The sequence below is a fragment of the Streptomyces cacaoi genome, from assembly GCF_006539165.1.
Classification (GTDB): domain Bacteria; phylum Actinomycetota; class Actinomycetes; order Streptomycetales; family Streptomycetaceae; genus Streptomyces; species Streptomyces cacaoi.
In genome coordinates this window covers 57025-112081 of record NZ_BJMM01000003.1, presented here as the reverse complement: position 1 = coordinate 112081, position 55057 = coordinate 57025, and the positions used below count along the sequence as shown (strand labels likewise).

Here is a 55057-nt window from a genome sequence, read left to right as displayed (position 1 = left end):
GGCGCTGCGCGAGATGTCGACCGCGTACGGCGGCGACGGCGGCGCGATCGTGAACATCTCCTCCGCCGCCGCGACCCTCGGTTCACCCGGCGAGTACGTGCACTACGCGGCGAGCAAGGCGGCCGTCGACGCGATGACCGTCGGCCTGGCCAAGGAGTTCGGCCCCGAGGGCGTCCGCGTCAACTCGGTGCAGCCGGGCTCCGTGCTGACCGGGATGCACGCGAGGATGGGCGATCCCGACCGGGCCTGGAAGAAGGCCGAGATCACCCCGGCGCGGCGGCCGGGCGAGCCGGAGGAGATCGCCGACGCGGTGGCCTGGCTGCTGTCCGACGAGGCGTCGTTCACCTCCGGTGCCGTGCTCCGGGTGGCCGGCGGCCTGTGACGGGCCGGGCCGCGGGCGGCGGCCGCCGGAAGCCCGGCGGCCGGACGCTCATCCGGCGAACCGGGCGATCTTGTCCGGGTTCCTGACCACGTAGACGGACTGGATGCGGCCGTCGGCGACATCGCACAGGAACAGGGTGTCGGGTACGCCGTCGACGGTCGCGAGCAGCCCCTGGGAGCCGTTGATCTCCAGGAACCGGTAGTCGAAGGAGGGCATCCGCCCCTGCGGCCCGACGGCGGCCAGGAAGCGGCCCACCTTGTCGGCGCCGAACAGGATCTGCCGGGGCGCCTTCGCCCGGCCCGCGCTGTCGGCCACCAGCCGCGCCTCGGGCGCGAGCAGGCCCAGCAGCGCCTCCAGATCGCCGTCGATCGCCGCCCTCAGAAAGCCCTGCGTCAACTCCCGCTGCTGGCGCGGGTCGACCTCGAAGCGCGGCTTGCGCTCGTCGACGTGCCGCCGGGCGCGGCCGGCGAGCTGGCGCACGGCCGGCTCGCTGCGCTCCAGCACCTCGGCGATCTCGGCGTACGGGAAGCCGAACGCCTCCCGCAGGACGAACACCGCACGCTCCAGCGGGGAGAGGGACTCCAGCACCACCAGCACCGCCAGGGAGACGGACTCGGCGAGCACGGCGCGCTCGGCGCCGTCCTCCCGCTCCCGTGCGGAGCCCGGCGCCAGATCGGTCAGCAGCGGCTCCGGCAGCCAGGGGCCGACGTAGGTCTCCTTGCGCGCCTGCACCTGGCGCAGCCGGTCGATGGCCAGGCGCGTGGTGACACGGACGAGATAGGCGCGCGGCTCGCGCACCCGGCCGCGGTCGGCGGACGACCAGCGCAGCCACGCCTCCTGGACGACGTCCTCCGCGTCCGCCACGCGGCCGAGCATCCGGTAGGCGACGCCGTCGAGCACCGGCCGGTGCTCCTCGAAGACCTCGGTTCCGTCGTCCTGGTTCACGCCGTCATCATGCCACCGGCGCACGGCCGTTCGGGATCCGGGCCCTTCCCCCTCGACCGGCTTGCTGACATTCTGTCAACACACCGGCACGGCCACCGGACGGACCGCCCGACGGCCCCGGCGGCCCGGCAGCACGCGCCCAGGAGGAGCCATGACCGCCGTCCGTCCACCGCAGACCCCCAGCCCCACGCACGACGCCACGCTCCGGGTCACCCCTCCCGGACACCCGCCGGTCGAGGTGGTGTACGCGCGCCGCGGCGTGCGCGGCGGCGAGCCGATGCTGCTGCTGCACGGCATCGGCCACCACTGGCAGGCATGGGAGCCGGTCATGACGGCGCTGGCCTCGCGGTACGACGTCGCCGCCATCGACCTGCCCGGCTTCGGCGCCTCCGATCCGCTGCCCGAGGGCGTCTCGTACGGGCTGGACGGCGTCGTCCCGCTGCTGGCCCAGGCGTGCGCCGGCCTGGGCATGGACCGGCCGCACGTGGTGGGCAATTCGCTCAGCGGGCTGCTGGCGCTGGCGATGGGGCTGCACGGGCACGCGCGTTCGGTCACCGCCCTGGCACCCGCCGGCTTCTGGAACACCCCGGAGCGGCTGTACGCGTTCGCGGTGCTGCGGGGGCTGCGGACCGGGGCGCGGGCGCTGCCGGCACCCGTGGCACGGCGACTGGCCCACTCGGCCGCCGGCCGGGCCGTGCTCACCAGCGCCATATACGCCCGGCCCGGGCGGCGTTCACCGGACGCCGTGCTCGCCGAGACCCGTGCCCTGGCGGGCGCCGCGGGCTACGCACCGGTGCTGGCCGAGGGACGGCAGCCCGGCCCCCTGATCGACCAGGACATCCCCGACATACCGGTGACCATCGGCTGGGGCGACCGCGACCGGGTGCTCCTCCGACACCAGGGCGTCCGCGCCAAGCGCGTCATACCCGGCGCCCGGCTGGTGCGGCTGCGCGGCTGCGGACACGTGCCGATGAACGACGATCCGGCCGGGGTGACCCGGATCGTCCTCGACACGGCGGAGCAGGCACGCGGCTGAGCCGCCGGGGCCGGCGCCCGCCTCCCGCGGAACCCGCGCCTCCGGGGCCCGCGAGCGCACGCGAAGGGCGCCCGCCCGCGCGCGGACCCTTTCTGTCCGGTGTCGCAGGGGTGTTCACTGTGGGTTCGCATGTCCGGCACCCGCACCGGATACAGCTGACGGCACCGCCCGCCCCGGCCCGGCCGGACGGGCGGACGGACAGCCGCACGCGGGACCGCGTCGGCGCACCGCCCACCTGGAGGAGGCCCGTTCATGGCACACGGCGACCCGACGACCGGCAGAACGCCCACCCGGCGCACGGTGGTACGCGGTTCCCTCGGCGCGACGGCGGCCCTGAGCCTGCCGCTGTCGGGCCCGGCCGCACCCGCCCAGGCACTGCGGGGGCGGCCGTCGGCCGACTGGGGCGTCCAGGCCGGGGACGTGACCTCGTCCTCCGGACTGGTGTGGGTCCGCTCGGACCGGCCCGCCCGGATGGTGGTCGAGACCTCGGCGACCGAGTCGTTCCGCGGCGCCCGGCGCTGGACGGGCCCGCTCATCGGCCCGGACACCGACTTCACCGGACGCACCGCGCTGCACGGACTCCCGGCGGGCGAGCAGATCCACTACCGCGTCACCCTCGCCGACCCGGACGACCCCCGGCGCACCGGCGAACCCGTGCACGGCACCTTCAGGACGGCCCCGGAACGCCGCCGCGATCTGCGGTTCCTGTGGTCGGGCGACCTGGCGGGCCAGGGCTGGGGCATCAATCCGGACCGCGGCGGCTACCCCATCTTCGAGGAGATGCGCCGGCTGGACCCGGACTTCTTCCTCAACAGCGGCGACACCATCTACGCCGACTCCCCCATCGAGCCGAGGGTGGAGCTGCCGGACGGCTCGGTGTGGCGCAACGTCACCACCGAGGAGAAGGCGAAGGTCGCCGAGACGCTCGCGGAGTTCCGCGGCAACTTCCGCTACAACCTGCTGGACGCCAACTACCGCCGGTTCAACGCCCAGTTGCCCTCCGTCGTCCAGTGGGACGACCACGAGGTGCTCAACAACTGGTACCCGGGCGAGATCCTCGACGACGACCGGTACCGGGTGAAGGACGTGAACACCCTGGCGGCGCGCTCGCTGCGCGCGTTCAGCGAGTACTTCCCCATCGGCACCCTGCCGCCGAAGGACGAGGACGGACGCGTGCACCGGGTCGTGCACTACGGCCCGCTGCTGGACGTCTTCGTCCTCGACATGCGCGCCTACCGGAACGCCAACTCGCCCGGCCGCAGCGCACACGACCGCCAGGGCATCCTCGGCGCACGGCAACTGCGCTGGCTCAAGCGGGAGTTGTCCCGCTCGCGCGCGGTGTGGAAGGTGATCGCCTCCGACATGCCGCTGGGGCTCGTCGTCCCGGACGGCGACAGCGACTTCGAGGCCGTCACCCAGGGCGATCCCGGCCGGCCGCTGGGCCGCGAGCTCCAGATCGCCGAACTGCTGCGGCACATCAAGCACCAACGGATCACCGGCACGGTGTGGTTCACCACCGATGTGCACTACACCTGCGCCCAGCGGTACGACCCGGCGAAGGCGGCCTTCCCCGACTTCGCGCCGTTCTGGGAGTTCGTCTCCGGGCCGATGAACGCGGGCGGCTTCGCCGCGCTGAAACTGGACGGGACGTTCGGCCCCGACCAGCGCTTCGTCAAGGCACCCACACGCGCCAACACCCCGCCCACCGAGGGCGGCCAGTACTTCGGCCAGGTCGACATCGACGGCGGCACGGGCGAGATGACCGTACGCCTGCGCGAAGAGGGCGGCGCCGTCCTCTTCACACAGGTGCTGCAACCCGGCCGGGTGGGGCAGTAGCGGGCCGGGGCGCACTCGGAACACGGGCCCGCCCGTGCGCCAGGAGTCAGCCGTGCTCCGCGGCGTGCTCCCGCCACAGTTGCAGCGCGAACGCCATCAACTGGCCCCGTCTGCGGGCGTCTTCCGGCATGCGGCGGTAACCGACGTAGAGCCGCGAGAGGTACTCGCACTGCGTGCAGCCGGTGACCACGTCCGGGGTGAGGAGTTCTTCCGGCATCGCGCCCTCGACGACGCGGAACGGACGAGCCCCGCGCACGTCACTCACCCTCCTTCGCCGGGGAGTCGGCGTCCTGGCGGCCGTCCGCCCCGTCCGCCGGAGCCCGCCCCCGGCGGCTCCCCCGGCACCTGGGGCACGTGCACGGCGGGAAGACCATCGAACCCGGCGGGATGTCGGCCCCTCCCCCGCTCTCCTGGACGGGTGGTCGCGTACGCTCCAGCACGGCTACCTGCCTCTCTGCTCCGGGTGGCCCGTGCCCCGGCCCGATCGCTCCGGGGCAGGGGCCCTTACGTCATGTGACCAGCCTGTGACGCTCCCCGGCCGGTGGCGATAGCCCTCCGATATGCCTCCGGTAGGCCCCGAGTGGGCCACAATGGGCGGTATGGGGAGCACGGTCGGGGACAACATCCGCAGGCACCGGGAAGCGCTGGGCCTCACCCAGCCCCAGTTGGCCCGTGAAGCGTGCCGGGCATCCGGCCTGCCCCCGGACGCGCTGTCGAAGCACGACGTCTACCGGTACGAGACCGGTCGGCGGACGCCCCGGGAATGGCTGCCGGCCCTCGCGACGGCCCTGGGTACTTCCGCCGAGTCCCTCAAGGAGCCCGCGCGGCCACGGATCGCGCCCCCTGCTCCCCTTCCGGCGCTCCACCGCGCCACGGGAGAGGAACTGGGCGCGAACATCCGGGAGTTGAACCGCCGTCTGATCGCGCTGGACAACGAGCTCCACGGCCTCCCCATCGCGGAATCCGCCGCACGGGCCTTCAAGACGGTGTACCGGCGTCTGGGCGAGGGAGTGGGCGAAGCCCACGAGCGGGACGTCCAGTCTGCTGCCGCCGAGCTGGCGGAGATCGCCGGCTGGGCGTGCTACAACGAGGGCCGCCCGCACGCGTCGCGGCGCTTCAGCCAGGAGGCGCTGCACCTCGCCCGGCTCTCCGGTGACGAGGGCATCGAGCTGCTCACACTCCAGAATCTGGCACTGCTCGCGGGGTCGACGGGCCGGCCGGGGGAGGAACTCTCCATCGTCCGGGGCGTGTTGGACCGTGGCAGCCTGGACCCGCGCGTGGAGGCCATGTTCCGCGCCCGCGAAGGCCAGGGGCTGCTGCGCGCCGGGGACTCCGCCCGGTCCGTCCAGTCGTTCCTGCGCGCCCGGGCCCTTCTCCAGGAGGCCCCGCCCGAGGCATCGCCCCCCTGGTCCTGGTGGGTTTCCGACCGCGAGATCGACCGGCAGCAGGGACGGGCCCTGAACTACACCGGACAGTGGGACGCGTCCGTTCCCATCCTCCACAGCGCGTCCGACGACGAGCGGGGAGCACACGTCGGATACGGCCTGACATCCCAGGTGTGGCTGCTCGACTCCCTGCTGGCCCTGCGCGCGTGGACGGACGCGGAGAACGTGGCCGGGGAGCTGGCTCCCGCCATCACGGAGATCTCCTCCCGGGTGACCCTGGCCCACCTGGACCGGGTGACCTCCCGGGAACTCTGCGGAGCACCGGTGGACTTGCGGGACACCCTGGAGCACATCCGCACGAGCATGGCGGAAGACCCCTACGCCTTCTGACCCGCCGGCACGAGAACGGCCCGCCCCTCCCTCCGGCCTCGCCGCGGTCCTGCTGTCCCACTGCGCGGTGAGCGCCGTACTGCCGCACGAAGGTAGGCCGGGCCCCGCTGCGGCAGACAGTGGCGGCAGGGATACTCGAAATGTGGCTCAGGAACGTGAGGTGCGGGAAGCGGTGGCCGGGGGCGGGCTCGGTTACGAGCCCGTGGGGTGGACGGCGCGGGCGGTGACGCCGGGCGGGTTCCGCGGGCTGCGGGTGCGGACCCGGCTCGGGTCCGGGGAGGCCGTCTTCCGGGTCGCGGCCGAGTCGGTGATGCGGTGGCGGATGCACCGCGCGATGGGGGTGCGCATCGCGGCGGACGCGCCCCGTGCCGCGCCGGGGGTGCGGGTGACGGTCGAGCTGGGCGTGGGCCGGGCCCGGGTGAGCGGGCCGTGCCGTGTGGTGTGGGCGGTGGACGGCGAACGCACCGCCGGCTGGGGCTACGGCACCCTGCCGGGGCACCCGGTGCGCGGCGAGGAGGCGTTCCGGGTCGACCGGCGGGCGGACGATTCCGTGTGGCTGACGGTGACGGCCTACAGTCGCCCGGCCGTGTGGTGGATCCGGGCGGGCGGACCGCTGGTACGGGTCTTCCAGCGGGCGTACGCACTGCGCTGCGGCCAGGTGCTGCGCCGACTGGCCCGCTCGGGCGCAGGCCGGCGCGGGGCGTCCGCGTCCACGGCGGGTGCGGGCGGCGGCACGGGGGCGGGCGCCGGCAACGGCGCAGGCGCCGGGAGCGAGTCCGGCATCGACGAGCGGCATCACCGGCGGCGCAAATAGGGCATTCGGCGGCCAGCGGGTCTTTTTACGCGGTGGTCATACCTCGTTCGTGATCAGGAAACGCCTGTCCAGGACGCTGGACGGTATGAGTGATGAGCTGTCCGTACCACGCCAACAGCACTCCGTGACCGATACCGAGGAGCCCCGGGGCCGCTCGCGCTCCCCGCACTGGCGGCGCGAACTCGTCGAGCTGGCCGCCCTGTTCATCGCCGTCGCCACGGCGGACACCCTCGCCAAGACGGTGGTCAACGCGCCCGACGGGCCGGTGACGCTGATCGTCTGCGCCCTGGGGCTGGCCGCGGCGGCCGTCGTCCACCTGTGGTGGGCCCGGCGCGCCGACCGCCCGGGTGCACCGCCGCCGGGGCGGTCGGCCGATACCGGCCCCGCGGCCGGGACCGCGGGGTCGGAGAAGCAGGCCGGCACGGTGGACCACCCCGTCGAACAGCCCGGCGGGGCGGACGGGACCGTGCTGTGGCGGATGCGCACGACCGTGCGCGACACCCCGGGGGCGCTCGCGCAGCTGTGCACGGCGCTGGCCGGCGTACGCGTCGACATCCTGACGCTCCAGACCCACCCGCTGGGCACCGAGACCGTCGACGAGTTCCTGCTGCGCGCCCCGGCCGGGCTGGAGGCCCGCGCGCTCGCCCGGACCGTCTCCCTCGCGGGCGGCCGGGGCACCTGGACGGAGCGGGCGGACGCGCACGACCTGGTGGACGCGCCCACCCGCGCGCTGCGGCTGGCCACCCGCACGGCGCTGGACGCCGCCGAACTCCCCCTCGCGCTGCGTCAGTTGCTGGGGCGCTGCACGATCCGCTCGGTACCGGGGGCGGCCCGCGCCGAGGGCACGCTGAGCGGTACGGTACTGCGGGTGCCGGACCCCGCAGGAGGTGAGATCGTCGTGGAGCGGCCCACTCTTCCCTTCACCCCGACCGAGTTCGCCCGTGCCCGCGCCCTGGTGGAGCTGGACGCCCGGCTGGGCCGACGGCTGCCGCACGGCAAGGACGCGCTGACGCTGCCCGCGGGCCAGACCCTCACCATCCGCCGGGCCGACACCGCCGATCTGGAGGCGGCCGCGGCCATGCACGCGCGCTGCTCCCGCGAGACGCTGGCGCAGCGCTACCACGGCCCGCCCGGTGACGCGGACAGCTATCTGCGTCATCTGCTGTCGCCCCGCTTCGGCCGCACCCTCGCCGTGGAGACGGCGTCCGGCCGGCTCGTCGCGCTGGGGCATCTGCTGTGGGACGGGGACGAGACCGAGGCGGCGCTGCTGGTCGAGGACGCCTGGCAGCGCCGCGGCATCGGCGGTGAGCTGCTGCGGCGGCTGGTCGTGATGGCCGGCGAGACGGGCGCCGAGAGCGTCTACGCGGTGACGCACTCGTCCAACACCGCGATGGTCGCGGCCATGCGGGGCCTGGAGCTGCCGCTCGACTACCAGGTGGAGGAGGGCACGCTGGTGGTCACGGCGGTGCTGGCGGCGGCCGGTGTGGCCCCGGGGCGCGTCGACGGCTGAGCCTTTCGGCGCCTCCCAGCTCACTTCCGCCTCGTGCGCAACCCCCCGGGGTGGTGGCAGGGCGGTGGGCGGGGGCGCGAGGATGAGTCCATGTCCGAAGCACTCAACTCCGCCGGCGCGGCGTCCGCGCCCCTGCCGCGCCAGGTCGCCGACGCCTACGTCGACGCCCTCGTCGACCTCGACCCGCTCACCGGAACCTTCCTCGGTGTGCCCGAAAGCCACGGAAAGCTGCCCGACTTCTCCCCGGCCGGCCAGGAGGCCCAGGCCGTGCTGAACCGTACGACGCTCGCCGAACTGGCCGCCGCCGAGGCCCGGCCCGGCGGGAGCGCCGACGCCGAGCGGCGCTGCGCGAAGCTGCTGCGCGAGCGGCTGGAGGCCGACCTCGCCGTGCACGAGGCCGGGGAGGGGCTGCGCGCGGTCAGCAACCTCAGTTCACCGGTGCACTCGGTGCGGGAGATCTTCACCGTCATGCCGACCGGGACGGACGAGGACTGGGCCGCCGTCGCCTCCCGGATGCGGGCCATGCCCGTCGCGCTGGACGGCTACCGGGCGTCCCTGGAGGAGGGCCTGGCCCGGGGCCTGTACGCCGGGCCCCGCCAGGTGTCCACCGTGCTGGGCCAGTTCGCGGAGTGGCTCGGCGAGACCGGCCGGGACGGCGGCACGGGCCGCAGCTGGTTCGCCGAGTTCGCCGCGGGCGGGCCCGAGAAGCTGCGCACCGAGCTGGCCGAGGCCGCGGGCGAGGCCGACCGGGCGATCGCCGCGCTCCGCGACTGGATGCGGGACGTGTACCGGCCCGGTGTCGCCGGGGCGCCCGAGACGGTGGGCCGCGAGCGGTACGCGCTGTGGGCGCGCTACTGGAACGGCACCGACCTGGATCTGGAGGAGGCGTACGACTACGGCTGGTCGGAGTTCCACCGGTTGCTGGAGCAGATGCGCACCGAGGCCGAGAAGGTGCTGCCCGGCGCGAGCACCCCGTGGGACGCGCTGCGGCACCTGGACACGCACGGCGAGGCCGTCGAGGGCGTCGACGCGGTCCGCGAGTGGCTCCAGGGCCTGATGGACGAGGCGATCGCCGAGCTGGACGGCACCCACTTCGAACTGGCCGAGCCGGTACGGCGCGTGGAGGCGCAGATCGCGCCGCCCGGTGGCGCCGCCGCGCCCTACTACACCCAGCCGTCCCTGGACTTCTCCCGGCCCGGCCGCACCTGGCTGCCGACGATGGGCGAGACCCGCTTCCCCGTGTACGACCTGGTCAGCACCTGGTACCACGAGGGCGTGCCGGGCCACCATCTCCAGCTGGCGCAGTGGACGTACGTCGCCGACCGGCTCTCGAAGTACCAGACGACGGTGGGCATGGTCAGCGCCAACGCCGAGGGCTGGGCGCTGTACGCGGAGCGGCTGATGGACGAGTTGGGCTTCCTCACCACGGCGGAGCGCCGGCTGGGGTATCTGGACGCCCAGATGATGCGGGCGGTGCGCGTCATCGTCGACATCGGCATGCATCTGGAGCTGGAGATCCCGGCGGACTCCCCCTTCCACCCGGGCGAGCGCTGGACGCCCGAACTGGCCCAGGAGTTCTTCGGTCTGCACAGCGGACGGCCTGCCGACTTCGTCGAGAGCGAGCTGGTGCGCTACCTGGGCATGCCCGGGCAGGCCATCGGCTACAAGCTGGGCGAGCGGTGCTGGCTGCGGGGCCGGGAGGCGGCACGCCGGGCGCACGGCGACGCCTTCGACCCCAAGGCGTGGCACATGGCGGCGCTCTCCCTGGGCTCTCTCGGCCTGGACGATCTGGAGGCCGAACTCTCCGCGCTGTGACGGCGGGTGCGGGGCGGCCGGTGCCCGGCCCGGCGGTCGGCGGGCGTCGCCTGCGACGGCGGTGCGGGGCGGCCGGGCCGCCCCGCACGGGCCGTGCCGCGCACGGTGAGGGGCACGGCCGCGCGCCGGACGGTCACCGTCCGGCCCGTGCCTCCTCGTCGGGCACCGGCCCGTAGCAGGCGGCGGGAGCGCTCGTCGTCCACGCCCAGTACCGGTCGCCGCAGGACCAGTGCCACCACTCGGTCGGGTAGTTGACCATGCCGACCGCGCCGAGCGCCTCGCCCATCCTGGCCCGGTTCTCCCTGGCCCGGGCGGTGAGGCCGGGGGCGTGCGTCCAGCACAGCCCGTCGCTCTCCTCGGGGGTGGCGGCCTCCGGACAGCCCATGTCGATCTCGTCGCCGTCCTCGTCGCAGACGGTCAGGTCGACGGCGGCGCCCGCGGTGTGTCCGCCGGTCTCGACGGGGGCGCACCAGCGTGCCGTCGCCTCGTGCAGCCACGCCGCGTCCGCCTCCGGGTGCGCGGCCCGCAGCCGGTCCGCGTACCCGTCGAAGATCTGCCGTTGCAGGGAGACCGGCCGGTAGCCCTCGACCAGCAGCCAGCGCCAGCCGTGCGGCAGCAACTCCTGGGCCCGCACCAGCCGTTCGGCCACTCCGCGCCGCAGCCGCGCCCAGTCGCCGTGCGGATCGCCGCGACGGTCGTCGACCCGCAGCAGTCCGCGGCAGTCCACCAGGGGATCGCCGCACTCCTGGACGGGGACCGCCGCGACCCGGGGATCGCTCATCAGCACGATGTCCTCCGGCCGGCCGGAGGTGTGCGCCACAGATGTCATGCGAGGGCATGCTGCCAGAGCGCGGCCCGCGACGGCGAGCCCGCCGGTGGACGGGCCGTCAGGTACCCGTGGTGCCGGGGAGGTTCGCCGCGCCCGCACACCTCCGGCACGGCGTCCGGCTCCCCCGGCTCCCCCCCGGATCGTGGACGTCGGTGCGGACGTCGGACCGTTCTCGCGGTTCGTCGCCCGGGCGGTCCCGGGCGCACTGAGCGCCGCGGCGGGGCGCCGGTGGTCTGCGGCCGGCGCCCCGCGTGATCCCCTGTGCGGCCTCAGCGGGCCCCGGTGGGGCTCCGGTGAGGCTCGGCGGGCCTCAGTAGGCGATCTTGCCGGTGCTCCGGTTCGCGCCCTTGAACTGGATGTAGAACCCGGTACCGGTCTTCACATCGGTGGCGGCCAACGCCCACTGGCCCTTGCGGGCCTTCTTCCAGCCGTTGCACTTGCCGGTCTTCTGGAAGCAGGTCCGCACCGTACGGTCGTAGTTGACCTTGAGGTTGATGTCGTTGCAGTTCGCGGTGGTGTAGGCGTACTTGCCGGTGCCCGGCCAGTGGGCGTTGCTGCCGGAACCGCCCGGTGCGCTGGTGTAGTTCCGTGCGCTGCCGTAGCAGGACTGGATCGTCGCGTCCGGCCCCGACGGCGCGGCCTGGGCCGGGGCGGTCGCCACGGCGGCCGTTCCCCCGCCCAGCAGCACGGCGGTCATCGCGAACGGGACGAGACGGGTACGCATCTGCACGGGATTTTCCCCCCCCCCCCGGTTGTGGTGGTCTCGGCCTGCGCCCGAGGACGGTGGCGCGGGCCCTGTGTTCCTCAGTCTTCGGCCTGCGGGACGGCTTCTCGACGAGATTCGGTCTGGACCGAACCACGACATTCCCGGAACATCGCCCAAGGGGCTCTTCCGAGGACAGGGGAGGGAATGGTCTTCCGTATTCACTTCACGGTCGAGGACCTGGCGCGCACCCATGTGGCACAGCCGCCACCGCTGATGGAGCTGAACGCGGCGGTACGCGCCCTGCAAACCCGCCGCCACGCCGTGTGCTTCGGTGCCTGGCGGCGCGCCGCCTTCGCCCGGCTGGGGCCCGAGGCCCGGCTGGTCCTCGATCTGATCCCGCCCAGCGGCCCGACGCCGACGTTCCTCACACCCGCCGGGCCCGGCAGCCCGCAGGAACTGCTGGAGCGGACGCGGGCCACACCCCGCTCCCGGATCCGCGCGGATCTGGCCTTCATAGCGGAGTGCCGGCCGCTGCCCTCGTGGGTGCACCGCCTGCCCGACGACCCGGACCTGCGACGCCGGCTCTTCGACGCGCTGGACCACGTCCATTCCGTCCTGCTGTCGCCCACGTGGCCGTGCGTCGTCGATGAAGCCGCGGCCGACCGGGCGGTCCGCACCCGGCAACTGCTCACCGGCGGGGTGGAAGCCCTGTTCGGCTCGCTGGACCCGCGGCGCATCCGCTGGAATCCGCCCGTCCTGGAGGTCGCGCTGCTCTCCGGCATGGAGGGCGATCTGCACCTCGGCGGCCGCGGACTGCTGCTCGTCCCCTCCCTGTTCGGCACCGACTCACCGGGCCTCGACGACGACGCCGAGCCACAGCCGGTCCTGCGCTACCCCGCGCACCGCGACCGGACCTCCGGCACGCCGCTGCTGATCGACCCGGCCGCGCCCCCTGCCGCGCCGCCGCACGCGCGGTCGTCACTGGCCTCGCTCATGGGCCCCACCCGGGCCGCCGTGCTGACCGCCATCGCCGAGCACCCCGGCTGCTCGACCAAGGAACTCGCCGCCTTCACCGGCCTGGCGTCACCGAGCGCCAGCGAACACGCGACGACGCTCCGCGCCGCCGGGCTGGTGCGCACCGTCCGGCACCGCAACACGGCCCTGCACAGCCCCACGGAGCTGGGCACCACCCTGCTCGACACCCCGGGGCGATGACCGGCCGGGGCGCGCACCGCCGCGCCAGGGGACACAAAGGGAACACAGGGGCCCGGAACCGGCGTGCGGCGCCCGCACGGCCCGCCCCGGCCCCGTGCCTCAGACCGGTGCCGGGGCCGTCCGGTGCCGCAGGGCCGAGCCGGTGCGGGACTTGGTCACCTCCAGTTGGACGGGGACGCGGCGGCGGAGATCGGCGACGTGGCTGACGATGCCCACGCAGCGGTCGCGTTCGCGCAGCCCGTCGAGGACGTCCAGCACCTCGTCCAGCGTCTGCTCGTCCAGGCTGCCGAAGCCCTCGTCGATGAAGAGGGTCTCCAGGCGGGTGCCGCCCGCCTCCTCGGTGACGACATCGGCGAGCCCCAGCGCGAGCGCCAGCGACGCGAAGAACGTCTCACCGCCGGAGAGCGTGGCGGTGTCCCGTTCGCCGCCGGTCCACGCGTCCACCACATGCAGGCCCAGGCCGGAGCGCCCCCGGCCGGAGGCCCGTTCGTCGGAGTGCACGAGGGTGTACCGGCCCGCCGACATCCGCGCCAGGCGGGCGGAGGCCGCCGCAGCGACCTGTTCGAGGCGGGCCGCCAGCACATAGGACTCCAGGCGCATCCGGCGCTCGTTCTGCGCGGACGTGCCCGCGGTCAGCCCGGCGAGCGCGGCCACCTGTTCGTACGCGGCGCGCAACGGGGCCAGCTTGCGGACCCGTTCGGTGGCGCGGGCGCCCAGCTCGTCGAGTGCCGCGGCGCTCGCACGCGCCGCGTCGTGCGCCGACTCGGCGGCACGCAGCCGCTGTTCGGCCGCCTCGGCGCGGGCGAGCGCGGCGGCGGGATCGGCCGCCGGCGCCTCGGCGGCCGCGCACAGCTCGGGGTCGGCCAACTCGGCCTGCACGGCGGCCGCTTCGGCGCGGTACGCCTCCAGCCGGTCGCGCAGTGCCTTGCGCCCCTCCGGCCCGTCCTCGGGCAGCAGGGCTTCCGCCGCCTCCTCGGGTCCGTCGAACCCGGCCTGCCGGGCGGCCTCGCGCACCCGCGCCTCGGCCTCGGTGAGCCGCTCCCGGGCGGCGCGCTCGCCGGCCGCGGCCTCGGCGGCCTGCGTCAACCGCTCGGCCGTCGACTCCAGTCGGGCGGCGCGTGCGGCGACGCTGGGGGCGCCGCCCCGCGCCCGCTCCAGCCGCCGCAGCAGCGCGGACCGCTCGTTCAGCAGCGTCTCGCGGCGTGAGGTGCGGGCCGCCGTGCGGCGCTCGGCCTCCTGCTGCTGGGCGAGCCGCCGGGTGTGCTCGCTCTCGGCCGCCGTCAGCGCCTCCCGTGCGGCGTGGCCGCCGCCCGCACGCTCGTGTGCCGTGGCGTGCTCGGCCTCCAGCCGCTCGACGGCGCGGGCCAGTTCGCCGGTGGCGCCGTCCGCCGCTGCCTCGGCCGCCGCGTGCTGTTCCCGCAGCGCCGCCGCCCGGCGCTCGGCCGCTTCCCTGCGCTCCTGGGCGCGCCGGGAAGCCTCCAGCGCGGCCTCCTCGGCCGCCCGGTCGACGTGCCCCTCGCCCGCGCGGGCCGGCTCGGGGTGCTCCGACGCGCCGCACACCGGGCAGGGCGCGCCCGCGGCGAGCCCCGCCGCCAGCTCCGCCGCGATGCCGCGCAGCCGCCGCTCGCGCAGATCCAGCCAGCTCTCGTGGGCCGCGTTCGCCGCCTCGCGTGCGGCCGGGGCCTCCTGCTCGGCGGCGCGCAGCAGTTCCGCCAGCCGGTCGCGCTCGCGGGCCGCGTCCAGGCGGGCACGCGCGGGGCGCAGTTCGCCCAGCAGCCGCTCGGCCTGTGTGGTGGCCTCCAGTGCCTCGTCCAGCCGGCGGCGCAGGCTCTCGCGGATGTCCTCCCAGCCGTCGAGCCAGTCGGCAGCCTCCCGCAGCAGGTCCTCGTCGGCCCTGGACTCCGCGTCCAGACGGCCCAGTTCGGCATCCAGTTCGGCCGCGCGGGGCTCCTCCTCCCGCGCGGCGCGGAGAGCACCCAGCTCCTGGCGCAGCTCGCGCTCGCGGGCGGTCAGCTCCTCGGTGCCGGCCTCCGCCAGGCCGTCGGGCAGCACCGCGTAGGCGTCCTGCCGGGCCCGGACGCGGCGCCGGTGCTCGGTCTGCGCCGCGGTGAGCAGCTCCAGCGCGGGCCCCACCGCGTCGGCCGCGCGGGCGCGCTCCAGCCTCCGGTGCGCCTCGTCCCGCTCCGGCGCGCGGTGCTCCAGCGCGGCCGCGCGGCGCCGGGCCTCAGCGAACCGCTCCTGGGCGCGGGCGCGTTCGCGGCTCTCCGCCAGCCGCTCCAGGGCGGCGGTGTGCCGCGCGCGGGCGGCACCGGCCGCCAGTTCCGTACCGGCGAGGCGTTCGCGTGCCCAAGCGCGGGCCTGCGCGGCCCAGCCGAGCACCGCGTCGGCCAGGCCGGGCGTGCCGGGCGCGAGACGGGCCGGCTCCTCGTCCGGGCGGCCGGACCGGGAAGAGCCGCCCCGGGACCGGCCGCCCCGGCGCGGCCCGGGAAGAGCCGGCGCGGGCTCCGCCGGGGCTTCCGGCCGGGGCCCGCCCGCGAGTTCGGGGGGATCGCCGACGGCCTGGCGCATCCGGTGGGTGAGGGCGAGCAGTTCCTCGTCGCCCTCGGCCACCTCCTGCTGGGCGGTGCGGCGCATCCGGGCCAGCTCCTCCTCGACGGCGGCGAACCGGTCGGTGTCGAAGAGCCGTCCGAGCAGCTTGGCGCGGTCCTCGGCGCCGGAACGCAGAAACCGTGCGAAGTCGCCCTGGGGCAGGAGGACGACCTGGCAGAACTGCTCCCGGTTCATGCCCAGGGCCTGACCGATCTCCTCGCCGATCTCCTGGTGCGAGCGGCTGAGGCCCTGCCAGCGTGCGCCGTCCCAGACGCGCAGCTCGGTGTGGGCGCGCTCGCGGGTGAGTCCGGTGCCGCGCGCCTTGGGGCGCAGCTGTTCCGGAGCGCGGGTGATCTCCAACCGGCGTCCGGCGACCGTGAGTTCGAGGACGACCCGAGTGCGGGTGTGCGGGTCGGCGTGCGCGCTGCGCAGGGTGCCGCCGGGCTGCTGGCGGGCGCCGGGCACCCCGCCGTACAGGGCGAAGCAGACGGCGTCGAGCACGGAGGTCTTGCCGGCGCCCGTCGGGCCGTGCAGCAGGAAGAGCCCGGCCTCGGAGAGCGCGTCGAAGTCGACGGTGTGCTCGCCGCCGAACGGGCCGAACGCGGTGAGCGTGAGCCGGTGGAGCCTCATCGCGCCACCCCGCGTCCCGCGCCGCCGGCCGGGGCGGCGCCCCGGGAGGGTGCCGCGCCGCTCCCGTCCGGTGGCGGGCCCTCGTCGGCCTCGGCCGCGGCCAGCCGGACGGCGTCCAGTGCCCGGCCGAGCAGCGCCCGCTCCCCCGGTTCGGCGCGCCGCCCGGGGCGGACGTGGTGCACGAAGTCCTCGGCGATCTGCCGGTCGTCGCGGCCGCGCAGCCTGCTCGCGTACGAGGTGACGGTGCCGCCGTCCTCCCGTACCGGGTCGAAGACGAGGCTGAGCACGTGCGGGAAGCGCCGGGCGAGCCGGGCCATGGGCTCCTCGGGCCGGACGGCGTCGGTGAGCGTCGCCTCGATCCAGGAGCCGGTGTGCGCCTCGTACGCCGGCTCGTCCAGCAGTTCCTCCAGGGTGCCGCGCAGCCGGGCGAGCGGGCGCGGCACGGGGCAGTCGATCCGTTCCGCGGTGACGGCGCCGTCCGGTCCGAGGTCGACCAGCCACATGGACTTGCGGTGCCCCGCCTCGGAGAAGGAGTAGGCCAGCGGCGAGCCGGAGTAGCGCACCCGGTCGGTGATGCGCTGGCAGGTGTGCAGATGGCCGAGCGCGGCGTAGTCGACGCCGTCGAAGACGGACACCGGGACGGAGGCGACCCCGCCGACGGTGATGTCCCGCTCGCTCTCGGAGACCTCTCCCCCGGTGACGAACGCGTGGGCGAGGACGACGGAGCGGGTGCCCTCGGGGCGGGTGGCCAGATCGGCGCGCACCCGGTCCATGGCGGCCCGCAGCACCGCGGTGTGCCCGGCGCCGTCGGCGGCGAGCGTTCCGCGGACCAGCGCGGGCTCCAGATAGGGCAGCCCGTAGCAGGCCACCTGCCCTTTCCCGCTGCCGTCGGGCAGCAGAACGGGGGTGCCGCAGCCGGCCGGGTCGGTGCGCAGATGGATGCCGACGCGGTCCATGAGCGGGGAGCCGACGCCGAGGCGGCGGGCCGAGTCGTGGTTGCCGGAGATCATGACGGTGGGGACGGCCAGCTCGGCGAGGCGGCGCAGGGCGTCGTCGAACAGTTCGACGGCGGCGAGCGAGGGCACGGCCCGGTCGTAGACGTCGCCCGCGACGAGCACGGCGTCCACGGCGTGTTCCTCGACGGTGGCCACCAGGTGGTCGAGGAAGGCGCGCTGGGCGTCGAGCAGGCTGACGCGGTGGAAGCTCCGGCCCAGATGCCAGTCCGAGGTGTGCAGCAGACGCATGGTCCACGACCTTAAGGCCCCCCTCCGACAGCGCCTCCCGGCGGCCCCGGGGCACAGGGGGCGGTACGGACAGCACGGACGGGACGGGCAGGACGGCCAGCACGGGACACAGGGGAACTCGCGGGGCGTACGGGGGCGCACCGGCCGCGCGCGTCACACCGTGCCGAACGCCTCCCCGCCGGTCTCCATCCGCGCGCTGCCCGCCGTCGCGTCGGCGAGCCAGCCGCGGAAGGCGTCCAACTCGTTCTCGGGGAGGCCGAGTTCGATGGTGACCTCAGCGGCGTACCGCACCTCGCGCACGGAGCGCCCGGTGGCCCGCAGATCGTTCTCCAGCCGCCCGGCACGCTCGTGTCCGACGGTGACGGTCACCAGCCGGAAGCGGCGCCGGGTGACGGTGCCGATCGCGTCCAGCGCCTCCCCGACGGCTCCCCCGTAGGCCCGGATGAGGCCGCCGGCGCCGAGCTTGACGCCGCCGAAGTAGCGGGTGACGACGGCGACGGCGTACCGGACGTCGCGCCGCAGCAGCATCTGGAGCATCGGGACGCCCGCTGTGCCGCCCGGCTCCCCGTCGTCGTCGGCCTTCTGGATACCGGCGTCGGCGCCGATGACGTACGCGGCGCAGTTGTGGTTCGCGGCCGGGTGCTCCCCGCGGATCCGGGCGATGAACTCCTGCGCCTCGGCCTCGGTGGCCGCCGGCGCGAGGGCGCACAGGAAGCGCGAGCGGTTGATCTCGGTCTCGTGCACCCCCTCCGCCGCGACGGTGATGTACTCGGCCGGCCCGCCGGGCCCGGTGCGCTGCGCGCGCTCGTCCTGCTCCATCCGGCCAGCCTATGGTCCGGGCGCGGGGAAGCTCGACCGGCCCTGTCGGCGGTCCGCGCCGCGGGGTGTGGCGGGGCGCCGTCGACGGGCGGGGCGCCGGCGGGTGCGGTGTTCCCGGCGGGCAGCGCGGGAGCGGGACGCTTCGGCGGCGGTCGCACTGTTCCGCCTGTTCCGCCTGTTCCGCCCGGGCGGCCGGGAATCGACGCGGGCCCCGCCGGGTTGGAGTGAGGGAGCGCGTACGGTCGGGAGCCCGGGTGGCCGGGCCGCCAGAAGGGCGGGGCAGCGGAAGCCGGGCGGAGCGGCGGTACGGAACGTGGAAGCAGAGCTGCGGGCGGCGGGCCCGGAGCGGGCGCGAGGAGGCGGGCGGATGGACGGCACCGGCGACGACGGCACCACCGAGGAGGCGGTGCGCCGGATCCTCACACAGCTGGGCGACACCTGGGCGGTGGTGGGCCTGTCCGGCAACGCGGCCCGCCCGGCGTACGGCGTGGCCCAGGTGCTCCAGCGGTTCGGCAAGCGCATCGTGCCGGTGCATCCGCGTGCCGAGACGGTGCACGGCGAGCCGGGCTACGCGACGCTGGCGGACGTTCCCTTCCCGGTCGATGTGGTGGACGTCTTCGTCAACTCCGCGCTGGCGGGAGCCGTGGCCGACGAGGCGGTGGCGGTGGGCGCCCGCGCCGTGTGGTTCCAGCTCGGTGTGGTGGACGAGGCCGCGTATGCGCGGGTGCGCGGCGCCGGCCTGGAGATGGTCATGGACCGCTGTCCGGCCATCGAGATCCCACGGCTGCGCCGAGGACGGTCCCGTACGGTGCTGCCATGATCGTGATACGCCGTGCCGAGCCGTCCGACGCCGAGGAACTCGTCCGGCTGCGGCGGCTGATGTTCGCCGCCATGGAGGGCCGGGACGAGCCGGGGCCGTGGGAGCGGAAGGCGGCCGAGATGGCCCGCCGACAGCTGTCCGGGCCCGAACCGGCGCTGGGCGCCTTCGTCGTCGACGCCGATCCCGATGCCTCCGGCGGGAGCGGTACTCCGGGCGGGCTGGCGGCCTGCGCCGTGGGCCGTGTCGAGGAGCGGCTGCCCGCCCCGTCCCATCCGAGCGGGCGGTTCGGTTTCGTCTTCAGCGTGTGCACGGATCCGGCCCACCGGGGCCGCGGCTACGCCCGTGCGACGACCGAGGCCCTGCTGGACTGGTTCGCGGCGCAGGGCGTCACCCGCGTCGATCTGCACGCGACGCCGGACGCCGAGCAGTTGTACCGCTCGCTGGGCTTCCACGAGCACTCGACGGCGCTCTCCCTGGATGTGCGCGCCCGCCACGCCCCGCGCTGAGCCGGCCCCGGCGACCGCCGGGCCCGGCGGGTGCGGCAGCGGTCAGGCGGGCTGTCCGAGACCCTCGACGAGCACGGCACCGGGCAGGGTGGCGAGGGCCTTGCCCGGCACGATGAGCTTGCCGCGGCGCCGGCCGCTGCCGATCAGCACCCAGGGCATCGCGGCGGCCGCCTCGTCCACCAGCACCGGCCAGTCGGCGGGCAGCCCGATGGGGGTGATTCCGCCGAACTCCATGCCCGTCTCGCCGACCGCCGTGTCGCGCGGCGCGAACGACGCCTTGCGGGCGTCCAGTTGCCTACGGGCGGTGGTGTTGACGTCGACACGGGTGCCGGAGGGCACCACACAGGCGGACAGCCGGCGCTCGCCGCCCTGCTTGGCGGCGACGACGACGCAGTTGGCGGAGGTCTCCAGCAGCTCGGGGCCGTAGGTCTCCACGAAGACCGCGGTGTCCGCCTTGTCCGGATCGGTGTCCACGTACAGCAACTGCTCGGCGGGGACCGGCCCTTCCCAGGCACGGACCGCGGCGGCGACCGGTTCACACAGCTGTCCGAGGGCCTGCGGCGCGGGGACGGCGTCATCGAAGTTTCCGATGGGGGCTCGCATGCGCTCAGCCTAACAACCGTGCGTGCGGCGGCACTTCACGCGCGGCGCGCGGCGCACCGCCCCGTCCGCACACCGCCGCGGGGCCCCTGCCTCGCGCGCGCTCACGCCCCTTCGCGGTGCGCCGGGGAGTCCGGTCGGGCCCAGCCGTGGACGAGGTCGGCGAGCACGTTCAACGGCACCGGGCCGTTGCCGAGGACGAGGTCGTGGAACGCCTTGAGGTCGAACCGGGCGCCCAGCGCGCGTGCGGCGGCCGACCGCAGCCGCTGGATCTCCAGCCGTCCCACCATGTACGCCAGCGCCTGGCCGGGCCACTCGATGTAGCGGTCCGTCTCGGCCTGGATGTCGACCTCGGACAGCAGCGTGTGCGCACGCAGGAAGCCGACCGCCTGCTGCCGGGTCCAGCCCCGGGCGTGCAGCCCGGTGTCGACGACCAGCCGGGCGGCGCGCGCCGAGTCCTCCGCGAGCATGCCCAGCCGCGCGAGGTCGTCGGAGTAGAGCCCCATCTCGTCCGCGAGCCGCTCGGCGTACAGGGCCCAGCCCTCGGTGTAGGCGGTGATGTCCGCCGTGCGCCGCAGCGGCGGCAGTCCCGGCGTCTGCTGGGCGAGCGCGAGCTGGAAGTGGTGGCCCGGTACGGCCTCGTGGAACGCCACCGCCTCGGCGGTGAACCGGTCGCGCTCCACGGCCCGGTGGGTGTTGGCGAAGTACGTACCGGGCCGGGACCCGTCGGGCGCCGGCGGGCGGTAGTAGGCGGTCACCCGGGGCGCCTCCTCCTCCGGCACGGGACGCACGGCGCACCGCCCGTCGGGCACCCGCCGGAACCAGCCGGGCGCCGCCCGCTCGGCCCGCCCGACCGCCGTCCGGGCGGCCTCCAGCAGCTCCTCGGGGCCGCGCCACCGCAGCGCGGGATCGGTACGGAGCCTGTCGTGCACCTCGTCGACGGTGCCGACGCCGAAGGCGCGGGCGCCCACCTCGGCGTACTCGGCGGCCAGTTCCTCGATGAGTTCCAGGCCCGTGCGGTGCAGTTCGTCCGGGTCGCGGTCGGTGGTGGTGTGCGCGCGGGACAGCAGGGCGTACGCCGCTTCCCCGCCCGGCAGCCGGCACAGGCCCGGTGCGTGCGGCGGCCTCCCGTGCGGCACGACCTCGGAGTCGACCAGCTCCCGGTAGCGCGCGAAGGCCGGCCGGACCGCCTCCGCCAGGAGCACCTCGCGCTCGGCGGCCCGCGGACCGCTCAACTCCGGTCGCCGCAGGGGGTCGTGGGCCGGTTCGGACAGATACCGGTCGAGCGAGGAGACCGCGGCGCGCGCCAGATGGGCGAGCGGCAGCCGGCCGGCCGCCACCCCCGCACGGTGGCGCTCAGCGGCCCGTGCGAGGTAGCCGGGGACGGCGGCCAGCCTGGCCAGGTAGGCGCGTTCGGCCTCGGCGCCGTCGGGCCGCACCTCCGGCAGGGAGTGCAGCAGCGAGGCGGCGGGGGCGGTCAGCGGGAACGCCAGCGTGTGCTCGATCAGCCTGCTGTCGACCCGCGCCCGCAGGGCTTCGGCCTGCTGCACCACGACGGCCCGGGTCACGGCCTCCTGCGGGTCGGGGTCCGCGGGCAGGCTCCGCACCCGGCGGACGAGCTCTCCGGCGGCCGCCCCGCGGGCGAGATCCGCCTCCTCACCGAGGTCGGGCAGCTCGTGGTCGTACTCACCGAATCCCCGCAGCGAGGCCGTCACCGGGCTCTCGCGGTGCAGCAGGGCGAGCAGTTCACCGGCCGGCGCCGTCGCGTTCGTCATACCGGCGTTGATACGCGGTCGCGGCGCGGCGGGCGACCGGATTTCCCCGCGCACCCCCGTCCCCTGTTCGCCGGGGGCGACGGCGGACGCGGAACGGCCGGACCTCCCGCGCCCGTACGAGCCGTACCGTCCGACACCTGATCCGGCGCAAGGAGCCGCGGATCTCCCGCCCCGCCCTCCCGCGTCCCGGAGCCGGGTTCTCGCGCGCGGCCCCGCCCGTCCGCCGGAGGTGTCCCGCCGGGCGGTGTGCCCCTCAGCCGCCGGAAGCGGCGGACGGCGGCGAGCCGGCCGGGGGCCGTGACAGCCGGGCCAGCGCGAGCAGTTCGGCCGCGCTGACCCCCTCCGGTACGGGCTCGGGCGGGGGCGTACGCAGCGGGGGCTGCCAGCCGGCCTCCGGGTCGAGCCGCCGCACGATCTTCGCGGGGGCGCCGGCGACCACCGCGTGGTCGGGGATCTCTCCCCGGACGACGGCGCCGGCCGCCACCACCACGTTGCGCCCCAGCCGGGCGCCCGGCAGGACGACGGCGCCCGCGCCCAGCCAGCTGCCCGGCCCGACGGACACCGGCGCGGTGCGCGGCCACTGCTTGCCGACGGGCCGGCTGGGGTCGTCGTAGGAGTGGTTCGTGGAGGTGATGTAGACGTAGGGGCCGCAGAAGACCTCGTCCCCGATGTCCACGGTGGTGTCGGCGACGAGATGGCTGCCCCGGCCGAGTACCACTCCGTTGCCCAGCCGCAGCACACTGTCGGGGCCGAGGTCGAGGCCCGGCATCATGCCAGCGGTCAAGGTGGCCTCCTGGCCGACGATGCAGTGGTCACCGATCTCGATCCAGGGCTCGCCGAAGATCGTGCCCTGCGGGAACGCGAGGCGCGTCCCGGTGCCGATCCGGCGGAACGCGTACGGCCCGGGCCGCTCGGCCGTGACGGCGCCGGCCTGCTGCACCCGGCGCCACAGCGCGTGCACGGCCCGGGAGGCGAGAGACGGGAACATGTTCCTGATCGATGACACGCCGTCACGCTACTGCCCGTGGCACGGCAGGCCCCGGGTGAGCTTGGTCACGGGCCGCCGGGCACGCCGAGTGCATCGAGTACGCGGGCCCTGCCGGGCCGCCGGACCGTCGGCTCGACGGGGCCCCGGCGCACGGCTTTCCCCTGGGCTCAGGCGGAGCCGCCGTCGAGGGCCTCCCGGTGCTGGGCGGCCAGGTCCACGTAGGCGGCGGCGTTGAACCGGACGGCCGCCTGCTCCTCCTCGGTCAGCTCCCGCTTGACCTTGCCGGGCACGCCCGCGACGAGCGAGCCCGGCGGCACCTCCATGCCCTGCGGGACGAGCGTCTGCGCCGCGATGAGAGAACCTGTTCCGATCCGGGCGCCGTTGAGCACGGTGGCGCCCATGCCGATGAGGACGTCGTCCTCGACGGTGCAGCCGTGCAGCACGGCGTTGTGCCCGACCGAGACCCCGGAGCCGATCACCGCGGGGAAGCCCGCGTCGGCGTGCACGGTGCAGTTGTCCTGGATGTTGCTGCCGGCGCCCAGCGTGATGGCGTCGGCGTCCCCGCGCAGCACCGCGCCGTACCACAGGCCGGTGTCGGCGGCCATGGTGACCTGTCCGGCGACGACGGACGTCGGCGCGGTGAAGGCGCCGGGATCCAGCCGGGGCCGGTGCCCGGCGACGGGCAGGGTCAGTCCGTGCTGTGCCACTGGGTCCCTCTCCTCTCGGTGCTCACCACGGCCCGCGGGCCCGGTGGGACGGCGTCAGTCGGCGACGGGCGCAGCCGCCGGCTTCTCCTCGGCCCCGGCCTCCTTCTCGGTTCCGGTCCCGGCCTCCGCTCCCGCCCCGGTCCCGGCCTCGGTCGCGGCGTGCGCCTTCGCCGCGCGCCGGCGCACGAAGAGCATCGAGCCCAGGCCGATGAGCACGGCGGCGACCAGCCCGAGCCAGGAGAACCGCTTGAGCCAGGCTTCGGCGACGATGCCGACCGTGTAGATCACGGCCGTCGTCCCGCCCGCCCAGACGATGCCGCCGAGCACATTGGCCGTGAGGAACTTCCAGTAGGCCATCTTCAGTACGCCGGCGAGCGGGCCCGCGAAGATCCGCAGCAGGGCGATGAACCGGCCGAAGAAGACGGCCCACATGCCCCACCGCTGGAACGAGCGCTCGGCCGCCGCCACCTGGGCGGGCCCGAAGTGCTTGGGGAACTTCCGTCCCAGCCAGGCCAGTAGGGGTTTTCCGCCCTTGCGGCCGATGGCGTACCCGATCGAGTCACCGACGACGGCTCCGGCGGTGGCGCAGGCGCCGAGCACGACCGGATCGATATGGCCCTGCTGGGAGGCCAGCAGGGCCGAGCTGACGAGCACGATCTCCCCGGGCAGGGGAATGCCGAGGCTCTCCAGCCCGATCACGGCCCCCACCAGGAGGTAGACGCTGACGGCCGGGATGTTCTCCAGCCACTCCTGGACGTGCAACGCGGCTTCCTCTCACGGCAGTGTGCACACGAATCCAGGAAGCCTACTCGATCACCCGAACGAGGCGCGGAACAGCCGGAGGCGGCCGGGGCCGACCGCGGGGCTCAGCTGTGGGGCCGCAGCGTCCACACGATCGTCATCTCGCCGGTGACCGCGCCGTCCGCGCGGCTGAGCGCCACGTGCACCGGGAACTCCGGCCGCTCGCCCCGGTCCAGCGCGGCGACCACGTCGGCGACGGGGCGGCCGAGTTCGGCGGTCGCGGTGACGACGCCCTTGGCGAGCTTCTTGTAGCCGATCTCCGCGCGGACGGCGAGCGGCACGGCGCGGGAGAGCTGGTCGCCGAAGGCGGTCATCACGATGGCCCCGCTGGCCGATTCGGCGAGCGTGAACATCGCGCCGGCGTGCGGTCCGCCGACGTGGTTGTGGAAGTCCCCGTTGTCGGGGAGCGAGACGACCGCCCGCTCCGCGCTCGCCTCGGTGAAGACGAGACCCAGTGTGCGGACCATGGGAACGGAGGCCGCCATCATCTCGCCGATGGCCGGCTGCGCCTGTGAACTCATGGCCGGACGTTACCACCCAGTAACGAGCGTGCGGCAGGCCCCGGGAAGAACGTCCGGTATCCGTTCGACCGCGCTCTTGTCGCGGGTACGTACCGATCTCGGGGCCGGAGATGGTCCGGGTCCCGCGCGCACCATAGGGTTATCGGCCATGTGGCCAGGACAGCAGCAGCCCGGGGGCGAGCAGAACCCGCAGCAGCCCAACCCGTATCAGCAGCCCGGGTACCAGCAGCCCGGGCCCCCACCGCCCCCCTACCAGCAGCCGGGGCACCAGCAGCAGGGGTACCCGCAGCAGGGACAGCAGCCCGGACAGCAGCCGAACCCCTATCAGCAGCCCGGCTACGGGAACGAGCAGGGCTACGGCGGGCAGCCCGGCACCGGGCAGAACCCGTACGCGCAGCCGGGCGGACCCGGTCAGTCCGGGCAGTGGGGGCCGGCCAGCATGCCGGGCGGACCGCAGGCGCCGATGGACCCCAAGCAGGGCCCCGGCGGCAACAAGAAGCGGAACATCATCGTCGCGAGCGTGGCCGCTGTCGCCGTCGCCGCCGCGGCCGTCGCCGGTGTCTTCGTCTTCACCGGCGACGACAAGAAGGACGACGAGGCGGACGACAAGCCCAGCGCCTCCGCGAGCGAAGGCTCCGGCGGGGAGTCCTCGCCCGCGCAGGAGACGGACCCCGGCGGTGGCGGCGGGGACTCCGCCGACCCGGGCAAGCCCGTCGTGCCCGGCTGGCAGACCGTCATCAACCCCAAGTGGTACTCGGCGTTCGACGTTCCCAAGACCAAGGACTGGGAGGTCCAGCGGGACAGCGTCATCACCGGCTTCGAGGACGACAAGGGCAAGGTCCTGGTCGCCATGTCGGCACCGGCCTACTACAAGAAGGACTGGTGCAAGAGCAGCAGCCGGGCCGCCGTCGGCACCAAGGGCGCCAAGGGCTCGAAGGACACCAAGGAGGCCGCCAAGCTCGCGGCGGCCAACTTCGCACTGGCCGGCTACGACCAGAAGCAGAAGGGCACCCTGAAGGAGACCCCGCCCAAGCCGTTCCACAACGACCACGGCATCAAGGGGCACACGGCCGCCGCGACGATCACCGGGGCGCCGAAGGACGACAAGTGCTCCCCCGGCGCCGGCAAGGTCGTCACCGCCTCGTGGATCAACTCCAACGGCGACCTGGCGATCTGGGTGTTCTACACCGACGCCGGCGTCAAGGACGAGGTGCCGGACGCCACCATCAAGAAGATGCTCGGCAGCCTGCGCAACTACGAGGCGCCGGGCGGCGCGGACGAGCCGCGCGGCTGACCGCGTACCGCCCGCACCGCCCGCACCGGCCCGGACGGCGCCTCAGCCGATGCTGAAGGCGCCGTCCGGCGGTTCCGGCGAGGGCACCGGGTCCCCGTCGTCGACGGGGCGCGCCTGCCCGGCCAGCCGCTCCAGCCGGGGGCCGTGCACGACCCGCGCGGGAAAGGGGTCGCCGGCGCAGCGGCGGGCCAGCTCCCGCAGCGGCATCTCGTGCTGCGAGGCCAGCAGCACGATGTTGCCGAACCGGCGGCCGCGCAGCACGGCGGGTTCCGCGACGAGCGCGAGCCACCGGAAGACCGCGCCGAACGTGGCCAGTTGGCAGGCCAGAAAGCGCAGGGGCGCGGCGTCGGCGAGGTTGGCCGCATAGACGCCGCCGGGCCGCAGCGCACGGTCGGCGGCGCGGGCGTAGGGCAGCGTCGTCAGATGCGCGGGCACCTGGGAGCCCGCGTAGACGTCGCTGATCAGCACGTCGGCCCCGGCGGGCGCCGCGGCCTCCAGGGCGGCGCGGGCGTCGCCGGCGGCCATCGTGATCCCGGACCCGGCGGGCAACGGCAGGTGTTCCTCGACGAGTTCGAGCAGCGCGGCGTCCAGGTCGACGACGTGCTGGCGGGAGCCGGGGCGCGTCGCGGCGGCGTAGCGCGGCAGCGTCAGCGCGCCGGCGCCCAGGTGCAGCAGCCGGAGCGGGGCGCCGGGCTCGGCGACGAGGTCCAGGAGGTGGCCGACGCGGCGGGCGTACTCGAACTCCAGATGCCGGGGGTCGTCCAGGTCGACGTACGACTGCGGTGAGCCGTCGATGGTCAGCAGCCAGGCGCGCTCCCGGTCGATGTCCGGGAGCAGCCGGGCCGTGCCGCTGTCGACGGTGCGGGTCACGGGAATCGGGTCCTCGTCCAGGTCGTTCACCGTTCTATTGTGCGGGTGCCGACGGGCACTCCTGACCGGGCAGCGGTGCGAAGTCCCGCACGGTACCGGCGGCGAGCGTCCGGCCGCCGGTGCGCAGCACGAACCGCAGCCCGGCGTGCAGCGGCACCGGCGCGTCCAGCAGCACCCGTGCGCTCCCCGGGGCGCCGGGCGCGACGGGGCGCTGTCCGAGGTGCAGCGTCCCGGGCACCCGCGCGGTACGTGCGTGGAGCGCGACCCGGGCCGCCGGACGCACCGGCCGGGCGCCGCCCCGGTGTGCGGGCGGCTCGATCGCGGCCGTCAGCCGGCGTCCGAGGACGAGGCCGCCGGGTGCCGCGAGGACACCGCCGGCCAGCCGCTCCCCCGCCCCCGCCACCAGGAGTGCGGCGCTCTCCCCTGCGGCCGCCTCGGCGACGGGCACGCCGCCGGTCTCGATCGCGGTGACCTGGGCCGGCCGGTCGCCGTCCGGCAGACGCGCGCACAGCCGGTCGCCCACCCGGACCGTGCCGCGCTCGACGGTGCCGACCGCCCAGACGCCCCCGGGTGCGGGGACGGCGCGGTGCACGGGCAGCAGGAACGGGCCGGTGAAGTCCCGTGCGGGCAGCGGCACATAGGTGTCGACCGCGTCCAGCAGCGCCTCGACGGTGCCGCGCCAGCGTGCGTCGTCCCGCAGCGCCAGGGCGGCGGACACCCGGACGACCGGCAGCGTGTGCCCGGCGAACCCGTGGGCGTCCAGCAGCGCACGCACGTCGAGTTCGACCAGCGCGCTCAGCTCGTCCACCGCCGACTCGGCCTTCGTCAGCGCGACGACGAGGTGCTCGACGCCCATCCCCCGTGCCAGCGCCACGTGTTCGACGGTCTGCGGCCGTACGCCGTCGAGGGAGGAGACGACCAGGACGGCGCCGTCCAGCCGGCTGGCCACGGCGGGGACGCGGGCCGCGGCGCCGGGGGCGCCCGAGGGGTCGAGGTGGGTGTAGCGCCGGGTGCCGGTCGTATAGCCGGGTTCCGGATACGGGCGGGGCGGGCCGTGCCCGCCGGATGCCGCGAGGACGTGCCGGATCGCGGCGAGGAGCGTCGTCTTGCCGTGCCCCGCGTGGCCCAGTCCCGCGAGGGTGAGATGGGGCAGGTGGTCGGGAATGCGGGAGCGCGCCGGGTCGGCCATGGTGGGTGTCCTTCCTCGGACCGGGACCGTGCGGGCGCGGACGCACAGCGGCGCGGGCTGCCGCACGGAGGTGGACCGGACCCCTGGCGATCGCTCTGCCCTTCCCCGCGGGGTCCTCGGTCTGTCCGGGAAGGGTCAGCTCGGGTGGTCGCAGCCCCCACGGGGGCCGCGCCCGGGGCAGACGCACCGGGCCGGGAGGACGGCAGCCCGCGGCGCGGCCGGCGGGGCGGCCGGGGCGGGTCGGGAGAACTGCCGGAGCACCGGCAGATCATCGCTTGGTCAACAGCCGTACGTCGACTGCTTTTCGGCCGCCGCCCGGCCCCGGGCGCGTCGCCCCGCGCACCGCCCGTCCGGGCCCTCGGGCGCACACGGCGCCACCTGGCGGCGACGGCCCGGTGTCCCGCGGGCGAACACCCGGGAGAGCCGGTGCGGTGCGGGCGTTCTGTCCGCCATCGGAGGGCGGAAGGTGCGCTTCGTCGGTTACGCTCCCCACGTGCCCGTCCCCGCCACGCAGCCAGACGGACTCCCCGGACGTCTCGTCCGGATACTGCTGTCCCCCTGGTCCCGGTTCGCTCTGCTCCTCGTCCTGCTGTGCTCGGCCGCCACGGGCGTGCTGCTGTACGAGCCGCAGCGGTTCCTCGCGCACGGCTGGCCCCCGCAACTGTCCGGCGGGACGGCCGCCGTGCTGTTCGCCGTCGCCTATGGGCTGTGCACGACCGCGTTCGTGCCCCGCCCGGTCCTCAACGTCGCGGCCGGTGCCCTGTTCGGCGCCCAGACCGGGACGCTGGCGGCGACAGCGGGCACGGTCATCGGCGCGGGCGCGGCCTTCGGGCTGGGGCGTGTGCTCGGGCAGGACGCGCTGCGGCCGCTGCTGCGCACCCGGTGGCTGGCCGCGGCCGACCGGCAGCTGAGCCGGCACGGCTTCCGTTCGATGCTGCTGATCCGGCTGATGCCCGGTGTGCCGTTCGCGGCCTCCAACTACGGCGCCGCGGTCTCCCGGATGCGCTGGTCGGCGTTCCTCTCGGCCACGGCGCTCGGTTCGCTGCCCAACACGGGTGCCTATGTCGTCGCCGGCAGCAGCGCGGGCTCACCCACCTCCCCGGTCTTCCTGGCCTCGTTCGCGTTCATCGCGCTGTCCGGGCTGGGCGGCGCGGTGCTCGCCTGGCGCAAGCGCGCCCATCTGCGCGGCGGCGGCACACCCGAAGCCGCCGCCGGCACCGCTGCCCATGCCGACGCCGTGAGCACCGCGAGCGCCGGGAGCACCGCGAGCGCGCCGGACGCCAGTACGCCGCGCACCGCGCCGCCGCACGGCCTGCGCCGGCTGTCCGGCCGCACCGACCCGGCCGACGCCGATCACCCTGCCGAGCGCCCCGCCACTCACCCCGCCGACCGCCCCCTCGGTCCCACCGGTCACGCCGGACGCACTGGTCACCCCGGACACGGGACACCCCCGCACCGCACGGGCCACCTCCGCCCCGACCACCACGACAGGGACGAGCACAGTCGCACATGTCTTGGTTCGAATCCTTCGTCCTGGGCCTCGTCCAAGGACTGACCGAGTTCCTTCCGATCTCCTCCAGCGCGCATCTGCGGCTCACGGCCGCCTTCGCCGGCTGGCAGGACCCGGGCGCCGCCTTCACCGCCGTCACCCAGATCGGCACCGAGGCGGCCGTGCTCATCTACTTCCGCAAGGACATCGGCCGCATCCTGGCCGCCTGGTTCCGCTCGCTGTACAGCAGCCGGGCGCGGCACGACCACCACGCCAGGACGGGCTGGCTGGTGCTCATCGGCTCGCTGCCCATCGGTGTCCTCGGCCTCACCCTCAAGGACCAGATCGAGGGCCCGTTCCGCGATCTGCGGCTCATCGCGACGACGCTGATCGTCCTCGGTGTCGTCCTCGGCATCGCCGACCGGCTCGCGGCCCGGGACAGCGGGGGCGGCCGGCACCGCGCACGCCGGGAGCGCAAGTCCCTCGAACAGCTCACCGTCCGGGACGGACTGCTCTACGGGTGCGCACAGGCCCTCGCCCTGATCCCGGGCGTCTCCCGCTCCGGCGCGACCATCAGCGGCGGCCTGTTCATGGGCTACCGCCGCGAGGCCGCCGCCCGCTACTCCTTCCTCCTGGCCGTGCCCGCCGTGCTGGCCTCCGGGCTGTACGAGCTGACGGACATCGGCGAGGGCCATGTCGCCTGGGGGCCGACCATCTTCGCGACGGTGCTCGCCTTCGTCGTCGCCTACGCCGTGATCACCTGGTTCATGGCCTGGATCTCGACGCGGAGCTTCCTCCCCTTCGTGATCTACCGGATCGTGCTCGGCGTCGCCCTGTTCGTCCTGATCGCGGCGGGGGTGCTGAGCCCGCACGCGGGAGAACACGTCGGCTGACGGGCAGCGCCCCGCTCCCGGGCCCGACTCCCCCGACCGGAGAGCCGACGCCCGGCGCCTCCCGCCCGCCGCGCTGCCCCGGCCCCGGCTTCAGGACGACGGCGGGCCGGGCGGCGGCCCGGAGCCCCGGTGAGGCTCCGGGCTCTCCTCGCGTTCCTGACGCATCCGGCGGCGGATGACCAGCAGGTCGACGGCGGCGCCGAGGGCCAGGACGCCGCAGACGACGGCCAGCACGGTCAGCAGCGTCGCGCTCGGCGTCGTATGGCTGTCGGAGACGCTCGCCCACCACGCGAACAGGGCCGTGGCGGCGGCGAAGAAGGGCACACCGAACCCGGACAGCAGCGCACGCAGCGGCAGATCGCTGCGTGCGGTCACCGGCTCGGTGCCGCGGCGGGCGTGCCGGCCGCGCGGACGGTCGCCGGGCGGCGGTGAGCTGGGCGGCTGGGTCACGGGCCTGCCTTTCGCCGGTACGCGGACAGGACAGAAACCGGGTACCCGGGCACGCCCCGCGGATACGTGGCGCCCGCGCCCGCTTCCCATCCCGGCCACACCCGCGCTTCTCGGAGCGTCACCGTCGGCTCACCGTGCGCGGTACCGAGCCGGGCGCCCGCCTCGCCTGCGCTGAGCCTGCGCGGAAGCCCGCACGGAACGAACCGCCACCGGGGCCGAGGCCCTACCCGGAGCGAGCGGGAGGCGGGCCCGTTCCCGCCCCGGGGACGGGCGTCACAGGCCGGGCAGCGGCTCCTGGTCGACCGGGCGTCCCGGCGGGGCCGGTGCGGTGCGCACGGCCAGCTTGTGCCGGCAGTCGGGACCGAGCCCCCAGACGCGGGAGACGCGGTCGCGCAGCGGGTTGCCGCACATGCGGCACAACACCCGGCGCCCTTCCCGCGGTTCGCTGCCGGGCAGCGGTGGCTGCCGCACACCGTCCGGGCTTCCGGCACACCCGTCCGCCGCCGCTTCGCGCGCGCTCCCCGTCCCGCCGGTGTCCCGCACCCGCTGCCCCCTTCCGCCGCATCCGGCGGGAACCGTACCAAGACCGGCGGACGGTCCCGCAGCGCCGGACGGCCCCGCCGGGACCAACACGCGACGTGCGGCTCGGAACGCGCTTCCGAGGTGACGCTGCCACACTGGCCGCATGGAGAACTTCTACCGCGGCCCGGCAACGCTGCTGACCGGGGCCGCCGAGGTCCCCGTCGACGTCGCGCTGTTCACCGAGGAGAGCGGCGCCGAGCGGGCATGGTCCGGCACCGTCCGCCCGGAGGGAGAGCAGCGGCTCTGGGTCGAACTCGAAGGCGACACCGCCAGACTGCGGCTGCCGGACGGCCGGATGGGCACCGTGACCCTGCTCGGCAGCGGCTGGGGCCCCGTCGAGGTCTCCGGCGAGGGCCCGCTCCCCACCTGACCCCGGCCGCCCGCACCGCGCGGGCGCACACCACCGCACGCCGTACGCCCCGGGCCAACCCGCCCGGGGCGTACGGCGTGTGGCACCTGAGAAGGACGGGGCGACCCGTGTCCCGGCCCGCGCGGGAAGGGCACGGCACGCCCGGTGTCCAGCCGGACAGCCCCCGTCCGGGCCTCCGGCCAGCACCCTCGACAGAGTTCGGCGTCATCTGGTAGGCGTACGCGCCCCGTTGGGCGTACTACCTGCGCCGTACTCCACAACCGGACCGGCAGGCGACGACGGGACGCCCCTGCGCACAGCATCGTGGGGGCATGAACGCGATACCGAACCGGCGCCCGGTGGGCGGAACATGACCCCGCTGATCCTCGCGGTGCTGCTGTCCGTCGTCTCCGCTGTCAGCTACGCGGGAGCCGCGCTGCTCCAGGAGCGTCTCGCGGTGACGACCTCGCCCCGCCGGCTGCGCCTGCTGCGCTCCGCCACCTGGTGGCTGGCCGCCGTATTGCAGGGCGCGGGGGCCCTGCTGCACGTGGTGGCCCTGGGCTACGGCCCGTTGACGGTCGTGCAGCCGCTGGGCGTGCTGACGCTCGTCCTGGCCGCACCGCTCGGCGCCGCCGTGGCGCGCCGCAGGGTGACGGGCGCCGCCTGGCGGGGCATCGCGCTGGTCTCCGCCGGGCTGGCCGGGATCCTGCTGCTGACGGGTGCGCAGGGCCGGACGGCGCTCACCGGCGGCCAGCAGGCCGTGCTCGCCGTCGCCGTGCTGGGGGCCGTCGTCCTGCTGGTCGCCGGCAGCGCCCCGCTGGTGCGCACCGGACGCGGGGGCGGCGGTGCCGGGCGGGCCCGCGCGCTGCGCAGCGTCGCGCTGGCCCTCGCGGCCGGGGTCGCGTACGGCGCGGCCTCGGTGCTCGTCAAGACATTCGCGCAGACGTGGACGGACTCCCCGCTGACGCGGACGGTGCCGCTGCTCGCGCTGATCGCGCTCTTCGCCGGTGCGGGGCTGGCCGCGTCGCAGGCGTCCTACCGGGGCGGCGGCCTGGCCGCCCCGCTGGCCACCGCGACGGTGGCGAACCCGGTGGTGGCCGCCGTCGCCGGGATCCTGCTGCTGGACGAGGGCTTCCGCTACGGGCTGCTCGGCGCGCTGCTGGCCGCCCTGGCCGCCGCCGTCACGGCCTGGGGGCTGGTGGTGCTCACCTACGACGCCTCCGCCCGGCGGGCCCGGGACGGTGAACGGCCGCCGCCCGGACCCCGCCCGGAGGACTCCGTGCCGTTCCGGGCCCGGGTGGGCGCGGCGGACGGCCGGTTGGCGCTGCCCGAGCCGGGCCCCGCCGTCCGCCACCGCCGGGACGGCGATCCGCACCTCCCGCTCGCTGCCCGTGTGCCGTCCCCGGCCGGTGCCTGTCCGGAACCGGCGGCCGGTCGCTGACCCGGGCCGGCCCGTGCGCCGTGTGCGGCCGGGCGTCGTCACGGTGCCCGACCGGGCCCGCGCACGGGCCGGTTGAGGCGAGCGGGCGGGCCGACACGCGGCACCCGGCCGCCGTACGCGCTCTCGCCCGCGGGGTCGGCCTGCCCGCACACTGGTGACCGGCCCAGAGTGACGAAGGAGGCGCGGCATGCGCACGGTGCTGGCTTCCCGCGCCGGCCGGACGGTGCTCACCCTGCTGGCCGGGGCGGTGCCCGCCCTCGCCTTCCCCGCGCCCTCGCTGTGGTGGCTGGCGTATGTGGCCCTGGTGCCGTGGATGCTGCTGCTGAGGACGGCGCGCACCGCACGGGCGGCGGCGTTCACCGCGTGGCTGGGCGGGGTGGGGCTCACGCTGGCGATGCACCACTGGCTGCTGCCCAGCCTGCATGTCTTCCTGGTGCCGCTGGCCGCGCTGTTCGGTCTGCTGTACGTGCCGTGGGGCTGGCTGGTGCGGCGCACGCTGCACGGCCGGCCGGGCGGTGCCCGGTTCGCCGCGGCGGTGGCGCTGGTGCCCTCGGGGTGGCTGCTGGCGGAGATGGTCCGCTCCTGGGAGTACCTGGGCGGGCCGTGGGGGCTGCTGGGGGCGAGCCAGTGGCAGGTGCCGGCGGCGCTGCGGCTGACGTCGGTGGGCGGTGTGTGGCTGGTCAGCTTCGCCGTCGTGGCGGTGAACACGGCGGTGACGGCGCTGGTGACGGCGCCGCGTGCCCGGGTCGGCGCGGTGGTGACGCTGGTGGGCACCGCGGTGCTGGCCTCGGCGGTGTGGATGTGGGCGCCGACGCCGCACCGCTCGGGCGAACTGCGCGTCGCCATCGTGCAGATCGGCGAGACGGACGGCGCGGCGCGGCGCTTCGCGCAGGGCGAGCGGCTGACCCGCCGGCTGGCGGGCGGCGGCGCCGATCTGATCGTGTGGGGGGAGAGCAGCGTCGGCTACGACCTGATGCACCATCCGCGTCTGGAGCGCCGACTGGCCGCGCTCTCCCGGGAGACGGGGGCGCCGCTGCTGGTGAACGTCGACGCGCGGCGCTCGGACAGGCCGGGGATCTACAAGAGTTCGGTGCTGGTGGACGGGCAGGGGCTGGCCGGGCAGCGCTACGACAAGATGCGGCTGGTGCCGTTCGGCGAGTACATCCCGGCCCGTTCGCTGCTGGGCTGGGCCACCTCGGTGGGCCGGGCGGCGGGCGAGGACCGGCACCGGGGCACCCGGCAGGTGATGATGCGGGCCGACGGGGTGCCGTTCGGCCCGCTGATCTGTTTCGAGACGGCGTTCCCCGACATGAGCCGGCAGCTGACAGCGCGGGGCGCACGGCTGCTGGTGGCGCAGTCGTCGACCTCCACGTTCCAGCACACCTGGGCGCCGGAGCAGCACGCCTCGCTCGCGGCGCTGCGTGCCGCCGAGGCGGGCCGCCCCGTGGTGCACGCGACGCTCACGGGCATCAGCGCGGTGCACGGCCCGCTGGGCGAACCGGTCGGTGCCCGGCTGGGCACCGACCGCAGCGCGGTCTCGGTGACGGAGGTCCCGCTGGCGTCGGGCACCACCTGGTACGTCCGCTTCGGCGACTGGGTGCCGCGGCTGGTCCTGGCGGTGCTCGGGGGGTTCGCCGTCTTCGAGGGGGTGCGGGTGCTGCGCGACCGCGGGGTCAGGCGGCGGGTGGCCCTGCCTGCTCCTGTGCGCAGGTGACGATCCGTTCGCACAGCTCGTGGGTGGCGAGCGCGTCCCGCGCGGAGAGCGCACGGCCGTCCCGTACGGCGTCGAGGAAGGCGAGTGCGGCCTGTTCGATGCCGCGCTGGCGGGCGACGGGCACCCAGTCGCCGCGGCGGCGCAGGGTGGGCTGCCCCTTGTGGTCGATCACCTCGGAGAGGTTGCGCACCTCCCGCTTGGTGTCCTGACCGGAGACCTCCAGGATCTCCTCGGCCGAGCCGGAGAGCCGGTTCATGATGCCGAGGGCGGTGAAGCCGTCGCCGGAGAGCTGGAGGACGACGTGGTGCAGCAGCCCGTCCCGCGTCCGGCACCGCACATCGATCTGGTCGGGCGTGCCGGGGATCAGGAAGCGCAGCGTGTCGACGACGTGGATGAAGTCGTCGAGGATCATCGTGCGGGGCTCCTCGGCGAGGCCCACCCGGTGCTTCTGGAGGACGACGAGGTCCCGCGGGTGTTCGAGGCACTGTGCGTATCCGGGCGCGTGGCGCCGGTTGAAGCCGACGGCGAGGCCGGTGCCCCGCTGTTCCGCGAGCGTGACGAGGCGCTCGGCCTCCGCGAGGTGGTAAGCGAGCGGCTTGTCGACGTAGGTGGGGATCTGGGCCTCCAGCAGCCGGCCGACCAGTTCGGGGTGTGCGGCCGTCGGGGCGTGCACGAAGGCCGCGTCGGGGCGGGCGGCCAGCAGGCCGTCGAGGTCCTCGTGCCGGTGTCCGGCGGGGACGCGGTAGGCGTCGCCGACTGCGTCGAGGGTGGACCGGGTGCGGGTGAACAGGTGCGGCTCCAGCCCAGGCTGTGTGGTGAGGACCGGCAGATACGCCTTCTTGGCGATGTCACCGAGTCCGATCACGCCGATCTTCACGTGGCTCTCCCTGGGTCGTGGCGGGGCGCCCACCGGTTCCGGCGCGCCGGCGCCGCCCGGTCCCGCGTACTGCCGGTGGGCGGGGGCGGACCGGTCAGCTTACGTGCGCGGCGGCGGGCGCCAGTCGGCGATCCCGTCCATCGCCCGCAGGGCCGCCTGCGGGGTGCGTGCGGCGGCGGCGAGGGCCGTGTTGCGCAGGAGGCAGGCGGGGACGGAGGTCAGCGTCGTCATCCGGGCGGCGCGGGCGGCTCGGCGCACCACGGCGGTGGTGCGCGGCAGCCGTTCGGCGGTGTAGGCGGCCGCGGCGGCCACCACGTCGTCGGACGGGCCCGCGAACCGGCCGAGGACGACGGCGTCCTCCAGCGCCTGGTTGCCGCCCTGCCCGATGTTGGGCGCCATGGCGTGCGCCGCGTCGCCGAGCAGCACGGTGCGTCCCCGGTGGTGGGCGGGCAGCGGGTCGGTCATGTGGTGGACGTCGGTGCGGATCACGGACGCTTCGGGGAGCGCGCCGATCAGCTCCGGCAGCGGTGCGTGCCACCGTCCGAACAGCCGCCCGAGCAGCTCGCGTTCGCCACCGGGGGCCCGGTGCCCGGCGGGCGCCACGGCGGAGGCGTAGGCGTAGACCCTGCCGTCCGGCAGCGGCTGGGTGCCCCAGATCCGGCCCCGGCCCCAGGTCTCGTGCGGCGCGAACCGTCCGGCGGGCGTCTCGGTGACGAACCGCCAGGTGGTGAAGCCGGCGTAGCGGGGCGCCGGGTGTGCGGGGAAGAGGGCGCGGCGGGTCGCGGAGTGGATGCCGTCGGCGGCGACCACGAGATCGGCGCCCAGCGTCTCCGGCACGCCTGCGCCCCCGGCCGTGCCCTCCGCGCCGTCCGCGGAGACGCCGTCCTCGGGGGCGTCCACCGGGGCGTCCACGGGGGCGAGCCCGACGGCGGCCCGCCGGTCGTCCGCTCCGGGGTCGGTGACGGTGGCCCGGACCCCGGTGCGCAGGGTGACGCCGTCCGGCAGCCGGGAGCGCAGGAGTTCGACGAGCGCGCTGCGGGTGAGCAGGACGATCGGATCGCCGAAGCGTTCGGCCGCGGCGTCCTGCGTCGTACGGGCGAGCCACCGGCCGGACGGGGTGCGCAGCCCGCCCGCACCGTCCCAGGAGCGCCGGGCCCGGACGGCGTCGCCCAGGCCGAGTGCGTCGAGGGCGCGCAGCCCGTTGGGGGCGACACCGATCCCGGCGCCGACCGGTTCGAGCACGGGTGCCCGTTCCAGGACGGTGACGGACCAGCCGCGGTCGCCGAGCGCGACGGCGGCGGCGAGCCCGCCGATTCCGGCGCCGAGGACGAGGGCGTGGGGCATGAGGTTCCTCCGTGAGTTGCTGGGTGGCCCGGGAGCGGGAGAGGCGCCGCACCCCTGCCGAACTACAGCTGTAGTGAACCAGCACCGTACTACAGCTGTAGTGCACGGGTAGATTGCTGCCATGCCCGCGCACGACACCCCCGCCGGTTCGGCGGCCGGCCCGCCCGCCGGTTCCCGCGCCGCTCTGGTCGCCGACACCGCCATCGCCCTGCTCGCCGAACGCGGCCTGCGCGGGCTGACCCACCGGGCCGTGGACGAGGCGGCCGGGCTGCCGCCCGGATCGACGTCCAACCACGCCCGCACCCGGGCCGCCCTCCTGGAGGCGACGGTGCAGCGGCTGGCGGTGCGCGAGGGACGGGCCCTGCTGCCGGCCCACCACGGCGCCGGGCCGGACGGCCTGCCGTCCCCCTCCGGCCCGGAGGAGCTGGCCGAACTGCTCGCCTCCGCGCTGCACCGCCACCTCACCGGCGACCGCGGGCTGCTCGTGGCCCGCTACGAGCTGGCGCTGGAGGCCACCCGCCGCCCCGAACTGCGCGCCCCGTACGACCGGACCGGCACGGACTCCTTCGCCGGCCCGCTCGCCGGGATGCTCCGCTCCGCCGGCTCCCCCGACCCCGCACGCCATGCCCTCGTCCTCCTGTCCTGGTGCGAGGGGATCCTGTTCACCTGCACCGCCGGGCTCTTCCACGACACCGTGCCGAGCGAGGACGAACTGCGCACCGATCTGCGGGAGATGCTGCACGGCATGCTGCGCGCCCCGACCGCACCCGGCCCCGGGGACGACCCCGCCTGACCCCGCCCGGGCCCGGCCTTCCCCGTCGGGGCGTCCCGCCCCGCCCGCGGCCCCGCACGAGGAAGCCGCACGAGGACGGCGGGGCGAGGACGGCGGGGCGAGGCGCAGCGCGGGGCCGGCGGGCGGGGACAGCAGATGGAGCGGTGGGCGGCCGTGCGCGGCGGGCCGGTACGTTGCGGGCATGCACACAGTCGCCGTCCTCGCGCTCCGGCAGGTGATCCCCTTCGACCTGTCCACCCCGATCGAGGTCTTCTCCCGCACACGGCTGCCCCCGGACGGCCGCCCCGGCTACCGGATACGCGTCTGCGCGGAGGAGCCCGAGATCGACGCGGGCACCTTCACTCTGCGCGCACCCTGGGGCCTGGACGGGTTCGAGGGTGCGGACACCGTCATCGTCCCCGGCACGGCCGACGCCGCCGCCCCGCTCCCGCCCACCGTCCGTGACGCGCTACGGAAGGCCGCGGCCGCCGGCGCCCGGATCGCCTCCATCTGCTCGGGCACCTTCCCCCTGGCGGCCACCGGGCTCCTCGACGGGCTGCGCGCGACGACGCACTGGATCGGCGCCGACCAACTCGCCGCCGCCCACCCGGAGATCGACGTCGACCCCGGTGTGCTGTACGTCGACAACGGCCAGATCCTCACCTCGGCGGGCGCGGCGGCCGGGCTCGACCTGTGTCTGCACATGGTCCGCCGCGACTACGGTTCCGCCGTGGCCGCCGACGCCGCCCGGCTCTCGGTGACCCCGCTCGAACGCGAGGGCGGCCAGGCCCAGTTCATCCTCCACGACCACACCCCGGCCCCGGCCGGGTCCGAGCTGGAGCCCGTGCTGGCCTGGCTGCGGGACAATCTCGGCCGGGAACTCGCCCTCGACGACATCGCCGCACACGCCGGTGTCAGCACCCGGACGCTGATCCGCCGCTTCCGGGAGCAGACCGGCACCACCCCGCTCCAGTGGCTGCACACCGCCCGCATCCGCCGGGCCCAGCATCTGCTGGAGAGCACCACGCGCTCCGTCGAACACATCGCTGCCGAGGTCGGGTTCGGCTCCCCGACCGCCTTCCGGGACCGTTTCAAGCGCACCACCGGCGTCAGCCCCCGCACCTACCGCCGCACCTTCTCCTGACAGCCCCCTCCCCCGCCGGGCCCCTTGCCGGGGTCTCCTGCCGGGGCCTCCTGCCGGGATCTCCTGTCTGCGAGCCTCCCGAGTCGCCTCCTGACAGACCTCCGGACGGCCGCCGCCCGCCGGCCCGGTCGGGTCTCCGTGTGCCCCGTGCGCCGGTACGCGGTCGGCGCACGCCCCCATCACTCTCCGGGGGACTTCCCCGGCCCGGCCGCGGTGTGAAGAGTTGCCCGGATGTCAGGTACGACAAAAGTCATGGCCGTCGTCGGCCTCGTGCTGTGCGCGGCGACCGGATGCGTCGCGGCGCCGGACACACGGCCGGAAGCGGCAGGCGTCCACCCCTCGCCCGGCCGCTCCCCCTACACCGGCGACGCACCGGGCAGCGCAGCGCCCGGAGCCGGAGCCGGAGAGGACAGGGCGACGGCGCAGCTCGTCGAGGCACCGGTACGCGAGGCGCTCTCCCGTGCGGCGGACGACGAGCGGACGGCCCGACCCGGCACACAGGGCTCGCGGAGCGCCCCGCCCCCGGGCGCGCGCACACCCGAGGAAGCGCCGGGCGCACGGCCCCCGCGGCAGCCGGAAGCGGCGCCCGGCCACCCGGCGGCGGCACACCGCGCACCGGACCACCACCGGACGCCGGGAACGGCCCCCGGCCCGGCGTCACGGCAGCCGCACAGGGCAACACCGCCACAGGAGGCACGGCCGGCACAGCCGGCACGGCCACCGGCGCGATCACCGGCCCCGCGCGGCACCGGCGTCTGCGAACTGGGCGAGACCTACGGCCGGTGGGCGACGGACAGCGCCCAGGCCCGCATCTGCCGCAGCGCATACGGAGGTTAGGGAGCAGCTGCCCGCGAGCGGACCGGCGCATCACCCCGCCCCTCGGACCCGGGCCGCACCCGTGCAGCAGTCCGCACACGGCAGCACGGCACCGCGGGGCGTGCGCCCACCCCGTGCCGGAGGGAGGCAGCGGCACGCCCGGGCCCCGGCCGGGGTTCAGTCCCTCGCGTATCCGCCGGGACCCGGCCCCTCGGTCAACCGGCGTGCGAGGCGTTCGATCTCCTCCCTGAGGCGCTCGCCGTGCGGGTCGTCGGCCAGCGCCGCGAGGCTGCCGCGTGCCCGTCCCAGCTCTCGCCGGGCCGCGGCCTCGTCTCCCAGCCGGGCGTGGTCGGAGGCGAGGCTGAGGTGCAGCGCGGGATAGAGCGAGCGCACCGCGCGGCGGTGTTCGGGCCAGCGGGCGCGCTCCCCGGTGAGCGCCTCGGCGGCCGAGAGGGCGCGCAGATCCCAGCGCAGTTCCTCGGCCGGGTCGTCCTGGGTGTCGGCGAGATAGTGGGCGATCGTGCAGCGGTGGAAGAGATGGCCGCTGTCCTCGGCCTCCGCCCAGAGCGCCGTGAGGCGGTTGCGTGCCTCCTCCCGGTCGCCGGCCCGGTGCAGCATGATCGCCTGCCCGATCCGCATCATCGTCGCGTCGTCCGCGCCGTGGGCGGGTTCCTGCTGGGACCTGGTCACGGGGCTCCTCCCGTCCGTCTGCCCTGGGTCGCGCCGGGCCCGCGCGGGCCCGGCCCCGCCGCCCGGTGCGTGCCGTGCGGGCACACCACGCACGCGGACGCCGTACGGCCGACGCTAACCGCCGCCGCCCGCGTCGCCCGGCAGGCGGGCGGGCCGCGTGCGAGGGGCGCCCGCCGCGCAGGTCAGCCCAGGTCGGGGATGCGCCAGTCGACGGGGGTGTGCCCCTGGGCCGCGATGGCCTCGTCGATCTGTGTGAAGGGCCGGGAGCCGAAGAATCTGCGCGCCGAGAGCGGAGAGGGGTGCGCCCCCTGCACGACCGCGTGCCGCTCCGTGTCGATGAGGGGCAGCTTCTTCTTCGCGTAGTTGCCCCACAGCACGAACACGGCCGGGTCGGGGCGTGCGGCGACGGCGCGGATCACGGCGTCGGTGAACTTCTCCCAGCCCTTGCCCTTGTGGGAGTTGGCCTCGCCACCGCGTACCGTCAGCACCGCGTTCAGCAGCAGTACGCCCTGCTCGGCCCACGGCATCAGATAGCCGTTGTCGGGGACGGGGTGGCCCAGCTCCTCGTGCATCTCCTTGTAGATGTTGCGTAGGGACGGCGGCGTCTTCACCCCGGGGCGCACGGAGAAGCACAGGCCGTGCCCCTGACCCGGCCCGTGGTACGGATCCTGGCCGAGGATCAGTACCTTGACCTCCTCGTACGGGGTGGCGTCCAGCGCGGCGAACACCTCCTCGCGGGGCGGGTACACCGGGTGGTGCCGCCGCTCCTCCTCCACGAACTCCGCCAGCTCCTTGAAGTAGGGCTTCTCGGTCTCCTCACCGAGAACCTCCTGCCAGGACCTCGGCAGCACTTCCTTCACGCGCTCCCCCTTCGGATGCGTTCCGCCTGCGCAGGCCCGCTGCCCACGCTTCGGCCACGACCGTACCGCCGCGCACCGACAGCCCGTTGCGGCCGGGTACCGGGGTGGAAGACCCGGGGCGGACGGGAACGAGGGGAGGGAGCGGCGCCGCCGCCGGCGGGTACCGGCGGCGGCCGTCCACCGTGGATCGCGGCTATTCGACGCCGGCGTTGAGGGCCAGTCCGCCGTCGACGACGAGGCTCTGGCCGGTGATCCAGCCGGCCGCGTCCGAGGTGAGGAACGTGGCCGCGCCGGCGATGTCCTCCGGCGCGCCCAGCCGCCCCATCGGGTAGCGGGCGGCGGCGTCCTCCTCGCGGCCCTCGTAGAGCGCGGTGGCGAACCTGGTCTTCACCACGGCCGGTACGAGGACGTTGACCCGTACCCGGGGCGCGAACTCGTGGGCGAGCTGCTGGGTGAGGTTGATCATGGCGGCCTTGCTCATGCCGTAGGCGCCGATGAACGGGGAGGCCGAAACCCCCGCGATGGAGGCCATGTTGAGGATCGAGCCGCCGTTCTCCTTCTGCCAGGCGGCCCAGGTGCGCTGGGCGAGGCCGAGCGCGGAGAGCACGTTCGTCTCGTACACCTTGCGGGCGACCCCGAGGTCGAGGTCGGCCATCGGCCCGAAGACGGGGTTGGTGCCCGCGTTGTTGACCAGGTGGTCGATACGGCCGTGGACCTCCATGATCCGGTCGACGACCGCGGCCTGGTGCTCCGGGTCGTGTGCCTTGCCGGGGACGGCCATCGCCCGGTCGGCGCCGAGCTGTTCGACGGCCGCCTTCAGCGCGTCCTCGTTGCGGCCGGTGATGCACACCCGGTCGCCCCGCGCGACCAGCGCCTCCGCGATCGCGTAGCCGATGCCCCGGCTGGCGCCCGTGACCAGCGCGACCCGGCCGCTGTCCGGCCGCTCGGCGGGCTGTTGCTGCTGCGTCATCTCGCTCACCCTCCTTCGCCGTGCGGTCAGTTGAGCGGTCCGCCGGCCACGTACAGCACCTGGCCCGAGACGAAACCGGCCTTCTCGTCGGTGAAGAAGGCGACGGCGTTGGCGATGTCCTCCGGCGCGCCCACCCGCTGGACGGGGATCTGGGTGGCGGCCGCCGCCTTGAAGTCGTCGAAGCCCATGCCGACGCGTTCGGCGGTGGCCGCCGTCATGTCGGTGGCGATGAAGCCGGGGGCGACGGCGTTGGCGGTGATGCCGAACTTGCCCAGCTCCTTGGCGAGGGTTTTGGTGAAGCCCTGCATACCGGCCTTGGCCGCGGCGTAGTTGACCTGCCCGCGGTTGCCCAGCGCGGAGGACGAGGAGAGGTTGACGATCCGGCCGTACCCGGCGTCCACCATGTGCTTCTGGCAGGCCCTCGACATCAGGAACGCGCCGCGCAGATGCACGTTCATGACCGTGTCCCAGTCGTCGTCGCTCATCTTGAACAGCAGGTTGTCGCGCAGGACGCCCGCGTTGTTGACGAGCACGAGGGGTGCGCCCAGCTCCTGGGTGACCCGGGCGACGGCGGCCTCCACCTGTGCGGAGTCGGAGACGTCGCAGCCCACGGCGAGCGCCGTGCCACCGTGCTCGGTGATGGTGGCGACGGTCTGCGCGCAGGCGCTCTCGTCGAGATCGAGAACGGCGACGGCGTGCCCCTCGGCCGCCAGGCGGACGGCCGTGGCGGCGCCGATGCCCCGGGCTGCCCCGGTGACGATCGCGACTCGCTGCTCGGTGGTCGACATGCTGGTCTCTCCTCGCGCCTCAAGTGGGTGAGCAACCGCTTAGTACCTACGGCAGACGTGACGCTATGAGGCGGGCAACGCCCTGTCAACGGTGGCCCTGCGGGCTCCACTTCCCGGTCTGCGCAGGGCGGGACTCAGCGCACGAGCAGGTCGAGCAGCCGCTCGACCTCCGCCTCCGGATCGACGGTCAGCCCGCTGTGCACCGGCCCGGGCTGCACGACGGTGCTGCGCGGCGCCACCAGCCACCGGAACCGGCGCCCCGCGTCCTCCCCGGCCGCCTGTCCTGCCGCCACTCCCCCGGCGCAGGTGCCCTCGACGGCACGCAGCGCGGCACGGACCCCGCGCACATCCGCCGACGGGTCGAGGGCGTACAGCCGGTCCTCGTCCAGGTGGGTACGCGCGGCCAGGAAGGACCGCGCGCGGCAGTAGACCACGACTCCGGCGTTCATCAGCTCGCCCCGCTCGATGTGCGGGACGACACGCAGCAGCGCGTACTCGAAGACGTCGAGGTCGCTGCGGGCGCCCGGCGCCACTCGGCTCGTCGTCACTTGGCCTCGTCCTTCCCGGTGAGCCAGCCCGGCGCCTGCGAGGGCCGGTCCTTGCTCGGTTCGCCCAGTGTGATCCGCTCGTGCAGGGTGGCCGCGCGCGGGGCCAGCGCCTCGGTGTACGCGGCACGCACCTCGTCCGGGCTCGCGAACCCGGGCTCGTCGGCCAGCCACTCGTCGGGGATCTGCGCGGCGCACTCGGCGAGGAGCCCGGGCGTCACCAGGGGCGCGAGCTGCTCGGCTGCCGCGGCGACATCGGGGGCGAAGGGGGCCAGGGCGTGGTCCGAGGCGTCGTACGGACGCTCCGCCGCCTTCCCCGCCGCCGGCCAGTTGTGGTGGAAGATCAACGTCGCACCGTGGTCGATCAGCCACAGATCGCCGTGCCAGACCAGCATGTTGGGGTTGCGCCAGGAACGGTCCACATTGCCCACGAGCGCGTCGAACCAGACGATCCGTCCGGCTTCCTCGGGCCCGACCTCGTAGGCGAGCGGATCGAAACCGAGCGCGCCCGGCAGGAAATCCATACCGAGGTTCAGGCCGCCGCTGGACTTGAGCAGTTCCTGCACCTCCTCGTCCGGCTCCGACCGGCCGATCACCGGATCGAGCCATATCCGGACCAGATCCGGCACCCGCAGCCCCAGCCTGCGGGCCAGTTCCCCGCACAGCACCTCGGCGACCAGCGTCTTGCGCCCCTGACCGGCGCCGGTGAACTTCATGACGTACGTCCCCAGATCGTCGGCCTCGACGATCCCGGGGAGCGAGCCACCCTCGCGCAGCGGGGTGACATAGCGGATGGCTGTGACTTCGGGCAGCATTCCCCAAGGCTATCCGGCCCGGTGGTCCGGGGGTCCGCTCGTCACGCGGCGTGACCCTCCACCGTGTGCGGCGGCCGACGCCGGGCCGGACGAAGGGCGTTGGCCGGAGCCGAGCGGCGCCCTGCCGCTTCCTCCCACCGTGCGGGTGCCATGGGCCGGTGTGCGACGCTGGGGCGATGTCCGAGATGGTGTCCGATGCTGCTGTCTCCGCCGAGCCGATAACGCCCGAGCCGGTGCGCCGGGTCGCAGGGCCGCTGCTCACCCAGTCCTGGCTCGATCTGTCCTTTCTGCACTGGGCCGTCGACCCGGCCGAGGTGGCGCCCCTGCTGCCGCGCGGGACCGTGCCGGACACCCACGACGGGCTCACCTACGTCGGTCTGGTGGCGTTCCGGATGTACCGGGTGGGCTGGTTCGGGCTGCCGGGTGTGCCCTACCTCGGCACCTTTCCCGAGACGAATGTGCGGCTGTACTCGGTGGACCGGCACGGCCGGCGCGGTGTGGTGTTCCGTTCGCTGGAGGCGTCGCGGCTGCTGCCGGTGGCCATCGCCCGGAGCGTCTTCCGGATGCCGTACATGTGGGCCCGGATGGCGATCCGCAGCGACGCCGGCACCGTCAGCTACACCAGCAGGCGCCGGTGGCCGGGCCCGCGCGGGGCGCGCTGCCGGCTCGCGGTGCGGGTCGGTGAGCGGATCGAGGAGCCGAGCGCACTCGAACTCTTCCTGACCGCCCGCTGGGGCATGCACAACGCCTTCTTCGGCCGCTCCGTCTATCTGCGCAACGTCCATCCGCGCTGGCCGCTGCACCGGGCCGAACTCCTGGAGTGCGACGAGGAGTTGGTGGCCGCGGCCGGTCTGCCGGCGCCGGCCGGGCCGCCGGTGAGCGTGCTGTACTCCCCCGGTGTGCCGGTCCGCTTCGGCCGGCCCGTCCGCCCCGCCGGGCTGCCCACCCCCTGACCGTGCCGTGCGGGCGGCGGGCGCGGCTCGGGCCCGGCGCGGCCTCCATGCCCCGGCCGGGACGGTCGGGCACGGCGGCCGGACGCCGGGTGCGGTCGTCAGCTGCGCTTGCGGAACTCCAGCTCGCCGAGGGCGACATGGCGGCCCTTGCCCGTGCCGGCCGCCGCCCGCACGACGAAGCGGACCTCGACGACGTCGGAAATACCCGTCCGTACGGTCTGCGGCCCCGGTTTGTCGTTCAGGGTGAGCTCCTTGGTGTGGCGGGTGCCGTCCTCCTCCCGGACGACGAGGTCGGCGCGCACGGGCCTGGCCTGTGCGCGGAACTCCGCCGGTTCCTTGGAGGCGCCGGTGTGCACCACCACGGCCACCAGCCGGAACGGCTGGGCGAACCGGCAGGAGACGGTGGCGCCCGGCGCGGGGGTGCCCCAGTAGGTGTTGGTCACCCCGTCGGTCGCGTCGCCGGCGGGGTGTCCCGGCACCTGCGCGTCGGCGGTGACCTTCACCGGGCTGATCTCGGCGGCGTCACCGAGCTTGTCCCGGATGTCCTCGACGGCGGTACGGCCGGCCGGAAACAGCAGGAAGCCGCCCGCGACGAGCCCGAGCACCGCGCCCAGGACGACGAGGCCCCGCACCAGCCGGCCGGAGCCGCCCCGCACCCGGCGCCGGAACGGCCACACCGTGCGCCACCACGGCAGCTTCGGCACGGGCTCGGCGGGGCGGAGCGGTGCCGCGCACCGGCGGCAGAACCGGCGCTCCGGAGAGTTCGGGGTCGCACAGGACGGGCAGGGCGGGCCGTCGGACCGGTCCTCCGCCACGGGGGTACGGGTCACCGGGCGCCGGGCGACGGGCTTGGCCGGCTGGACGGCGCCCACCGGACCGTCGTCGTCGCCGTCCTGCCGCTGCCCGGGTGCCCCGGCCGGCGGCACCCGGGGCGGCACGGGGGACGGTTCGGGCGGGCGCCGGGCCGGTCCCGTGCCGGGGCGCGGTGACGGACCCGGGGGCCGCGGCGCTCCGTCCGGTCCGGGCGGCCCGGACGCGGGGACGTCCGGGGCGGCGGCGTCCGGCGGCCGGGGCGGGGCGGCGTCCGGCGCCGGGGCGGAACCGCTCGCCCCGCGAGGAGAGGCGGGGGCGGGCGTGCCGCGAGGCGAGGCGGAGCCGCCGGCGGCAGAGGGAGCGCCGGAACCGCTCGCGGACGAGGGGGAGCCGGAATCCCTCGCGGAGGAAGGGGAGTCGGGGCCGTCGCCGGCCGGAGAGGAGGGAGGGGCGGGCGCGGCCGGAGGAGAGGCGGGGGCGGGGTCGGCCGGAGGGGAGGCGGGGGTGGTGGTGCCGCGGGACCAGCCCAGGTACGCACCGCAGTTGCCGCAGAAGTCGTCGGTCTCCCCGTTGGCCGTTCCGCAGGCCGGGCAGGAGCGCATGGTCAGTTCCCTCCGTCGGCGGGCGGGCCGGTCAGGATCTCGACGCGGCAGCTGAGATGGACGGGACAGGACGCGGTGACGAGGTCGAGCACCTCGCGCTCGTCCACGGGGCGGCCCTCCGCCGGGCGGACCCGCACCAGCAGTTCGCCGGAGGGTTCCGGGGGCAGCTCGGCGCCCGGCGTGGTCGACCAGGTCACCCCGCCGCCGTCGACGATCTCGGCGTGGACGCCCAGACAGAGCCGGAGCCGTTCGGCCAGGCCCCGTCGGGTGCCGCGCCACCGGTGCAGCTCCACGGCGCGCGCCACCAGCGTCCGCCGCAGTTCCTCGGGCATCCGCCCGGGCTCGACACCGACCCAGGTGGCCAGCCAGTCGACGAAGTCCGCGGGGGCGAGCCGGGGATCGAAGTAGGCGGGAAGGTTGTCCAGGGTGGCGAACACCGGGGCGAGGACGGTGTCCAGCCCGGCGGTGAACCGCTGCGCCAAGGCGTCGTCGGCGTACAGCGCGGGCAGCTGCTCACCGATCGGGTGCGGTGTGGGGAGTCCGGGTATCGCCGCGCGGGTCATCCGGCGTCCTCCGGTGCGCCGGCGGCGGTGACGACGACCTGGTGCCGGTAGGAGAAGACGAGCGCGTCGGGCGCCACGTCGATCCGCTGGGCCGGGGAGCCGCGTCGCCCGGTGATGGGATCGGCGGGGAACAGCAGCACCTCCTCGACCAGGACGGCGTCGGCGACGCCCTGGAGCACGGCGAAGACCTCCCCGTACTGCACGGCGCGGCCGAAGGGCCAACCGGTGTGCTGGGAGCCGCCGTCCAGCGGGTCGAGATGGCGGAAGAGGGCGTCGGTCGCCTCCTCGCGCACCCGGTCCACGTCCCCGGGTGCGGCGACGAGCCGGGCAACGACCGTGACCCCCTGGTAGGCGGGGGGTTCGACGACGAGCCGGGTGCCGAGGAGCCGTCGTTCGTCGAGCTGTGCGGCGATCGCGGAGAGCACCTGCTCGGAGGGGATCAGCTGCTCGAACCGCAGCCGGTCCCCGTCGTCGGCGACCGCGTCGGGCACGACCAGGACGCGCACGGCACCGGCCTCCCCGGCGCGGGCCGGCAGGCAGCACACCCGGCGGACCGAGGGCGCGGCCTGCCGGGCGATCCGCTCGTGGTCCTCGGCGGTGACCGCCCGCTCCTGCATCCGGAGCATGTGCGGCGCCCGCAGCTTCGCGTTCTCCACGGTCTCGCCGTCGACGCCGCCGCGCGCCGCCTCCCGGTTGTCCACCCTGGCGACGTACGGAACCGAGCTGCGCAGCACCGAGATCGCGCCGCGCGCGACATTGCCGGCGGCGCCGCCTCCGGTGCGGTAGCGCGGCACCCGGAGGCGGGCGCCCTTGGGGGGCACGGCGCCGTAGGTGCGCAGCGTGCCGTCCTGTTCGCGTACCGCGGGCGGGAAGGCGAACTCGCCGTGTGCGGCGTCGATCACGACGTGCCGGTCGCCGGGCGCGGAGGCGCCGAAGTGCTCGACGGGCGTCCAGGTCTGCCAGCCCTCGCCGGACGACACCTCCACGACGGGCGGCGCGCCGTCGAGCAGCACCGGGGGCCTGCTGAGCGTGAAGCGCTGGCCCGGGATCCCTTCGGAGACGCCCAGGGGGACGTCGTGCACGGTTTCGGCGTGCTCGACCGTCGCGGTGCCGCCGACGGTGAACACCTCGGCCTCCCGGACCGTCGGCGACTCCGAGTAGAACGGCTGGCCGCGCTCCGGCGGGGTGACCCGGCAGCGCAGCCAGCCGGCGCGGACACCGGCGACGACGGAGGCCGTGTGCGCCGCCGGGACGAACACCACCACCTCGCCGGGCCGGTTGAGGCCGCCGGTGGTGTCGGACGCGGTCTCGCACCCGGCCCACCGGGCGCCGTCCCATGCCTCCCACACCAGCGGCGGATGGCGCGGGTCGACGCCGACTCCCTCGACCCTGCTGTCGAGCCGCACCACGACGACGCAGCGCGGCACGGCCGTCGGCAGCCCGAACAGCAGCGCGTCCCCCGCCGCCGGCTGCGCCTGGAAGCAGGGGACGTCCGCGCCCTCGGCGAGGGTGCCCGTGCGGTCCGTCTGCTCCCCGGAGGCGGGGGAGGTCACCAGCCGGGTCAACTCGCTGGGGACGATGGGCAGTTCCTCGGTGGTGGAGAAGACCACCACGTCCTCGGCCTCGCCCCGCGAGGGCGCCGCCACCTCCGTTCCGGCGGGGAGCAGCACCGTCTCGGGCTGCGGCGCCGACAGCCAGAAGTCGACCTCGCCGGTGGCCGCCGTGGGCGGGAAGAGCCGCACCCCCAACAGGTCGAGAAAGGCGGCGTAGTTCTTCTCGGGCACCCGGTTGAGGCGGTAGAGGAGCTGGTCGACCATGTAGGCGAAGGTCTCGATGAGGGTGACGCCCGGGTCGGAGACGTTGTGATCGGTCCACTCCGGCGCGCGCTGCTGCACATAGCGCTTCGCCTCGTCGACGAGCTGCTGGAACCGCCGGTCGTCCAGATGGGGTGAGGGCAGCGCCATCAGCGCACCCCCGTGTCCCGCGCGGACGGGTCCGCCTCCGGTGCCGAGGGGATCGAGTAGAAGGGGAACACCAGATTGCGCCGGTCGTTGGTGGCCCGCACGGTGTAGCGCACATCGATGTAGAGGGTGCCGTCGTCGACGGCGTCGAACGCGACGGTCACATCGGTGACCTCGATGCGCGGCTCCCAGCGGTCGAGCGCCACCCGGACCTCCTCGGCGATCCGCCCGGCGGTGGCCCCGTCCGTCGGGTCGAAGACGTGGTCGTGGATGCCGCAGCCGAACTCGGGCCGCATCGGCCGCTCGCCGGGCGCCGTGCCCAGCACCAGCCGGATCGCCTCCGCGATCTCCCGGTCGCGCTCGACCATGCCGATGCCGCCGGTCGGCCCGACGCGCAGCGGAAAGGCCCAGCCGCGCCCGATGAACCGGTCGCTCACAGCGGCCCCCCGATCAGCACGGTGGGTGCCCCGCTCACCACTCTCGCCCCGCACGCGGTGGGGTTGCGCACACACGCCGCGGGCAGTCCGCCGATCAGCACCTGGCCGGTGAGGGCGGTCGCGGGGTCGGGCAACAGGACGTTCGCCGGCCCGAGTTCGGCGTGCGGCGCGCAGGTGACCATGCTTCCGACGACGGCGGCGGGCCGGCCGGCGACGAGGACGGTGGAGACGCGGGGCATGCTGCCGGGCGGCGGGGTGCCGATGACGCCGCCGTCGGACGTGGCGTCTCCGGTGCGGGCTGCGGGGGGCATCGTGGTGACTCTCCTTGCTCCGGTGGGGCACAGGGACGGTGCGCCGCGGGGCGTACCGTCGCAACGATCGGTCGGGGCGGTCCGGTCGGCCGCGCTTCGGTCGGAAAGGACGGGCGGAAAATCGGGGGAAAGGTCGGGCGGAAAATCGGGGGAAAGGTCGGGCGGTGCGGGGCGGTCGGTCGTGCGTCGGTCGGGGCGGTGCGGTCGGTCGTGCGTCGACGGCGGGCAGGGGAGCGTCAGTTGAGGCGGATGAGTTTGGCCTTGAGCGTGGCCAGCAGCCCGCCGTCGAGCGAGAGCCGCGAGGTGCCGTCGACGGTGACGGCGCGCCCCTTCACCCGGACCTCTCCGGTGCCCGCGTCGAGGGTGATGCCGGACTGCGACAGCGTCAGGGAGCTGAGGGAACGGGCCCCGCTCCGGTCCGACACGTTGAGGGCGATCTCGCCGCGCCGCTCGTCCAGGGTGACCGTCAGCCGCTTGTCGCCGCTGGCCAGCCGGACGCCGGAGACGCCCCGCGGGGTGTCGAGCAGCTCCAGCCGGTGGCCCTTGCGCGAGACCAGCGAGCGGCGGTTGACCTTGCCGCTGGTGCGGTCGACGAGCGGCACCTCGTGCGGTGACGGCTTGTCGACCCCGTTGTACAGCCCGCCGAGCACATACGGGTGGTCGAGCAGCCCCTGCTCGAAGCCGACCAGCACCTCGTCGTTGACCTCGGGGCTGAAGACACCGCCGCCGCCCTTCCCGCCCCACTGGACGGTACGCACCCAGTCCGTCACATACGCGTCGTCCAGCCACGGGAACGTCAGCCGCACCCAGCCGCGTTGGCCGCCGGCGGCCTCACGGATGTCGGTGACCACGCCGATGGCGAGGCCGGGCATGCGCGGGCCGCGGGCCGGGGCGGCCGCACCGGCGGTCAGCCCGGCGAGCGAGCGGTCCGGGGTGGCGCTCACCGACACCGTGGTCCGGTATCCGCCGTGCGGTTCGAGGACGTGCCGCGCCGCGGTCGCCGTGTAGCGGCCGGAGAAGTCGGCGCCCACGTTGCCCAGGGCGACGGCCCGGCCGGCACGCAGCCGGGGATCGCCCTCGGCGACCGCCTCGACCTCGCCGAACCCCGAACTCACCGCGTCCGCCAGGGAGTCGGCGACGGCGGCGGCCTCGGCCTGGGTGCGGTAGGGCGTGTCGGCGACGGTCGTCCGGGCGGTGGCGCCGAACGCCCTGCTCGCCTCCGAGGGGTTCATACCGGGGCGCACGGTGTCGCTGCGCACCGACGGCTGCCGCGCCGTCAACGGCCGTTTGGTCTCCACGTTCCAGCCGCGGACCTCCACGCGGGCCGCGCCTTCGGAGCCGGTGAGGGCGGCGCGCAGTGCGAGCAGGTTGCGGCCGTACTGGAGGACGAGCGGGCTGCTGGTGGCGGGGGTGGACGGTGCGGGCGCCGAGGCGGCGCGCTCCGGGCGGACGAACTCCAGCCGTTCCTTGTCGTCCATCCGTACCTGTGCGCCGCTCTCGCCCGCGAGCTGCTGGAGGAACTCCCAGTCCGAGACGTTGGCCTGGGACAGCTGCTTGTGGGTGACCCGCGCCGCCTCGACCCGCCCGACGGCCAGTCCGGCGCCCGCGGCGACCTTGCGGACGATGGCCGCGGTCGTCATGTTGCGGTAGGCCACCACCTTCCGGCCGCGCTGGAGCCGGTGCAGCCGGGAGAGCGCCCGCACGACGGTGAACGAACCGGTGGTGTCGCTGTCCAGCTCGACGGCGGTCACCTCCCCGCTGAACAGCTGTTCCCTGGCGTTCCCCTGGGCCGTGACCACGGACACCTTCAGCCGGGTGCCGAGGGTGACGCCGGTGGCGGCGAGCAGTTCGTGGTCCGGGTCGCGGTAGGTCAGCACGGCGGCGTCGGGCAGCCCGACGTTCTCGTCGACGACACAGCTGACCAGCTGGGTCACCCAGTGCCGCGGCAGTTCGCCGGGCATCTCGACGACCGGGTCGGCGGCGAAGGCGCGCCCGCCGCGGGCCTGCGGAGTGCTCATGTCTCCTCCCCCGCCGGGTCCGCCGTGCCGGGTACGACCAGCTCCGTACCGGGCGTGAGCACCATCGGGTCGTCGATGTCGTTCGCCTCGGCGATGGTGCGCCAGGCGGTGGGGTCGCCGTACTCCCGCCAGGCCAGCAGCGGCAGGCTGTCCCCGGCGACCACCCGGTGCGTGCTGCGGGCCTCGCGCGCGCCCGAGGTGGGGTTCTGGCCGGGCGGGTCGACGCTCGCCTCCTCGATGCTGAGGCTGCACGTGGCCCGCAGCGGCGTCCCGTCGACGTCGAACAGCGTGTAGGAGACGGACAGATCGCTGAGCACGCCGTCGAACGAGGTCGTCTTCGACGTTCCCCAGTCGAAGCGCACCCAGGGGCTCGCCGGCTTCTTGCGGGCCAGGCTGGCGCGCGTGGGCACACACGCCGTCATCAGCTGCCGCACCGCCTTCTCGACCGAGTTGTCGTGTGCGGCCGTCGCGTCGAGGAAGACGTCCAGGGACAGCGAGCGCGGCCCGCTGCCGACGAACTCCGGCAGCGCGGACTGCCCCGCCATGCGCGACGGGGTGCGGCGCCACTCGGTCCGCTTGCTCAGGGCGAGCGTCGCGGGGTTGAACTGGAGCGACAGCCGCGCGAGGGTGCCGCCGGGCCGGGCGCCGACGGCCGCGGGCGGTTCCATGATGGTCAACCGAGCGCGCGCACGGCTCTTCCGGGATGCGGATGGCACAGGGCTCCTCCTTCCGGTCCGCTCCGGGGTGCGGGGGACGCGACGGGCGCGCGGGCCGCGATGAGCGCGGTGGACGCGACGGGCGCGCGGGGTCTTCCGGGGCCGCTCCCGTACCGGGTCATGACGGCCGCAGCCCCTCGTGTGCGATCTCCAGCGTCTCGACCGCCGGTTGGGAGCTGGCCGGGTCGAACGAGGGCCCCTGCCAGCGCACCGGAACGATGCCGAGGACCTGCCAGCCGACGATGCGCCCCAGATCGGGGCGCAGGGCGACGATCTCGCCGTCCTTCGGCTCGACCCGGGTGAGGATCTCGTCGAGCCACTTCGCGATCTTCGCCGTGTCCTTGGTGACCGGGCGGCTCAGCGTGATGTTCGTCCAGGTGATCCGGCCCGGGAGCTGCCAGGCGAAGCCGTTGTTGCCGCCCTCCGCGTAGGTCTCCATCTCCACCTCGGCACCGAGCCCGGAGCAGGTGTGGAACGCCCCCAGATCGTTGCCGCCGATGGCGAGCGTGAAGAAGACGCTCGTCGCGAAGATGCTGTCCGTCGCCATCCCTGCCTCTCCCCTGCCTCTCCCTGTCTCTCTCCGTACCGCGCTGTGCCGGCCCGGTGGCGCCCCGGTGGCGCCCCGATGCCGCCCGGCCGCCGGTTCCGCCGGCCCGTTCGTCCGCCGGGCCACCGGGCCGCCGCCGTCCGCCGGAGGTGCCGGCGGTCAGCGTCGGCCGCCGTACAGCCGCCCGGCGCGTTCCCGGTCGCGCCGCAGCTCGGCGCGCAGCAGCCGGCCGACCGGCTCGATCAGGCGCCGGGCCAGTTCCTCGATGTCGGTACCGCCCGCACCGCCCGCGCCCCCGGAGCCCCGCTGGTGGGCGTCCGGCTCGGACCCCGGCGGACGGCCGGCGGACGGGTGCGGCGCCGGCGCGGGAACCGGCGTCGCGGGCACCCCGGACAGCCCTGCCTCGGCCATCCGCTGCACCGCCAGGGCCCGTGCGTCGGTGCCGGGCCCCGGGCGGTCGGCGCCGGGCGCACGCCCGGATTCCGTTGCGCGGCCCGGCTGTTGCGCCACCGGGTGCGGGCTGCCGTGCGTTTCCGCCGGGGCGCGCTGGACGGCCCGCACGGGCAGGTCCGTCGTGGCGGGCCCGGCGACGGTGTCCGGCGCCGGGATTCCCGCGAAGGTTCCCGCGGCGGACGCGAACGGGGCGCGGGGCGGGGGCCGTTCCGGTGCGGGTGCGCGCGGAGCGGCCGGGGGCGCCGGTGCGACGGCCGTCCCGGGTACGGCAGGTACAGCGGGTACAGCGGATCCAGCGGATCCAGCGGATACGGCGCCGGCGGTGGCTGCGGGCCGGGCCGGCGGGGCGGGGCGTACGACGGGGACGGGCGGCGGCGCCGAAGCGGAACCGGCATCTCCGGTCGGTCCTGCCCCTGCGGAGCGGGGCGCCCGCTGGACGACGGACGCGGACGGTCCGGGGCGGCCGGGAAGCGTGCCCGGTGCGGTGCTCCCCCCGCCGGAGGCCGTCGGGTGCGGATGAGCGGCCGACGGTGGCGGGCCGGGGACGGTCGGCTGACCGGCAACGGTGCGGCGCTGCACCGCCGTCGCGCCCTCCACGGGGTGCACGGCCGCCCGGGCGCCGGGCATCGGGAGCCGGGCGCCCGGCGGGGTGCCGTCCGGCGTGCCACGGGTTCCGGCCGGGGAGCCGCCCGAACCGGCGGAGTGGTTCGCGTGCCCCGTGCTCCCGGCAGCGGATGCTCCCGTGTTCCCGGAGGCGGACGCGTCGGGGTGCGCGGCGTCGGCGCCGTGCGCACGGGACGGCCGGCGAGCGGCGCGCGACCGTGCGGAGGACGGGTCGCCGTGGCGGCCCGGCGCGGCCCGGCGCGAGGAGGCCGCACCGTCGGCGGACCCCGCCGCCGGTGCACCGCGCACCGCGCGCTGCACCGGC

At 75.4% G+C, this 55057-nt stretch carries 52 protein-coding genes and 2 pseudogenes (1 of these 54 cut by a window edge); 20 read left to right on the top strand and 34 right to left on the bottom strand.

Features of this window, described 5'->3' with window-relative positions; translation table 11 throughout:
- Nucleotides 1–382 carry the end of an SDR family NAD(P)-dependent oxidoreductase gene (locus SCA03_RS03795; protein WP_086815405.1) on the top strand. It extends 392 nt beyond the left edge of the window, so the window shows 382 of its 774 coding nt (coding positions 393–774); the start codon falls outside the window, past its left edge; its stop codon occupies nt 380–382.
- Nucleotides 383–430: 48 nt separating this feature from the next.
- On the opposite strand, the gene sigJ is transcribed toward SCA03_RS03795, so the two are convergent.
- Nucleotides 431–1327: an RNA polymerase sigma factor SigJ gene (gene sigJ / locus SCA03_RS03790; RefSeq protein WP_030884592.1), complete on the bottom strand. Its 897-nt coding sequence runs from the start codon at nt 1325–1327 to the stop codon at nt 431–433.
- 151 nt (nt 1328–1478) lie between these two features.
- Here sigJ and SCA03_RS03785 point away from each other — a divergent pair, with 151 nt between their 5' ends.
- Nucleotides 1479–2363: an alpha/beta fold hydrolase gene (locus tag SCA03_RS03785; protein ID WP_086815404.1), complete on the top strand. Its 885-nt coding sequence runs from the start codon at nt 1479–1481 to the stop codon at nt 2361–2363.
- 252 nt (nt 2364–2615) lie between these two features.
- Complete coding sequence (locus SCA03_RS03780; protein ID WP_086815403.1) at nt 2616–4199, top strand: alkaline phosphatase D family protein; 1584 nt, start codon at nt 2616–2618, stop codon at nt 4197–4199.
- A 46-nt stretch (nt 4200–4245) separates the two neighbouring features.
- Here SCA03_RS03780 and SCA03_RS03775 read toward each other — a convergent pair whose 3' ends face one another.
- Entirely contained in the window at nt 4246–4455 is a 210-nt protein-coding gene (locus SCA03_RS03775) for a hypothetical protein (protein ID WP_030884584.1), read from the bottom strand.
- A 343-nt stretch (nt 4456–4798) separates the two neighbouring features.
- Between SCA03_RS03775 and SCA03_RS03770 the strand changes: the two genes are divergently transcribed.
- The 4 genes and pseudogenes from SCA03_RS03770 to SCA03_RS03755 all read left to right on the top strand — a co-directional run bounded on the left by SCA03_RS03770 (nt 4799) and on the right by SCA03_RS03755 (nt 10113).
- The gene (locus tag SCA03_RS03770; protein ID WP_086815410.1) at nt 4799–5974 is read left to right on the top strand and encodes a helix-turn-helix transcriptional regulator; all 1176 of its coding nucleotides are present in this window, start codon (nt 4799–4801) and stop codon (nt 5972–5974) included.
- Nucleotides 5975–6146: 172 nt separating this feature from the next.
- A pseudogene (locus tag SCA03_RS03765) lies at nt 6147–6650 on the top strand (DUF1990 domain-containing protein); the annotation flags it as partial.
- A 223-nt stretch (nt 6651–6873) separates the two neighbouring features.
- Nucleotides 6874–8298, top strand: a complete 1425-nt coding sequence (locus SCA03_RS03760) for a GNAT family N-acetyltransferase (RefSeq protein ID WP_107428991.1) — start codon at nt 6874–6876, stop codon at nt 8296–8298.
- A gap of 90 nt (nt 8299–8388) precedes the next feature.
- Complete coding sequence (locus SCA03_RS03755; RefSeq protein WP_086815402.1) at nt 8389–10113, top strand: DUF885 domain-containing protein; 1725 nt, start codon at nt 8389–8391, stop codon at nt 10111–10113.
- 133 nt (nt 10114–10246) lie between these two features.
- Here SCA03_RS03755 and SCA03_RS03750 read toward each other — a convergent pair whose 3' ends face one another.
- Nucleotides 10247–10942 (bottom strand): M15 family metallopeptidase, encoded by a 696-nt coding sequence (locus SCA03_RS03750; protein ID WP_230988473.1) that lies wholly within the window; start codon nt 10940–10942, stop codon nt 10247–10249.
- A gap of 310 nt (nt 10943–11252) precedes the next feature.
- Nucleotides 11253–11666: a hypothetical protein gene (locus SCA03_RS03745; RefSeq protein WP_212767752.1), complete on the bottom strand. Its 414-nt coding sequence runs from the start codon at nt 11664–11666 to the stop codon at nt 11253–11255.
- A 186-nt stretch (nt 11667–11852) separates the two neighbouring features.
- Here SCA03_RS03745 and SCA03_RS03740 point away from each other — a divergent pair, with 186 nt between their 5' ends.
- On the top strand, nt 11853–12863 hold the full coding sequence (locus tag SCA03_RS03740; RefSeq protein WP_086815401.1) for a winged helix-turn-helix domain-containing protein: 1011 nt from the start codon (nt 11853–11855) through the stop codon (nt 12861–12863).
- 99 nt (nt 12864–12962) lie between these two features.
- Here the strand turns inward: SCA03_RS03740 and SCA03_RS03735 are convergent, their stop codons facing one another.
- The 3 genes from SCA03_RS03735 to SCA03_RS03725 all read right to left on the bottom strand — a co-directional run bounded on the left by SCA03_RS03735 (nt 12963) and on the right by SCA03_RS03725 (nt 18145).
- Nucleotides 12963–16082, bottom strand: a complete 3120-nt coding sequence (locus SCA03_RS03735) for an AAA family ATPase (RefSeq protein ID WP_086815400.1) — start codon at nt 16080–16082, stop codon at nt 12963–12965.
- Complete coding sequence (locus tag SCA03_RS03730; protein WP_078873886.1) at nt 16079–17326, bottom strand: exonuclease SbcCD subunit D; 1248 nt, start codon at nt 17324–17326, stop codon at nt 16079–16081. The genes SCA03_RS03735 and SCA03_RS03730 overlap by 4 nt, the downstream gene beginning before the upstream one ends.
- 153 nt (nt 17327–17479) lie before the next feature.
- On the bottom strand, nt 17480–18145 hold the full coding sequence (locus SCA03_RS03725; protein WP_051845889.1) for a YigZ family protein: 666 nt from the start codon (nt 18143–18145) through the stop codon (nt 17480–17482).
- Nucleotides 18146–18512: 367 nt separating this feature from the next.
- Between SCA03_RS03725 and SCA03_RS03720 the strand changes: the two genes are divergently transcribed.
- Both SCA03_RS03720 and SCA03_RS03715 read left to right on the top strand, forming a co-directional pair.
- Complete coding sequence (locus SCA03_RS03720; protein WP_030884554.1) at nt 18513–18965, top strand: CoA-binding protein; 453 nt, start codon at nt 18513–18515, stop codon at nt 18963–18965.
- A complete protein-coding gene (locus SCA03_RS03715; protein ID WP_030888068.1) occupies nt 18962–19471 on the top strand; it encodes a GNAT family N-acetyltransferase in 510 nt (169 codons plus the stop codon). The genes SCA03_RS03720 and SCA03_RS03715 overlap by 4 nt, the downstream gene beginning before the upstream one ends.
- Nucleotides 19472–19513: 42 nt before the next feature.
- Here SCA03_RS03715 and SCA03_RS03710 read toward each other — a convergent pair whose 3' ends face one another.
- From SCA03_RS03710 to SCA03_RS03685, 6 genes are all read right to left on the bottom strand, one after another.
- Nucleotides 19514–20074 carry a YbaK/EbsC family protein gene (locus SCA03_RS03710; protein ID WP_030884550.1) on the bottom strand — a complete coding sequence of 187 codons (561 nt, stop codon included), beginning with the start codon at nt 20072–20074 and terminating at the stop codon, nt 19514–19516.
- Between the two features lie 101 nt (nt 20075–20175).
- Nucleotides 20176–21846: a DUF885 domain-containing protein gene (locus SCA03_RS03705; protein WP_086815399.1), complete on the bottom strand. Its 1671-nt coding sequence runs from the start codon at nt 21844–21846 to the stop codon at nt 20176–20178.
- A gap of 253 nt (nt 21847–22099) precedes the next feature.
- Entirely contained in the window at nt 22100–22834 is a 735-nt protein-coding gene (locus tag SCA03_RS03700) for an acyltransferase (protein ID WP_086815398.1), read from the bottom strand.
- A gap of 167 nt (nt 22835–23001) precedes the next feature.
- Nucleotides 23002–23541 (bottom strand): gamma carbonic anhydrase family protein, encoded by a 540-nt coding sequence (locus tag SCA03_RS03695; RefSeq protein ID WP_030884543.1) that lies wholly within the window; start codon nt 23539–23541, stop codon nt 23002–23004.
- Nucleotides 23542–23595: 54 nt separating this feature from the next.
- Entirely contained in the window at nt 23596–24303 is a 708-nt protein-coding gene (locus tag SCA03_RS03690; protein ID WP_086815397.1) for a DedA family protein, read from the bottom strand.
- Nucleotides 24304–24407: 104 nt separating this feature from the next.
- Entirely contained in the window at nt 24408–24863 is a 456-nt protein-coding gene (locus SCA03_RS03685; protein WP_086815396.1) for a DUF4442 domain-containing protein, read from the bottom strand.
- A 148-nt stretch (nt 24864–25011) separates the two neighbouring features.
- Here SCA03_RS03685 and SCA03_RS03680 point away from each other — a divergent pair, with 148 nt between their 5' ends.
- Nucleotides 25012–26157, top strand: coding sequence for a DUF8017 domain-containing protein (locus SCA03_RS03680; protein ID WP_086815395.1), 1146 nt, complete (start codon nt 25012–25014; stop codon nt 26155–26157).
- Nucleotides 26158–26199: 42 nt separating this feature from the next.
- Here the strand turns inward: SCA03_RS03680 and SCA03_RS03675 are convergent, their stop codons facing one another.
- Both SCA03_RS03675 and SCA03_RS03670 read right to left on the bottom strand, forming a co-directional pair.
- Nucleotides 26200–27048, bottom strand: a complete 849-nt coding sequence (locus SCA03_RS03675; RefSeq protein ID WP_037849249.1) for a spermidine synthase — start codon at nt 27046–27048, stop codon at nt 26200–26202.
- 13 nt (nt 27049–27061) lie between these two features.
- Nucleotides 27062–28216: a GTP-binding protein gene (locus tag SCA03_RS03670; protein WP_051845886.1), complete on the bottom strand. Its 1155-nt coding sequence runs from the start codon at nt 28214–28216 to the stop codon at nt 27062–27064.
- A 493-nt stretch (nt 28217–28709) separates the two neighbouring features.
- Between SCA03_RS03670 and SCA03_RS03665 the strand changes: the two are divergent.
- A pseudogene (locus tag SCA03_RS03665) lies at nt 28710–29402 on the top strand (TVP38/TMEM64 family protein); the annotation flags it as partial.
- A 323-nt stretch (nt 29403–29725) separates the two neighbouring features.
- Nucleotides 29726–30598 (top strand): undecaprenyl-diphosphate phosphatase, encoded by an 873-nt coding sequence (locus tag SCA03_RS03660; protein WP_030884529.1) that lies wholly within the window; start codon nt 29726–29728, stop codon nt 30596–30598.
- 90 nt (nt 30599–30688) lie between these two features.
- Here the strand turns inward: SCA03_RS03660 and SCA03_RS03655 are convergent, their stop codons facing one another.
- On the bottom strand, nt 30689–31048 hold the full coding sequence (locus SCA03_RS03655) for a DUF6343 family protein (protein ID WP_051845885.1): 360 nt from the start codon (nt 31046–31048) through the stop codon (nt 30689–30691).
- Between the two features lie 273 nt (nt 31049–31321).
- Nucleotides 31322–31735: a DUF6011 domain-containing protein gene (locus SCA03_RS37145; RefSeq protein WP_371863891.1), complete on the bottom strand. Its 414-nt coding sequence runs from the start codon at nt 31733–31735 to the stop codon at nt 31322–31324.
- Between SCA03_RS37145 and SCA03_RS03645 the strand changes: the two genes are divergently transcribed.
- From SCA03_RS03645 to lnt, 3 genes are all read left to right on the top strand, one after another.
- On the top strand, nt 31734–32000 hold the full coding sequence (locus SCA03_RS03645) for a DUF4873 domain-containing protein (protein WP_030884522.1): 267 nt from the start codon (nt 31734–31736) through the stop codon (nt 31998–32000). The genes SCA03_RS37145 and SCA03_RS03645 overlap by 2 nt on opposite strands.
- Before the next feature lie 349 nt (nt 32001–32349).
- Entirely contained in the window at nt 32350–33420 is a 1071-nt protein-coding gene (locus tag SCA03_RS03640; protein ID WP_030884519.1) for a DMT family transporter, read from the top strand.
- 187 nt (nt 33421–33607) lie between these two features.
- Nucleotides 33608–35134, top strand: coding sequence for an apolipoprotein N-acyltransferase (gene lnt / locus SCA03_RS03635; protein WP_169729675.1), 1527 nt, complete (start codon nt 33608–33610; stop codon nt 35132–35134).
- Here the strand turns inward: lnt and SCA03_RS34960 are convergent.
- Nucleotides 35094–36011: a Gfo/Idh/MocA family protein gene (locus SCA03_RS34960; RefSeq protein WP_030884512.1), complete on the bottom strand. Its 918-nt coding sequence runs from the start codon at nt 36009–36011 to the stop codon at nt 35094–35096. The genes lnt and SCA03_RS34960 overlap by 41 nt on opposite strands.
- A gap of 99 nt (nt 36012–36110) precedes the next feature.
- Complete coding sequence (locus tag SCA03_RS03625; protein ID WP_030888097.1) at nt 36111–37355, bottom strand: FAD-dependent monooxygenase; 1245 nt, start codon at nt 37353–37355, stop codon at nt 36111–36113.
- Nucleotides 37356–37476: 121 nt separating this feature from the next.
- Between SCA03_RS03625 and SCA03_RS03620 the strand changes: the two genes are divergently transcribed.
- The 3 genes from SCA03_RS03620 (at nt 37477) to SCA03_RS03610 (ending at nt 40108) form a co-directional block, all read left to right on the top strand.
- Nucleotides 37477–38148 carry a TetR/AcrR family transcriptional regulator gene (locus SCA03_RS03620; protein WP_141275199.1) on the top strand — a complete coding sequence of 224 codons (672 nt, stop codon included), beginning with the start codon at nt 37477–37479 and terminating at the stop codon, nt 38146–38148.
- A gap of 181 nt (nt 38149–38329) precedes the next feature.
- Nucleotides 38330–39271, top strand: a complete 942-nt coding sequence (locus SCA03_RS03615; RefSeq protein ID WP_086815580.1) for a GlxA family transcriptional regulator — start codon at nt 38330–38332, stop codon at nt 39269–39271.
- A gap of 231 nt (nt 39272–39502) precedes the next feature.
- Nucleotides 39503–40108: a hypothetical protein gene (locus SCA03_RS03610; RefSeq protein ID WP_230988472.1), complete on the top strand. Its 606-nt coding sequence runs from the start codon at nt 39503–39505 to the stop codon at nt 40106–40108.
- A 156-nt stretch (nt 40109–40264) separates the two neighbouring features.
- Here SCA03_RS03610 and SCA03_RS03605 read toward each other — a convergent pair whose 3' ends face one another.
- From SCA03_RS03605 to SCA03_RS03580, 6 genes are all read right to left on the bottom strand, one after another.
- The gene (locus tag SCA03_RS03605; protein WP_030884499.1) at nt 40265–40777 is read right to left on the bottom strand and encodes a hypothetical protein; all 513 of its coding nucleotides are present in this window, start codon (nt 40775–40777) and stop codon (nt 40265–40267) included.
- A 182-nt stretch (nt 40778–40959) separates the two neighbouring features.
- A complete protein-coding gene (locus SCA03_RS03600; RefSeq protein WP_030888104.1) occupies nt 40960–41637 on the bottom strand; it encodes a uracil-DNA glycosylase in 678 nt (225 codons plus the stop codon).
- 193 nt (nt 41638–41830) lie between these two features.
- Nucleotides 41831–42607 carry an SDR family oxidoreductase gene (locus tag SCA03_RS03595; RefSeq protein ID WP_030884495.1) on the bottom strand — a complete coding sequence of 259 codons (777 nt, stop codon included), beginning with the start codon at nt 42605–42607 and terminating at the stop codon, nt 41831–41833.
- Nucleotides 42608–42633: 26 nt separating this feature from the next.
- Nucleotides 42634–43395: a 3-oxoacyl-ACP reductase FabG gene (gene fabG / locus SCA03_RS03590; RefSeq protein WP_030884493.1), complete on the bottom strand. Its 762-nt coding sequence runs from the start codon at nt 43393–43395 to the stop codon at nt 42634–42636.
- A gap of 134 nt (nt 43396–43529) precedes the next feature.
- Nucleotides 43530–43943, bottom strand: coding sequence for a DUF3037 domain-containing protein (locus SCA03_RS03585; RefSeq protein WP_230988471.1), 414 nt, complete (start codon nt 43941–43943; stop codon nt 43530–43532).
- The gene (locus SCA03_RS03580) at nt 43940–44755 is read right to left on the bottom strand and encodes a HipA family kinase (protein WP_030884488.1); all 816 of its coding nucleotides are present in this window, start codon (nt 44753–44755) and stop codon (nt 43940–43942) included. Before SCA03_RS03580 ends, SCA03_RS03585 begins: the two co-directional genes overlap by 4 nt.
- Before the next feature lie 185 nt (nt 44756–44940).
- Here SCA03_RS03580 and SCA03_RS03575 point away from each other — a divergent pair, with 185 nt between their 5' ends.
- A complete protein-coding gene (locus SCA03_RS03575) occupies nt 44941–45708 on the top strand; it encodes a YqjF family protein (protein ID WP_030884487.1) in 768 nt (255 codons plus the stop codon).
- A 98-nt stretch (nt 45709–45806) separates the two neighbouring features.
- Here SCA03_RS03575 and SCA03_RS35925 read toward each other — a convergent pair whose 3' ends face one another.
- From SCA03_RS35925 to SCA03_RS03530, 9 genes are all read right to left on the bottom strand, one after another.
- Nucleotides 45807–46412 carry an NADase-type glycan-binding domain-containing protein gene (locus SCA03_RS35925; protein WP_230988500.1) on the bottom strand — a complete coding sequence of 202 codons (606 nt, stop codon included), beginning with the start codon at nt 46410–46412 and terminating at the stop codon, nt 45807–45809.
- 713 nt (nt 46413–47125) lie between these two features.
- Nucleotides 47126–47686 carry a phage tail protein gene (locus SCA03_RS03565; protein WP_030884482.1) on the bottom strand — a complete coding sequence of 187 codons (561 nt, stop codon included), beginning with the start codon at nt 47684–47686 and terminating at the stop codon, nt 47126–47128.
- Nucleotides 47683–49650 (bottom strand): putative baseplate assembly protein, encoded by a 1968-nt coding sequence (locus SCA03_RS03560; protein ID WP_086818310.1) that lies wholly within the window; start codon nt 49648–49650, stop codon nt 47683–47685. Before SCA03_RS03560 ends, SCA03_RS03565 begins: the two co-directional genes overlap by 4 nt.
- Nucleotides 49650–50084 (bottom strand): GPW/gp25 family protein, encoded by a 435-nt coding sequence (locus SCA03_RS03555; RefSeq protein ID WP_030884477.1) that lies wholly within the window; start codon nt 50082–50084, stop codon nt 49650–49652. The genes SCA03_RS03560 and SCA03_RS03555 overlap by 1 nt, the downstream gene beginning before the upstream one ends.
- Complete coding sequence (locus SCA03_RS03550; protein WP_030884474.1) at nt 50081–50395, bottom strand: PAAR domain-containing protein; 315 nt, start codon at nt 50393–50395, stop codon at nt 50081–50083. Before SCA03_RS03550 ends, SCA03_RS03555 begins: the two co-directional genes overlap by 4 nt.
- A gap of 236 nt (nt 50396–50631) precedes the next feature.
- Nucleotides 50632–52413 carry a VgrG-related protein gene (locus SCA03_RS03545; protein ID WP_086818311.1) on the bottom strand — a complete coding sequence of 594 codons (1782 nt, stop codon included), beginning with the start codon at nt 52411–52413 and terminating at the stop codon, nt 50632–50634.
- A complete protein-coding gene (locus SCA03_RS03540) occupies nt 52410–53081 on the bottom strand; it encodes a CIS tube protein (RefSeq protein WP_051845884.1) in 672 nt (223 codons plus the stop codon). The genes SCA03_RS03545 and SCA03_RS03540 overlap by 4 nt, the downstream gene beginning before the upstream one ends.
- Before the next feature lie 166 nt (nt 53082–53247).
- Nucleotides 53248–53676, bottom strand: coding sequence for a phage tail protein (locus tag SCA03_RS03535; RefSeq protein ID WP_086818312.1), 429 nt, complete (start codon nt 53674–53676; stop codon nt 53248–53250).
- Nucleotides 53677–53835: 159 nt separating this feature from the next.
- Nucleotides 53836–54087, bottom strand: a complete 252-nt coding sequence (locus tag SCA03_RS03530) for a hypothetical protein (protein ID WP_141275197.1) — start codon at nt 54085–54087, stop codon at nt 53836–53838.
- Between the last annotated feature and the right edge of the window lie 970 nt (nt 54088–55057).

What these genes read in the sequence shown, in the direction of transcription:
- SCA03_RS03595 (WP_030884495.1), bottom strand. Translation starts at nt 42,607, where the DNA reads ATGACGCAGCAGCAACAGCCCGCCGAGCGGCCGGACAGCGGCCGGGTC.
- SCA03_RS03750 (WP_230988473.1), bottom strand. Translation starts at nt 10,942, where the DNA reads ATGACATCTGTGGCGCACACCTCCGGCCGGCCGGAGGACATCGTGCTG.
- SCA03_RS03670 (WP_051845886.1), bottom strand. Translation starts at nt 28,216, where the DNA reads ATGGCCGACCCGGCGCGCTCCCGCATTCCCGACCACCTGCCCCATCTC.
- SCA03_RS03580 (WP_030884488.1), bottom strand. Translation starts at nt 44,755, where the DNA reads ATGCTGCCCGAAGTCACAGCCATCCGCTATGTCACCCCGCTGCGCGAG.
- SCA03_RS03620 (WP_141275199.1), top strand. Translation starts at nt 37,477, where the DNA reads ATGCCCGCGCACGACACCCCCGCCGGTTCGGCGGCCGGCCCGCCCGCC.
- SCA03_RS03535 (WP_086818312.1), bottom strand. Translation starts at nt 53,676, where the DNA reads ATGGCGACGGACAGCATCTTCGCGACGAGCGTCTTCTTCACGCTCGCC.
- SCA03_RS03770 (WP_086815410.1), top strand. Translation starts at nt 4,799, where the DNA reads ATGGGGAGCACGGTCGGGGACAACATCCGCAGGCACCGGGAAGCGCTG.
- SCA03_RS03720 (WP_030884554.1), top strand. Translation starts at nt 18,513, where the DNA reads ATGGACGGCACCGGCGACGACGGCACCACCGAGGAGGCGGTGCGCCGG.
- SCA03_RS03575 (WP_030884487.1), top strand. Translation starts at nt 44,941, where the DNA reads ATGGTGTCCGATGCTGCTGTCTCCGCCGAGCCGATAACGCCCGAGCCG.
- SCA03_RS03760 (WP_107428991.1), top strand. Translation starts at nt 6,874, where the DNA reads ATGAGTGATGAGCTGTCCGTACCACGCCAACAGCACTCCGTGACCGAT.
- SCA03_RS03560 (WP_086818310.1), bottom strand. Translation starts at nt 49,650, where the DNA reads ATGGCGCTGCCCTCACCCCATCTGGACGACCGGCGGTTCCAGCAGCTC.
- SCA03_RS03780 (WP_086815403.1), top strand. Translation starts at nt 2,616, where the DNA reads ATGGCACACGGCGACCCGACGACCGGCAGAACGCCCACCCGGCGCACG.
- SCA03_RS03680 (WP_086815395.1), top strand. Translation starts at nt 25,012, where the DNA reads ATGTGGCCAGGACAGCAGCAGCCCGGGGGCGAGCAGAACCCGCAGCAG.
- SCA03_RS03705 (WP_086815399.1), bottom strand. Translation starts at nt 21,846, where the DNA reads ATGACGAACGCGACGGCGCCGGCCGGTGAACTGCTCGCCCTGCTGCAC.
- SCA03_RS03725 (WP_051845889.1), bottom strand. Translation starts at nt 18,145, where the DNA reads ATGGAGCAGGACGAGCGCGCGCAGCGCACCGGGCCCGGCGGGCCGGCC.
- SCA03_RS03645 (WP_030884522.1), top strand. Translation starts at nt 31,734, where the DNA reads ATGGAGAACTTCTACCGCGGCCCGGCAACGCTGCTGACCGGGGCCGCC.
- SCA03_RS03660 (WP_030884529.1), top strand. Translation starts at nt 29,726, where the DNA reads ATGTCTTGGTTCGAATCCTTCGTCCTGGGCCTCGTCCAAGGACTGACC.
- SCA03_RS03565 (WP_030884482.1), bottom strand. Translation starts at nt 47,686, where the DNA reads ATGACCCGCGCGGCGATACCCGGACTCCCCACACCGCACCCGATCGGT.
- SCA03_RS03785 (WP_086815404.1), top strand. Translation starts at nt 1,479, where the DNA reads ATGACCGCCGTCCGTCCACCGCAGACCCCCAGCCCCACGCACGACGCC.
- SCA03_RS03755 (WP_086815402.1), top strand. Translation starts at nt 8,389, where the DNA reads ATGTCCGAAGCACTCAACTCCGCCGGCGCGGCGTCCGCGCCCCTGCCG.
- SCA03_RS03685 (WP_086815396.1), bottom strand. Translation starts at nt 24,863, where the DNA reads ATGAGTTCACAGGCGCAGCCGGCCATCGGCGAGATGATGGCGGCCTCC.
- SCA03_RS03625 (WP_030888097.1), bottom strand. Translation starts at nt 37,355, where the DNA reads ATGCCCCACGCCCTCGTCCTCGGCGCCGGAATCGGCGGGCTCGCCGCC.
- SCA03_RS03745 (WP_212767752.1), bottom strand. Translation starts at nt 11,666, where the DNA reads ATGCGTACCCGTCTCGTCCCGTTCGCGATGACCGCCGTGCTGCTGGGC.
- SCA03_RS03715 (WP_030888068.1), top strand. Translation starts at nt 18,962, where the DNA reads ATGATCGTGATACGCCGTGCCGAGCCGTCCGACGCCGAGGAACTCGTC.
- fabG (WP_030884493.1), bottom strand. Translation starts at nt 43,395, where the DNA reads ATGTCGACCACCGAGCAGCGAGTCGCGATCGTCACCGGGGCAGCCCGG.
- SCA03_RS03640 (WP_030884519.1), top strand. Translation starts at nt 32,350, where the DNA reads ATGACCCCGCTGATCCTCGCGGTGCTGCTGTCCGTCGTCTCCGCTGTC.
- SCA03_RS03710 (WP_030884550.1), bottom strand. Translation starts at nt 20,074, where the DNA reads ATGCGAGCCCCCATCGGAAACTTCGATGACGCCGTCCCCGCGCCGCAG.
- SCA03_RS03610 (WP_230988472.1), top strand. Translation starts at nt 39,503, where the DNA reads ATGTCAGGTACGACAAAAGTCATGGCCGTCGTCGGCCTCGTGCTGTGC.
- SCA03_RS03615 (WP_086815580.1), top strand. Translation starts at nt 38,330, where the DNA reads ATGCACACAGTCGCCGTCCTCGCGCTCCGGCAGGTGATCCCCTTCGAC.
- SCA03_RS37145 (WP_371863891.1), bottom strand. Translation starts at nt 31,735, where the DNA reads ATGCGGCCAGTGTGGCAGCGTCACCTCGGAAGCGCGTTCCGAGCCGCA.
- SCA03_RS03545 (WP_086818311.1), bottom strand. Translation starts at nt 52,413, where the DNA reads ATGAGCACTCCGCAGGCCCGCGGCGGGCGCGCCTTCGCCGCCGACCCG.
- SCA03_RS03730 (WP_078873886.1), bottom strand. Translation starts at nt 17,326, where the DNA reads ATGCGTCTGCTGCACACCTCGGACTGGCATCTGGGCCGGAGCTTCCAC.
- SCA03_RS03740 (WP_086815401.1), top strand. Translation starts at nt 11,853, where the DNA reads ATGGTCTTCCGTATTCACTTCACGGTCGAGGACCTGGCGCGCACCCAT.
- SCA03_RS03700 (WP_086815398.1), bottom strand. Translation starts at nt 22,834, where the DNA reads ATGTTCCCGTCTCTCGCCTCCCGGGCCGTGCACGCGCTGTGGCGCCGG.
- SCA03_RS03530 (WP_141275197.1), bottom strand. Translation starts at nt 54,087, where the DNA reads ATGGCCGAGGCAGGGCTGTCCGGGGTGCCCGCGACGCCGGTTCCCGCG.
- lnt (WP_169729675.1), top strand. Translation starts at nt 33,608, where the DNA reads ATGCGCACGGTGCTGGCTTCCCGCGCCGGCCGGACGGTGCTCACCCTG.
- SCA03_RS03550 (WP_030884474.1), bottom strand. Translation starts at nt 50,395, where the DNA reads ATGCCCCCCGCAGCCCGCACCGGAGACGCCACGTCCGACGGCGGCGTC.
- SCA03_RS03735 (WP_086815400.1), bottom strand. Translation starts at nt 16,082, where the DNA reads ATGAGGCTCCACCGGCTCACGCTCACCGCGTTCGGCCCGTTCGGCGGC.
- SCA03_RS03540 (WP_051845884.1), bottom strand. Translation starts at nt 53,081, where the DNA reads ATGGAACCGCCCGCGGCCGTCGGCGCCCGGCCCGGCGGCACCCTCGCG.